Source organism: Streptomyces sp. NPDC107521 (assembly GCF_055598485.1).
Genome location: NZ_JBVKAT010000006.1, coordinates 1 through 56,549, shown reverse-complemented (window position 1 = coordinate 56,549; position 56,549 = coordinate 1). Strand labels below are relative to the sequence as shown.

The following is a 56,549-nucleotide window of genomic DNA, read 5'->3' as shown; positions in this document are numbered from 1 at the left end:
GGGGCGCGGGGCGGGCCGCGGGTAGGGGTCTGATAACGATGACGGGCCCGACTGTCTCCGGCACAGGATCGTCGACCATACTGCCCGCGTGGAGCAGCGCATAGAGTCGAGCAGCCAGCCCCTGAACGGCGCCGGGTCCGACCCGGCCTTCATCCCCGGGCTCACCGCGCCCGGGGTGTCCGGCGCCCCGGAGGCCGCGCGTCCCGGGACGGCGGAGGTGACCGGGGAGGACGCCGCCCCCGGCGGTCCGGAGGCCGGTGCGGCCGAGCCCGACGGCGGTGCCGCGGAACCGGAGTCCGAAGCGGTGGAGGGCCCGGCCTTCGAGGCGGCCGACCGCCGCGCGCGGATCGTCGCGGACCACCGGGGCGTCCGGCTCGCCCTGGACGACCAGGAGTGCGAGTTCCGCTGGGACGAGATCGGCGCCGTCGAGACCGAGACGGCCCGCTTCGGCAAGCGGTACACCGTCACCGTGCACACCCCCGACCGCCGTTGGTACCCCATCGAGGTCGAGGCGCCGTCCCGGAGCCGCTTCAAGGACTGGGACGCGGCCCTGGACGAGGTCCTGGACGCCTACTTCGAGGACGGAGCGTCCGACACGGACGGGAAGGCCGACGGGACCGCGGACGCGGCGGAGGACGGGGCCTCCGGCAGGGCCGACGCCTCCGTGACGGACAAGGCGTCGGCCGAGACCGCGGCGTCCGCCCAGACCGGGACGTCGGCCGAGACCGCGGCGTCCGCCGAGGACGGTGCCTCCGGCGGGACCGGGGGCGCCTCGGAGAAGTAGGCCGACGCCGCGTCAACGCCGGGGCTTGGCACGTCACTTCGGCAGGGGAGAGGCGGGCCCGGGGCCCGGACGGGGCCCGGTACCGGAGGCCGGTGAGGGGGCCGGGCGCGTGCCCGGCCCCCTCACGGCTGCCGGGAGGGCGCCCCCGCGGTGGACGCCGGGCCCCGCCGGGCGCCGCTCCCGCCCCGTGCCGCGCTACAGCAGCGCGTCCCACTCCGGGCTGAGCGTGATCGCCTCCAGTTGCGCCATGGTCAGGGCCGGGGTGTCCCGGGTCGCGGCCCCGTGCTGCGTATCGGAGTTGAAGGCGCTGACGACCACGCGCAGTCCGCCGGGCCGCAGCGTGTCGGCCGTCCACTGCACGACACCGGGGCCGCCCTTCTCTCCGGGAGCCTTCGAGGTGAGGACGAGGGAGCCGTCGGGACGGGGCTCGGCCGCGCCCTCCTCCCACCGGTCGCCCTCGGTGCGCGGCTGCACATTGACCTGGACGAGGCTCCGGCCCCGCCCGTCCTCCACCACGACATGGGCGAACTCGGTCTCCTGGGCGCCCTTCGCGACCACCTTCGCCGAGCTGGGCAGCAGCCGGGTGAGCGTGGCGCGGACCGCCTCGCCCGGGACCGACGGGGGCGCCGGCGGACGGGTGCCGCCCTGCTTCGCCGGGTCCGGCAGGGTGTCCGCCACGCGGCGCCACACCCCGGCGGTGACGACCTTCCTCAACTGCGCGGTGCTCAGCGGAGGTTGGGGCCGACTGACGGGGGAGCCCTTCTCGGCGGGGGAGTTCCACTCGCTCAGGGAGATGTGCTGCCCCCGGGCGGTGACCAGATCGGCGCTCCACCACTTGGTGTCCACCCGGCGGTCGGGGTACTCGTACCCCTGGAACACGGTGAGCACCGAGCCGTCGGGCAGCCGTTCGGTCACGCAGGCGTCGTGGGGGGTGAAGGCCCGGTCGGGGCACCGGGTCGCCTCGCGGACAGCGGCGCTGCCGGGCTCCAGCCGGGCGAAGCCGATGCCGACGGCCGCCGCCCCGTGCCCGTCGTCCAGGACGAGCCGCGCGTGCGGGGGCGTCCGCGCGCCGGTGCCCTGCGCCTCCTCCCCGCTGAACCGCGCCCGCGGCAGCACCGCCTTGAACTCCCTGAGGAGGTCGCCGGAGGTGAAGGCGGCGGGGGCACGCCCGGGCCGGGCGGCGGGCTCGGCGGCGGCGGACGTCCGGTGCGCCGCCCCGTCGTCCGGGCCGGTGCCGGGCAGCACCAGCGCGCCGCCCACCCCGATCAGGGCGATCCCGGCCGCCCCGCCGAGGATCCCGGCCCGGCGGCGCAGCGCGGCCCGGCGGCCGAGGCTCCGCCCGGCGGCGACCAGGGCCGCGCGGTCGGTGTCGAAGCCGTCCCCGGCGTCGCGCAGCGCGCCCGAGAGCCGTTCCTCGAACGGGTCCTTCGGCGGAGTTCCGGACATGGTGAACCACCCTTTCCACACGGTGCTGGAGACGGGTTCCGCGCGGAACCCGGAGTTACGGACGGACGGAGACGGACGAAGACGGACGGGGACGGGTGAACGGCGGCCGGACGGAGGGGGCCGGACGGGAGGGGTCCGGGCGGCGGCGGGGCCCGGCGGCGGGGGCCCGGTGGACGGGCGCGGTACGGGCGGCGGGGCCCCCGGCGCTCAGGGCCGGACGTACTCCGCCAGATCCTCGCCCAGCAGGTGCCGCAGCCGGCCCAGCGCGCGCACGCACCGGGTGCGGACGGCCGCCGAGCTGACGCCGAGGACGTCGGCGGCCTGCTCCACCGAGCGGTCCTCCCAGTAGCGCAGGACGATCACCGCCCGGTCCTTGGGCGGCAGCCGCGAGAGCGCGTCCAGCAGGGTCAGCCGCAGTGGCGCGTCCCCGCCCTGGGCGCCGGGCAGGTCCGGGAGCACGTCGGTCACCCGCTCCCCGCTGCTGCGCCGCCGCTGATGGGCGAGGAAGACCCGGGTGAGGACGGTCTGCGCGTACGCAGCCGGGTTCCCGACCCGGGAGACCCGCCCCCAGCGCACGTAGAGCCGTCCGAGGGTCTCCTGGACGAGGTCCTCGGCGAGATGGGTGTCCCCGGCGGTGAGCAGGCACGCGGAGCGGTACAGGTGTCCGGCCCGCGCCGCCGCGAACTCGGCGTACTCGTCCGCCCGTGCCTGCCTCATCCGCCGCGCCCCCCATGAACCGTTCCCCGGTCCGCCGTGTCACTGCCTTCACTTCACTGATGCGGTGGGGCGCGGGAAATGTTTCACATCCCCGAAGGGCCGCGCGCGGGGCACGGCGGCGGGCGGTCGCGGGACGGACGGAGGGGGCGGACGGCTGCGGGGCGGGCCGGGGCCGGGGGGAGCGGGCGCCGGGTGCGCGGGGCGGCGGGAAAACGGACCGGCCCCCGGTCCGCCGTGGAGGCGGGCCGGGGGCCGGGGGAAGTACCGGGCCGGAGTTACGGCAGCGCGTGGACGTGCGCGCCGACGCTGTTCGACCAGGCGTTGCCGGAGGTGGCGTCCCAGTTGGTGGACCAGGTCATCGCGCCCCGGAGGTTGGGGTAGGTCTTCGACGGCTTGAAGTTGCCGCAGCTGGTGCCCTTGGTCAGGCAGTCGAGGGCGGCGTTGACCACCGACGGGGAGACGTAGCCGCCGCCCGCGGCGCGGGTGGAGGCGGGCAGGCCGAGGCCGACCTGGGAGGCGTCCAGACCGTTCTCGAGCTGGATGCAGGCCAGCGCGGTCAGGAAGTCGACCGTGCCCTGGGAGTAGACCTTGCCGTCACAGCCCAGCATCGCGCCGCTGTTGTAGTACTGCATGTTGACGACCGTCAGGATGTCCTTGACGTTCAGCGCGGTCTGGAAGTAGCCGCCCTGCTTCGACTGCATGTCGATCGTCTGCGGGGCCATGGTCAGGATCATGTCCGGGCCGGCCTTGGCGGACAGCGCGTGCAGACCCTGCGACATGTACGTCGGGTTGATGCCGTTCTCGAGGTCGATGTCGACGCCGTCGAAGCCGTACTCCTGCATCAGGGCGTACGTCGAGTTGGCGAAGTTGGTCGCGGAGGAGGCGCTGTTGACCGAGATGGTCCCCTTCTCACCGCCGACCGAGATGATGACCTTCTTGCCGGCCTTCTGCTTGGCGCGGATGTCGGCCTTGAACTGGTCGACGGTGTAGCCCTTGAGGCCGGCGGTGTCGAGGTTGAAGGTGATCCCGCCCGGCGTGCTGGTGGCGTCCGCGAAGGAGACGGCGATGATGTCGTACTGGTTCGACACGTCCGAGATCTTCTGGACGGCGGCGCCGTTGTCGAAGTTCTGCCAGTAGCCGGTCACGATGTGCTTGGGCAGCTTGGAGTTGCCGGTGCCGCCGCCGTCGTCCGGGTCCTTCGTGCGGGCCGAGACGGCCGCCGACTTGGCCGACTCGCCGACCGAGTTGGTGGCGGAGACCTGGAAGGAGTAGGTCTTCGAGGCGTCCAGGCCGCTCACGACCGTCGAGGTGCCGGAGACCGAGGTGATCTTGGTCCCGTCCTGGTAGACGTTGTAGCCGGTGGCGCCGGTGGCCGCGGTCCAGGCCAGGGAGACCGACGACGAGGTGGTCGCCGAGGCGTTCAGGCCGGCCGGGACGGACGGGACGACCGGGTCGGTGTCACCGCCGCCGCCCCCGTCGGGGCCGTACACGGAGAAGTCGTCGACGTAGTAGGCGGACTGGCCGTACCAGCCGTGGGTGTAGACCGTCACGGAGGTGGTCGACGCGCCGGTCTTGAAGCTGGTGGTGAGCTGCTTCCAGGAGGTGGAGCCCGGGTCCCAGGTCGAGACGTCCGTCGTGCCCGTCCCCGTGACGCCCAGGTAGGCGTAGCTGCCCTGGTACCAGGCGCTCAGGGAGTACGTGGAGTTGGGCTTCACCGCGACGGTCTGGCTGCAGCGGGCGTTGTCCTGGCCGCTCGGCGTGGCCTTCAGGGCGCCGGTGCCGGTGCGGGCCGGGGTGGAGACGGCGGCGCCGCTGTTGGCGGAGCAGGTCCAGCCGCTCAGACCGGTCTCGAAGCCGGCGTTCTTCGCGTTGTTGACGTCCGCCGCCGACGCCTGGCCGACGGCCGTGACCGTGAGCGCGAGAGCGGCGGTGATGGCTCCGGCTCCGTACCGGATCCGGTTCCGTCGTCGTCCATGCCGTCTGAGTACGGGCTCCACTGAGGCCTCCGGGGGGAAAGGAGTTGGTGGGGAGAGGTATTGGGGACGGTGGCCACCGCTGACGTACAAGGTGGTCCAGACCAATTGAAGTGTCAAGGGGTTGGTCCGGACCAACATGGTCGAACTTTCCCGGACTTGGCGGTGGCCGGGCGGGATGCGCCCGGACCGGGTCGGCGGACGGGCCGCGCCCCGCACCGCGCGGCGGCCGGGTCCGGTGCGGCGGCGGACCCGGCGGTGCTCAACCTGTCCCGGTTTGGCGCACCTTGTACATCACAAGTTGTTCTTCTGCTGGAGAAACGGTGTTCTCGCGCCAGAGCGGCGTGGATACAGTGCTCACGTAGTCACGCAGTGAAGTCGTCCGGGTGTGCCGGAGCAGCACCGGTGGACCGGCGGGCATGGGGAGACGGGGAGCCGCGCGTGCCACCTGCGATTGCCGTGACCGGTGCCGACATGGCACTGCCGCCACTGGACGAACGGACCCTGCCCGCGGTCGTGCTCCAGGACGCCGGCAAGCGCCCGCTGGAGGAGGTCCTGGACGAGGTCCAGGGCCTCGTCGACCAGCACGGGCACCTGGTGGTGCTCTGCCCGCCGGGCGCGCCCGTCGCCCTGGAGCGTCGCCTGCACACCGTCCGGTCCCTGCTGGAGAGCGACCGGATCGCCCTGTTCCGTCCGCCCCTGCCGCCGCTCGGACTGGCCGTCCTGGCGCGCCAGTTACGCCAGCTCGCCTCGTGCGACCTCGGCCCCGGCGTCCTCGCCTCCGCGGGCCGCCTGCTCACCCACTACATCCACTCCGGCGCCCTGCTCGGCTCCGTCGCCCGGCTCGACCACGTCCCCGTCGGCCTCAAGGCGCACGCCAAGTCCTGGATGCCGGGCAGCCAGTTCGCCGTCGTCGCCCACCCCGAGCCGCAACTGGTGCGCGTCGGGCCCGGCGCGGCCCTCACCGGCCCCGAGTACGCCACCTCCCTGCTGGTGGCCGAGGGCCCGCTCCCCTCCGACTGGGTCACCGGCACCCTCGCCCCGTCCTGGAAGGTCCAGGGGGTCCTGGAGACCCCGCTGCCGGACAGCTCGCCGCGCTGGTGGGGCACCGGACGGATGACCGAGTTCTGCGCCTTCCTGCCCGACCTCTCCGTCCTCTACCAACTGGTCACCTCCGTGCGGCGCGGCACCTGCCACTGGTGCGGCATCGACGTCATCGGCGACCGCTGCGTGTTCTGCTCCGCGACCCCGCCGCCCCCCGACGACCCGGGCACCGCGTCACGGCACGCCCCCGGCGGCCGGACGAGACGCGCGCTCACCGGCTGACCCGGCGGCCCCCGAGGCACCGTCCCCCGTTCTCCGTCCCGGCTCGACCGATCCCCCAATGAGGTTGCACGGCCCATGAACTCCCGTCAGCGCCGCGGCGTCATCCTGCTGATCCTGTCGGTCCTCTGCGCCCTCGGCGCCTTCGTCGGCGTGCTCTCCGTGATCGACGAGGTGAGGTCCGAGGTCGGCCCCGAGGTCACCGCGTACCGGCTGAAGACCGAGGTCAAGCCCTACACGGCGCTGAGCGCCGGCCAGTTCGAGAAGATCCGGATGCCCGAGCGGTGGCTGTCGCGGAACGCGGTCACCGACCTCTCCGAGATACGCGGCAGGATCGCGGTGACCACGCTGCGCGAGGGCTCGCTGCTGCAGAGCGACATGATCGTCGACCAGCCCGCCCTGCGCCCCGGCCAGCAGGAGGTCGCCATCATGATCGACGCGGCGACCGGGGTGGCCGGCAAGATCACCCCCGGCTCCTCGGTGAACGTGTACGCCACCTTCGAGGGCAAGCGGGAGGGCGACCCCGCCCAGTCGAAGATCATCGTGACCAACGCCCAGGTGCTCGACGTCGGCGAGATCACCGCCCTCGACCCCGACGAGGACAGCCGCGGACGGGGGCCCGCCGACGCGGTCCCCATCACCTTCGCCCTCTCCGCCCTCGACGCCCAGCGCCTCACGTACGCCGAGTCGTTCGCGAAGCGCGTCCGGCTCGCGCTGGTGGCGCCCGGCGGCGACACCACGGTTCCCGAGAAGGACCGTACGTACGAACTCGCGAAGGACAGGTGACGGGCCGCATGCCCACGAGAATCCTCCCGGCGGCCGGGGACGCGGACGCGGCGCGGTCCCTCTCCGCGCTGCTCGCCCGGCTCCCGGACGCCGAACCGGTGACCCCGGTGGCCGACTCCACCCAGCTCGTCGACACCCTCGCCCGGCTCGCCGCCGAGTCCGTCGACGAACTGCCCGAGGTGGTCGTCGTCCACGAGCGGATCGGCCCCGTCCCCGCGCTGGAGCTGATCCGCGAGGTGGCCCTGCGCTTCCCGGCCGTCGGCGTCATCCTCGTCACCTCCGACACCGGGCCCGGACTCCTCCAGGCCGCCATGGACCACGGCGCCCGCGGCCTGGTCACCCTGCCCCTCGCCCACGAGGAACTCGCCGCCCGGGTAAACGCGGTGGCCCAGTGGTCGGCCGGGGTCAGGCGCCATCTCGGCGGCGGCGGTGACGGCCCGGCCGGCGCCGGCGGCACCGTCGTCACGGTCAGCGGAGCCAAGGGCGGCGTCGGCACCACGCTCGTCGCCATCCAGCTCGCCCTGGCCGCCCAGGCGTCGGGACGGTCCACCGCCCTGGTCGACATGGACCTCCAGACCGGGGACGTCGCCGCCTACCTCGACGTGCAGTTCCGGCGCTCCGTCGCCGACCTGGCCGCCATCACCGACATCTCGCCCCGGGTCCTGGCCGACGCCGTCTTCCGGCACGACAGCGGGCTCGCCCTGCTGCTCGCCCCCGGCGAGGGCGAACGCGGCGAGGAGGTCACCGACCGCGCCGCCCGCCAGATCGTCGCCACCCTGCGCTCCCGCTACGAGGTGGTCGTCGTCGACTGCGGCGCCCAGATGGGCGGGGCGGGCGCCGCCGCCGTCGAGACCGCGGACCGGGCGCTGCTGGTCACCACGCCGGACGTGCTCGCCGTGCGCGGGGCCAAGCGGGCGGTGCGGATGTGGGACCGGCTCCAGATCCGCAAGGCGGAGGAGACCACCGTCGTCGTCAACCGCCACACGCGCGGGACGGAGATCCAACCCGCCCTCATCCAGCGGATCACCGGCACCGGTGTCGCGGACACCACCGTCCCCGCCCACTTCAAGGAACTCCAGGGTGCGGTCGACGCCGGGCGCGTCCACGAACTCGACAACCGCGGCACGGTCAAGCAGGCCCTCTGGACCCTCGCCGCCGAACTGGGGCTCACCAGGAGCGCCCCCACGGGCCACCGCACCCCCGGCCGGGCCCCGGCCGCGCGGCGCCGCCGCAAGGAGGGCCGCAAGGAGACCAAGGAGAAGCGGACGTGAGCGGGCCGGGGGGACGGGAGGACGACGGCGCGCCCCGCCGGACCGCCGGTGCCCCGCCGCCCGTCCGGGGCACCGCGACGGCCGCCCCGGACGGCCCGGGGGCCTCGGCCGGTCCGGGGGCCGGGAGTCGCCCCGCGAGGGGCCGGTGGGCCCGGCGCGCCGTGCGCGTCCGGCCCGCTCCGGCGTCCGCCCACGGCGCCGTCCCGGCGTCCGCCCACGGCGCCGTCCCGGCGTCCGCCCACGGCGCCGTCCCGGCGTCCGCCCACGGTGCCGTTCCGGCGACCGTCCTCGGTGCCGTTCCGGCGCGGCGGCCGGTACGGGACGCCGGGCAGGTCGCCGTGGAGTTCGTGGGGATGCTGCCCGTGATCCTGCTGACCCTGGCCGTGCTCTGGCAGCTCGTGCTCGTCGGGTACACCTACACGCTCGCGGGCAACGCCGCCGACGAGGCGGTCCGGGCCGGCACCGCCGCCTCCCGGGGAGCGCGCGGGGGCGCCTGCGCCGACGCCGGCCGGGACAAGCTGCCGAGTGCGTGGCGGGGCGGCGCGGGCGTGGAGTGCGCCACCGGGGACGGCCGGGTCACCGCCAGGGTCGAGCTGAGGGTGCCGGTTCTCTTCCCCGGCGCCGGGGGCCCGCTGACCGTCCAGGGGCACGCCGGTGCCGTCGAGGAGGTGGACGACTGACATGCCGTACCTCCGCACCCCCCGCGCGGGGGAGAAGAGGGGCCGGGGCGACCGGGGCCAGGCAGCCCTGGAGTACCTCGGTTTCCTCCCCGTCCTGATCATCGTCGCCCTGGCCGCCGTACAGCTCGGCCTCATCGCCTACACCGCCCAGCAGGCCGGCACCGCCGCCCGGGCCGGTGCGCGCGGTGCCTCGCTCCAGCGCGGCGCCCAGGCCGAGTGCGCCGCCGCCGTCAGCGACTGGCTGGCCGACGGCACCAGTTGCGGGGCGAGCGAGGGCGGCGGCGAGGTCACCGTGACGGCCACCGTCGCCATCCCCTCCGTCGTCCCGGGCTGGGACTTCGGCCCCGCCCGCAGGACCGCCACCATGCCCCTGGACCACCGGGCGGGGGAGTGACGTGGGGCACGAGGAACAAGAGCGAGGAGCACCGGACGCATGAGCCTGCGCGCGCGCATCCACACGCCCGAGGAGCACGGCGGCCAGGGCGGCGACGGACATCTGGTCGCCTCCTACCGGTCCAAGCTCATGGAGGAGATCGACCTCGCCGAGATGGGCTCCCTCGCCCTGGCCGAGCGCCGGTCCCGGCTGGAGCGCGTCCTCGGACACATCATCAGCCGTGAGGGACCCGTCCTCTCCACCGCCGAACGCGCCCAGCTCATCCGCCGGGTCGTCGACGAGGCGCTCGGGCTCGGCATCCTGGAACCGCTGCTGGAGGACCCCTCCATCACCGAGATCATGGTCAACGGCCCGGACGCCATCTTCGTCGAGCGCGGCGGCCGGGTCGAACAGCTCCCGCTGCGCTTCGCCTCCGACGACCAGCTCATGCAGACCATCGAGCGCATCGTCTCCACCGTCAACCGCCGCGTCGACGAGTCCAACCCCATGGTCGACGCCCGGCTCCCCTCCGGCGAGCGCGTCAACGTGATCATCCCGCCGCTCTCCCTGACCGGCGCCACCCTCACCATCCGCCGCTTCCCGCGCTCCTTCACCCTCCGCGAACTCATCGGCCTGGGCTCGCTCGACGAGCAGATGCTCCACCTGCTGGCCGGGCTGGTGCAGGCCCGCTTCAACATCATCGTCTCCGGTGCCACCGGCACCGGGAAGACCACCCTGCTCAACGCCCTGTCCGGCCTGATCCCCGAGTCCGAGCGCATCATCACCATCGAGGACTCCGCCGAACTCCAGCTCCAGCAGGCCCATGTGATCCGGCTGGAGTCCCGGCCGCCCAACGTCGAGGGCAAGGGCCACGTCACCATCCGCGACCTGGTGCGCAACTCGCTGCGGATGCGCCCCGACCGCATCGTCGTCGGCGAGGTCCGCGGCGGCGAGTCCCTGGACATGCTCCAGGCCATGTCCACCGGCCACGACGGCTCCCTCGCCACCGTCCACGCCAACAGCGCCGAGGACGCCCTGATGCGGCTGCAGACCCTGGCCTCCATGTCCGACGTGGAGATCCCCTTTGCCGCCCTGCACGACCAGATCAACAGCAGCCTCGACGTCCTCGTCCAGCTCACCCGCTTCGCCGACGGCGCCCGCCGCGTCACCGAGATCGCCCTCCTCGACAGCCACGGCGGCGAGCCGTACCGGATCACCACCGTCTCCCGCTTCCACGCCCGGCCCATGACCCCCGACGGCCGCGTCCACGGCGGCTACCGGCACCATCCGCTGCCGCGCCGCACCGCCGACCGCCTCCACATGGCGGGCCAGCCCGTCCCGCAGGCCTTCGGAGTGGCCCACACCCCGGACCAGCTCGCCACCCGAGAGGCCAGGTAGGTACCGCCGATGGAACTGGACACCCTCGTCGGCCTCACCACCGGCGTCACCCTGCTCGCCTGCCTCCTCGGCGTCGTCGGGCTGCACGTCCACGCCTCCGGCCGGGCCCGGCGCGCCGCGCTGGTCGACCGCCTCTCCGCCACCGGGCAGACCGCCGGGGGCGGCCGGCGGCGCCGCTTCAGCGCCCTCGACCGCCGGCTGCGCCGCACCCGGTCCGGCCGACGGCTCGAACGGCGGCTCGCGGCGACCGGACTCGACGTCACCCCCGGCGAGTTCACCGTCTGGATGCTCGCCGCCGTCGCCGGCCTGTGGCTGGTGGGGCAGGCCGCCCTCGCGCCCTTCTTCGGCCCCATCGCCGGGCTCCTCGGCATCTGGGCCGCCCTCCAGTTCCTCAACTGGCAGCGCCAGAAGCGCATCGAGAGGTTCATCAACCAGCTCCCCGAACTGGCCCGCATCCTCGCCAACGCCACCCAGGCCGGCCTCGCCCTGCGCACCGCCATCGGCATGGCGGCGGAGGAGCTGGAGGCCCCGGCCGCCGAGGAACTGGGCAAGGTCGCCTCCCAACTGGCCGTCGGCGCCTCCCTGGACGACGCCCTCGGCGAACTCGCCGACCGCCTCCCCTCCCGCGAACTCGTCGTCCTCGTCACCACCCTCGTCCTGTCCAACCGGGCGGGCGGCCAGGTCGTGGGCGCGCTGCGCAACCTCACGGAGACCCTGGAGGAGCGCAAGGAGACCCGACGCGAGATCCGCACCCAGCTCTCCCAGGTGACGATGACGTCCTACGCCGTCCCCGTCCTGGGGGTCGGCTCGTTGCTCCTGATGAACGGGGTGAAGGACGGGGCGCTGGAGCGCATGACGGGATCGGCGGCCGGGCAGGCCGCCGTCGTCATCGCCTTCGGGCTCTACGCCGTCGGCTTCGTCCTGATCCGCCGCCTGTCCCGCATCGACGTCTGAGGGGAGAGACACCATGGCGTACCTGCTCGCCCTGCTGATGGGCCTCGCCGTCTGGGGCGCCTTCGCGGGCGTCCGCATGTACCGCGCCGACGCGAAGCTCCCGGACGACCTCGCCCTGGCCCTGGAGGTCGGCGCCACCCGCACCGGTGCCGTCGGCTCCGTCATCGACCGCATAGGCATGCGCCACGCGCCCGCCGTGCTGCGGCTGATGGGCCCGGCCCGGGTCGCCCGCTACCGCCGCCGCATCGACCTGGCCGGCAACCCCGGCGGCCTCACCATCGACCGCTACGCCGCCCGCCGCGCCGTCTACGGCTTCCTCGGCGGGATCGGCTTCCTGGTCTTCCTGCTGCGCGGCCAGTACGTCGTCGCCCTCCTGCTGCTGGCCTTCGGCGCGTTCTGGACGGAGGTGGGCATCTGGTCGGCCATCCGCATCCGCAAGGACGTCATCGAGCGGACCCTCCCCGACTTCCTCGACGTGCTGGCCGTCGTGGTCGGCGCCGGGCTTGGCTTCCGCCAGGCGCTGGAACGGGTGTCCACCCGCTACGAGGGCCCCTGGGCGGACGAACTGCGCATCACCCTGCGCCAGATGGACCTCGGCGTGAGCCGCCGCCAGGCCTTCGCCGAGCTGCGCCGCCGCAACGACTCCGAGCAGGTCGCCATGTTCGTCACGGCGCTCCAGCAGGGCGAGGAGCTGGGTGCCCCCATCGTCGACACCCTGGTGTCCCTGGCCCGGGACATGCGCCGCACGGACGCACAGAACGCCCGCCGCAAGGCGGCCCGCGCGGTGCCCAAGGCCACGATGATGATCACGACGTTCATGGTCCCGGCCACGATGATCCTCCTCGGCGCGGGCCTGATCCTGGGCTCGGGCACGGACTTCGGGACGATCACGGGGGAGTAGAGCGGGGGCGCCGGTCCGCCGGAGCCGCCGGGGCCGCCCGGAGGGCGCGGCCGGGCCTTCGGCGGGCCGGGGTGGGGGTACCCGGGGGTGTGGGTAGAACCCGGACGGGGCCCGGGGCCCGGGGCCGGTCCCCGGCGCAGGGGGCGGGTCCCCGGCGCAATGGCGGGAGCGAGAGCGCTCCGGGAGGTGGGCGGGATGTCCGGCCCGGTGCCGGACGGGAACGGCGTCCGGCCGGGGGTCGGGGGCGAACGGCTTCCGGTACCGGTGCCGGGGGACGAACGGCTTCCGGCAGGTGCCGGGAGGGGACGGTGACGGGCGGCCCGGGCGGGATCCGGGCGGGCCGCCGGGGGAAGGGCAGGCGCGGCGCCGGGACGGGAACCACCGGCACGGCGCCGGAAGGAAGCGGGACCGGCCTCGCGCCGGAAGGAAGCGGGACCACCGGCGCGGTGCCGGGGCCCGGCAGACGGAGCGGAACGGACGGAGCAGGGGAGGACGGACGGATGGCGACCACGAACCCGCCGGCGCGGCCACGGACGGTCCAGGAGCCGCCGCGCCGGTCCCTCCGCTTACCGCGCCGCCGCCACCGCGACCCCCACCCGCCCCCCGGAACTCCGGGGGACGCGGGGGCGGCCGGAGGGCCCGGGGCCCCCCGGGGAGCCGGGGCGCTTGGGACGGGCGGGGCGTCCAGTGTCCCCGGTGCGTCAGGTGCGTCAGGTGCGTCAGGGGTGGTCGAGAGGGCCGAGGGGACCGGGGCGGGCGGGCCCTTCGCCGTGCTCGAAGGACGGGCCACGGCTCCCGCACCCGGCGCGGAGGACGGGCCGGTGGCGGAGCGCGCCCCCGGCACGGAACCGACCCCGGGATCCGGCCCCGCGGCGGCCGCGCCCTGCGGCCCAGCGCCGACCGCGCCCCCTGTGCCGGCCGCGCCCTGCGCACCCGCCCCCGCGTGGACGTCTCAAGCGCCCTTCGCCCTCGCGCCGACCGCCCAGGCACCCACCGTCCTCGCGCCGACGCCCCAGGCACCCACCGCCCCCGCTCCGACCGTCCAGGCGCCCTTCGCTCCCGCCCCCGTACCGGTGGCGCAAGGGGCCCCCGGCTCCTCCGCACCGGGGAGCGACGGGGCACCCGCCCCGGCCGCCCCCGCCATCCCCCTCCAGGTCAACGCCCTCCAGGCGCTGTGCCGCCAGGTCTTCGGCTTCCGGCTGGCCATGATCGCCCTCGCGGCCCCCTCCGCCCTGCTCAACGCGAGCCCCGGTCTGAGCACCCGTCTGGTCGGCGCCGCCGTCGTCCTCACCTTCATGGGCTCCTACGTCCTCTTCCGCGACTGGGAGCGCTTCGGTCCCCTGCTGCTGCGCCACCCGTCCCTGCTGGCCGCCGACACGGCCTTCGGGGCCCTGCTCCTCGTCTCGGCGGGCCCCGGCAGCACACTGGCCTACGTCGGGGTCTGCACCCCGCTCCTCGCGGGCCTGGTCTACGGGTGGCGCGGCGCGGCCGTCTTCGCCTCGCTCCAGTCCCTGGTCCTGTTCCTCGTCCAGATCGCGCTGCGGGACCCCCGCCCCTCCCCGGCGGAATCGCTGCTGCTGCCCGGCCTGTGCGTCATCGCCGGGGCGGTCGGCTCCAGCCTGCGCGGCCTGCTCCTCCGGTTCGGCGCGGCCACCGAGGCGCTGACCGCCGTGCGGACCCGGCTCGCCGCCGCCGAGGCGGTCGCCGCCGAACGCGCCCGGCTGGCCCGCGAACTGCACGACTCGGTCGCCAAGACCCTGCACGGCGTCGCCCTGGCCGCCGAGGGACTGGCCGCCACCGCGGCCCGCGACCCCCTGGACCCCGGCCCGGCCCGCCACCAGGCGGAGCTGGTCGCCCGCTGCGCCCGCCGCGCCGCCGCCGAGTCCCGCGAACTCCTCACCGACCTGCGCCACGAGTCGGACCCCGCCCGCGGCACCGACCTCGCGGCGGAACTGGCCGCCAGGACCGACGACTTCACCGCCCGTACCGGACTGCCCGTCGTCCGCGGCCCCCTCGGCACCGCACCGCTCCCGGCGATGCCCCCGGCGGTGGCCCGCCAGCTCCTCCTGATCGCCGCTGAGGCCATGGAGAACGCCCACCGCCACGCCGGTCCCACCCGTGTCGTCGTCCGCGCCGGCGTCGACGGCGACCAGGTGAGCGTCAGCGTCCACGACGACGGGCGCGGGCTGCCGCCGGGGACCACCCTCGGAGAACTGCGCAGGACCGGCCACTTCGGTCTGGTCGGCATGGTCGAACGGGCGGCCTCGGTGGGTGCCCGCATCCGCGTCGGCCGGGGCGGGCACCCGAGGGGCACGGAGGTCCGGGTGGACCTCCCCCTCGCGGCCCTGCCCCCGGCTCCGCCCGCGTCCGCCCCGCCACCCGCACCGCCCGCACCCGCACCGCCCGCGCCCCCGGCACGGCCTTGACGCACCCGACAGGAGAGGAGGCCCCTGTGCCCCCCGACGACGGCACGGCCCGTGAGGGGAACCCGCGCCACCCCTTCCCCGCCCCGGCTCCGGCGGCCCCGCTGAGGGTCGTCGTCGCCGACGACAACCCGGTGGTCCGCGCCGGTCTCACCGCGCTGCTCTCCGGCTGCGCCGGCCTCACGGTCGTCGCCGAGGCCGCCGACGGCCGCGAGGCGTGCGAGGCCGCCCACCGGCACCGCCCGGACGTCGTCCTGCTGGACGTCCGCATGCCCGACGTGGACGGCATCTCCGCACTTCCGTACCTGGTGGGCGTCGCCCCCGTCATGATGCTGACCTACAGCGGGGAGGCGGAGACCGTCCGGGAGGCGCTGCGGCGGGGAGCGGGCGGCTATCTGGTCCACGGCGAGTTCACGGCCGAGGAACTGCTGACGGCGGTGCGGGACGTCACCCGGGGCCGCCCCCGCTTCACCCCCACGGCGGCGGGCGCCCTGCTCAGCCAGCTCCGCGGGACACCGGCAGCCTCCCCGGGAGATGCGACTGCACACGCACAAGAATCACCAACACGGCCCAATTCACCGCCGTTTCGGTCAAGTACGCCCTCCACTCTTTCGCAAATGCAACCGCCTGTGGGACAGTCGGCCCCTGACGCTCCCGACAGGGCGGCATTCCATCTGAGCACGAGGGAGGCGGAGATCATGGACCTCATCGCGGCCGGCATGAGCAACCAGCAGATCGCCGCCGCGTGCTTCATCAGCGAGAAGACGGTCAAGAACCACATCAACCGCATCTTCGCCAAGCTCCACTGCGCCAGCCGCTCGGCCGCCGCCGCCACCTGGCTCGGCACCGCCCCGGCTCGTTCCGCCCGGGGGGTGAACGACGGTGAACCTCGTTGATTGGGCCCGTGGTTGGGCCCAGGGACCCTTACTCCGCACCCCCGCCCCGGCCTACCCTCCCCGAGATGAAGCGGGCACCGGCCACCCTGAAGGGGAACACCATGAGCAACTGGTTCCACACCACCGCCGCGTACCTGCGCACCCGCGCCGCCCGCGACGACAAGGGCCAGACGGCGGTGGAGTACCTGGGCATCATCGCGGTGGTGGTGGCGATCGTCCTGGCCATCACGGGAACGGACATCGGGCAGTCGATCTTCGACGCCATCACGTCGAAGATCGGCGAAGTGACCGGAGGCTGACCGGAGGCCACGGTCGCGGTCGCAGCCGCGACGACGCAGGGCAGGCGTTCCCCATCTACATCATGGTGGTGGGAGGCCTGCTCTTCCTTGCCCTGGTCTTCCTCGCCGTCGGCCAGGCGGCCACGACCCGCTCCAGTGCCCAGACGGCGGCGGACGCCGCGGCGCTCGCCGCGGCACTGGACGCCAGGGACCAACTGGCCGGCGAGTGGCTGCTGAACGTACGGGAACCGGATGCGTGGCGGGACATCTTCCGCGGCGACGCGCCCGTGCACAATGCCTGCCGCCGTGCCCACGAACTGGCGGCACGCAATGACGCGAGCGTGACGTGCAGCCCGGTCGGCCTCCTGGCCTACCGCGTCGTGGCGACGACCAACAAGACCGTCGGCGACACCATCGTGCCGGGCACGGAGAACCAGAAGGCGCGGGAGACCGCCACCGCGGTGGTCGAGTCCCGCTGCTCGTTCGAGCCGACGGCCGAGGACGCCGACGAAGAGGCGCTGCCCAAGCTCACCTGCGAGGGCGACGAATGGGTTCTCGAGGCGGACGATCTCTCGGAGCTGCCGAGGCCCGAGGATCTCTTCGACGTCCACCTGTCCGACAGACAAGCCAACGACGAGTGATGAAGGAATCCAGGACATGAGCGATCGGTTCACGACGAAGGCACGGAGAAGGACGCTCGCTCTTGCCGTGGCGACCGGCCTGGCCCTCGCCGTTTCCGGCTGCGGTGGCGGCGGCAGCGACGAGAAGCCCAGGGCCGCCGCGTCCACGCCGGTGGAGGAAGGGGCGGGACCGAGAGTCCAGGAGGGGCAGTCGGAGGGGCCCGTGGCCGAGCTGAGGGGGCCGAACGGACTCATGCTGCGGATCACCTCCGCCGAGCGGGACTCCGGCGGTTTCATCACCGTGAACGGCGAACTGAAGAACGACGGGTCGAAGCTCGCGGCGATCCCCTCCGCGATGAGCGGGAACGAAGTCGAGATCATCAAGAACGGCCGGTCGCTCGGCGGGGCCACCCTGGTGGATTCCAGGAACAAGAAGCGCTACTACGTACTCCGGGACACGGACGGACGGCCTCTGACGACGGCGGGCTTCTCCACCATCAGGGCCGGGGACATCCTTCCCGTGTTCATGCAGTTCCCGGCACCGCCGCCGGACGTCAGGGAAGTGGCCTTCCAGATGCCGACGTTCGCCAGCGTGACGATCACGATCTCCGGGTGAGGCTCCCCATGACCAGATCCCGCCGCATCGCCCCGGTCCTCGCCGCCGCCGGTCTGCTGCTCGCCGCCCACCTCGTCGGCGCCACCGCCGCACGGGCCGACGACGATCCCGACACGCCGCCCGGCGCCGGGGCCTCGCCCTCCGCCCCCGTGGACGTCGACCCCAACGACCCGGACCTGAGACTCTCCGAGGGGGCCACCCTCGCGCGGGCGAAGGTGCTGGACATCAAGTCCGTCGTGGAGGAGCAGAGCGGCGACGAACGCCGCGAGGACACCAACACCCAGGTGACCCTCGCCCTCCAGGCCGAGGTGCTGTTCGGCAGGGACAGCGCGACCCTCGGCGCCGAGTCGCGGTCCCGCATCCGGGGCATCGCCGAGGAGATCCGGACGCAGAACGCCACCAAGGTCCGTGTCTTCGGCTTCACCGACGACCTCGGGTCCGCCGCCCACGGCGACGTCCTCTCCAAGCGGCGCGCCAACGCCGTCCAGGAGGTCCTGGCCCAGGTGCTCGACAACGCCGGTGTCGTCTACGAGGTCCGCGGCTACGGCGAGCAGTACCCCATCGCGGACAACTCGACCGAGGCCGGCCGCAAGAAGAACCGCCGCGTGGAGGTCTCCTTCCCCCGCTCACGCTGACCGGCGGCGCACGCCGACCGCTCGCGCGCCCCGACCGGCCGGTCCGGCGGGCCCGCCCCGAGCCTCACCGGTCCGCACCCGACGTCACCGGTCCGCCTCGACCACCACCCGCACCCCCTTCCGCACCCCCCACCGAGACATCGCCCCGGCCTCGGCCTCCAGCACATGACGTGCCCGGAGCCGGGGCAGGCCCATCCGGCCGGGCCGCATGGTGACCACGGCGAGGACCCGCATCCGCCGGTCCAGGAAGGCGACGTCGACGGGCATCCGCATCCGGAACGTGTGCACCCCTCCGGCGGGCGTCAGCAGCATCGCCCCCTCCAGCGAGTCCCGTCCCAACAGGCCTCTGGTCCGGGCCCGGTACGAGGCGGCCACCTCCAACGGCACCCGCACGCCCCCGCCGTTCCCCCCGCCCCCGCCCCCGCCCCCGCCCCGGTCCCCAGCGTCACCACTCCCGGTGTCCCCTGTATCCCCTATGTCCCCGGTGTCCGCCCCGCCGTCCCCGCCGGTCACCACCAGCGTCCCCGTCCCGTCGCGCCAACGTCGGCCCACACCGGGCCCCTTCCCCTCGACGACCGTCCCACCGGGAACGTATCCCCCGCGGGGGAGCGCCCCACCCCCGCACGCGGACTGGCCCCTCTCCTGGGCATGAACCCCGCCCCGGATAGGGGCGCCACGGGGAGGAGGACGTGAACGCGCGCCCCGGGAGGCGTTCACCGTCCACCGGGCGCCCGGATTGCCCCGTTCCGCCGGTGATTCACCGTCCGGGTTTCCACATCGTTATGGGGCGATGGGCCGTACGGGTCGCGTGCGGTCGGCCCGGTCGCGTAAGTTCGGACCAAGGTAATTCGCGCCAGCAAAGCTGCGCGGGCGGGTACCGCGCGGTGGAGGGGGCCGCGCGGTGCCCGGTCAACCTTCGGCCATGTGGGGGATCACCCGGTCGGAGGACGCGAGCACGGGATCGCACGGCCGCGAGCCGGCGCCCCGCGCGTACCGGGCGCACCCCGGCGGGCACCTCGTGCGTACCGGGGCGCACCCCGGCCGGCCGCCGACACGCCCCGGACCGCGGATCATCCGTTCGGCCGCCCCGCCCTCCGGAATCCGTCCCGCCGCCGCTGTGACATGCGGGGGAACGAGGGACTCCGGACCGCTCCCGGTGTCGCCGGACGGTTCCGGAGAGTAGCGGGGCGCGCCGATGCGCGCGACGGCACTTACGAAGGGTTATGGTGGAACCCCCCCCTCGGGCCGGTCCGTATCCCCCCCCACGGACCGGCCCGTTTTTTCCTGCCCCGGCACACACCGGCACACACCGGCACCCCGCCTCCCGGAGGCGCCCGCTCCCGCCCGTCTGTGCCCCCGGGGCCCCGTGCCCCCCGCACCCGCGCACGCTCGCGCCCGGCCGCGGGGCCCGGCGTCGCCCCCCGGCAGCCGTCGCTCCCCTATATAGGGGCCCGTCACAGCGGCCCGCGCGACCGCTCTCCGGACCCCCGCGCGACCGCCGCCCCGGGCGGCCACCGCCCCCTCGATTCCGGCCACCGCCCCACCCCCTCTCCCCGGCCACCCCCGCCCCGCCCCACCGCGTCGCGCCCCCGCGTCCTCCCCCGACGCCGCCTCCGTAACCAGGAGTTCACCGGTGCGCCCTCCCGCCCCGTGGCATGGCGGCGGTCGTTACAGGGAATAAGCCAAGCAGGTCGACGCCCGAACCACGGGTGTCGGATCCTCAGCGGGCGGCGCGGAGCCGTCCGCCCGGGAGGCCCTTTGCATCAGCCCGACCGTGCGGTCACGGCACGGAAGAAGACGCGGAGGGCCGGTCCTCGGCCCGCGCCGGTGCATCGCGGCCGCCGACCGGTCGACTCGTTCCGGTCATCCCGGCCCAGCGTCCACTCCGTCGCTCCCCGACCTCTTCCGAGGGGGTACGTCCTTCCGTGGTGACCAGCGCGAAGCGCCACATGCCAGATCGGCGCACCTATGTTCTCGACACCAGCGTCCTGCTGGCCGACCCCAACGCCCTGAGCCGCTTCGACGAGCACGAGGTCGTGCTCCCCATCGTCGTGGTGACGGAGCTGGAGGCCAAACGGCACCATCCCGAGCTCGGCTACTTCGCCCGGCAGGCGCTCCGCCTGCTCGACGAGTTCCGCGTCCGGCACGGCCGCCTCGACGCCCCCATCCCCATCGGGGACCTCGGCGGCACCCTGCGGGTCGAGCTGAACCACTCGGACCCCGGTGTGCTGCCCAGCGGCTACCGCCTGGGGGACAACGACTCCCGCATCCTCGCCGTAGCCCGCAATCTCCAGGCCGAGGGGTTCGACGTCACCGTCGTGTCGAAGGACCTCCCGCTCCGGATCAAGGCGTCGTCCGTCGGTCTCCTCGCCGAGGAGTACCGCGCCGAGCTGGCCATCACGGACTCCTCCGGCTGGACGGGCATGTCCGAGCTGACGCTGCCCGGCGAGCAGGTGGACATCCTCTTCGAGGAGGGGCACGTCTTCGTCCCCGAGGCGGCCGGGCTGCCCGTGCACACCGGGCTGACCATCCAGTCGGAGCGCGGCAAGGCCCTCGGCCGGGTCACGCCCGACGGCGGGGTGCGGCTGGTGCGCGGCGACCGGGACGCGTTCGGGATCAAGGGGCGCAGCGCCGAGCAGCGGATCGCCCTCGACCTGCTGCTCGACCCGGACGTCGGAATCGTCTCCCTGGGCGGCCGGGCCGGCACCGGCAAGTCCGCGCTGGCCCTGTGCGCCGGACTGGAGGCCGTGCTGGAGCGCAGGCAGCACCGCAAGGTGATGGTCTTCCGCCCGCTGTACGCGGTGGGCGGGCAGGAGCTGGGCTATCTGCCGGGCTCCGAGGCGGAGAAGATGAGCCCCTGGGCGCAGGCGGTCTTCGACACCCTGTCCGCGGTCACCAGCCGCGAGGTCATCGAGGAGGTCACCGCCCGCGGGATGCTGGAGGTCCTGCCGCTCACCCACATCCGCGGCCGTTCCCTGCACGACGCGTTCGTCATCGTCGACGAGGCCCAGTCGCTCGAACGCAACGTGCTGCTGACGGTGCTCTCCCGGATCGGCGCCAACTCCCGGGTGGTCCTCACCCACGACGTGGCGCAGCGGGACAACCTCCGGGTCGGGCGCTACGACGGCGTGGTCGCCGTCGTGGAGAAACTGAAGGGGCATCCGCTCTTCGCCCACATGACCCTGACCCGGTCCGAAAGGTCCCAGATCGCCGCACTGGTGACGGAAATGCTGGAGGACACCCACATCTGACGGGTACGGAGGGGTTCGTGGACTCCGGCCCGTCACGGGCCGGTCACCGAACCGGGGCGCCGTCCGGAAAGGCGAAGAGCCTATCCGGGCGGCGCCGCCGTGCGCCGGGTTTCCGTCGAAACCGCTGGGCCGAACGGGATGTGAGCTTTCCCACGCAACACAGAATTGCCTCGCCGCGCGGGTTGCGGCAGAGTCTCATTCCTGTCAGGCCCCGCATACGACACCCTTCGCCCCCAGGGGCGCCTCCCCGGTCCTCGGACGGCGGGAGACACGGCACCACCGCAGCACCGTCCAACTCCATAGCAGCGTCGTATGCCGCCCGGGCATCACGCGGCGCTCCCCGTCGGGGAGTTGTCCACCGGGCCCGTGCCTCCCGTGACCAGAGTGGGGGAGGCCAGTGCCAGGGGCACGAACGCGTCCGCGAGGGTCACCGGAGCGGGCGTCGCTGGAAGGAAACCGTGTGAGCCGGATCTCGGTCCGGGGATTCGCAGTGGCTTCGGCCACCGCGGTCACCGCTGTCGGAAGCGTCGTCGGTGTTGCCTCGGGCAGCACCGGGCAGAGCCACGACGCGGAAGCGACGGCAGCAGGCACGACGCTGCTCGCGGACCTCCCCGTGGGGCAGCAGGCCCAGGTGCAGACCGCGTCCCTGACGCAGCAGGCCAGTGTTCAGGCCATCGCCGCGGACGCAGGTGCCAAGAAGGACGCCGAGGAGGCCGCCCGCAAGGCCGCCGCCGAGACCGCCGTCGCCAAGAAGGAGCGTGCGGAGAAGGCGCAGAAGGCCGCCGAGGAGGCCAAGAAGCGGGCCGAGGAGGAAGCGGCCGCCAGCCGCGCCGCCCAGCGCGAGGCCGCCTCCACCAGCGCCCCCGCCGTCGGCGCCGTCCAGGGCTCCTACAGCATCGGCCAGATCCAGTCGCTGGCCCGCAGCATGGTGCCCAGCGGCCAGTGGCAGTGCTTCAGCAACATCGTGAACCACGAGTCGAGCTGGAACTACCGGGCCGTCAACCCGTCGTCCGGCGCCTACGGCCTCTTCCAGGCCCTGCCCGGTTCCAAGATGTCCTCCGTGGGCTCGGACTGGCAGACCAACCCGGTCACCCAGATCAAGTGGGGCCTCAACTACATGAACGGCCGCTACGGCAGCCCCTGCGGGGCGTGGAGCTTCTGGCAGGCCAACCAGTGGTACTGAGCCGTTAGCGACCGGCGGTCCTCCGCCCCCGGCGCTCAACCGCGCGCGGCCCCTCACCGTCCTGTCGGTGAGGGGCTTTCGCATGCCCCCCCGTGTACCGTCGGACCGGTACGGCTCCAGGGGGAGTGGTGGGGAGAGTCGGGGGAAGAGGACGGAACATGTCGCGAGTGCCAGGATGGCTGGGCCGAGTGGGTTCCGGACTGACCCGGCTCGGCAACCGGCTCGACCAGCGCCGGGCCGAGGCGGAGTGGGACGACGATCCGCACCGTCCCGTCGGCGGCCTCGCCGACGCCGGCCCGGAGCCCGCGCGCGACGCGGACGCGGGCGTCCCGCCGGAACACGGGCGGCCCGACGAACCAGGGCACACCGGCGCCGTCGCGGCACCCGCCCGTCCCGATCCGGCGCAGGCCGTGCCCTGGGGCGTGCGGGTCGCGGCCGAGGCCGGGTGGCGGCTGCTGGTCCTCGCCGGCACCGTGTGGGTGCTGATGCGGGTCATCAGCGCGGTGCGGCTGGTGGTGCTGGCCTTCGTGGTCGCCCTGCTGATCACGGCGCTGCTCCAGCCGACCGTGGCGCGGCTGCGGCGTCGCGGGGTCCCGCGCGCCCTCGCCACCGCGCTGACCGCGATCCTCGGGTTCGTGGTGATGGGGCTGATCGGCTGGTTCGTGACCTGGCAGGTCATGGAGAACATCGACGACCTCTCCTCGCAGATCCAGAGCGGCATCGACGAGTTGCGCAAGTGGCTGCTGAACAGCCCGCTGCACGTCACCGACAAGCAGATCAACGAGATCGCCAAGAGCCTGCGCGAGGCGGTCGGCGCCAACAGCGACCAGATAACGTCCGCCGGACTGGAGGGCGTCACGGTCGTCGTCGAGGCGCTGACCGGCATCCTGCTGGCGGTCTTCTCGACGCTCTTCCTGCTCTACGACGGCAAGCGCATCTGGGAGTGGGCGCTGAAGCTGGTGCCGGCGGCGGCCCGGCCCGGTGTGGCCGGCGCCGGCCCGCGCGCCTGGCGGACGCTGACGGCGTATGTGCGCGGCACCGTGATCGTCGCGCTGATCGACGCCATCTTCATCGGTCTCGGCATCTACTTCCTGCATGTGCCGATGGCCGTGCCGCTGGCCGTGTTCATCTTCCTGTTCGCCTTCATCCCGCTGGTCGGCGCCGTGATGTCGGGGGCGCTGGCGGTCGTCGTGGCGCTGGTGACCCAGGGCGTCTTCGCGGCGGTGATGACCCTCGTCGTGGTCCTGCTGGTGCAGCAGATCGAGGGCCACATCCTGCAGCCGTTCATCCTGGGCCGCGCGGTGCGGGTCCACCCGCTGGCGGTGGTGCTGTCGGTGGCGGCCGGCGGCATGGTGGCCGGCATCGGCGGCGCGGTGGTCGCGGTCCCGCTGGTCGCGGTGGCCAACACCGTCGTGGGCTATCTGCGGGCCTACTCCCGGGAGTCGGCGGTGCGTCAGGCCCCGAGGCCCCGGGACGCCACCGCGACGGACGTCCCGCCCGCGGCGGGGCCGCGCCCGCCCGAGGACCCGCCCCCGCCCGAGGACTCGCCCCGGGCCGGGGCGCCCGCCCGCTAGCCGGCCGGGCGCCGCTCGCACGGCGTGGGCGCCGCCCACCCGACCCGGGCCTCCCGCACCCGACCCGGGCCTCCCGCGCACAACGGGCCCCGCGCACAACGGGCCCCGCGCACAGGGACGGGCCCCGCCCACCGGTTCGGTGGACGGGGCCCGTGCCGTGTTCCGCCTCGCGCGGGACCGGCGGTACTACTGGGCGGCGAGGACCGCCTCGGCGTCCAGCGTGGCGCCGACGGCCTCGACCACGGCGGCGATCTTGAACGCCTCCTGGATCGTGTCGCGGTCCATGCCGGCCTTGCGGAGCACCTGCTCGTGCGAGTCCAGGCACATGCCGCAGCCGTTGACGGCGGAGACCGCGAAGGACCACAGCTCGAAGTCGACCTTGTCGACGCCGGGGTTGCCGATCACGTTCATCCGCAGTCCGGCGCGCAGGGTGCCGTACTCGTGGTCCGACAGCAGGTGCCGGGTGCGGTAGAAGACGTTGTTCATCGCCATGATCGCGGCGGCGGCCTTGGCGGCCGTGTACGCCTCGGGCGACAGGTTCGCCTTCGCCTCCGGCTCCAGCTCGCGCAGCACGATCGGGGAGCGCGAGGCGATCGCGGTCGCCAGCACGGTGCCCCAGAGCTGCTGGGCCGGGAGGTCGGAGTTGCCGATGACCGAGCCCAGGTTGAGCTTCAGGTCCTTGGCGTAGTCCGGTATGGCGGACTTCAGGGAGTCGAGGGACATGTCAGTTCACTCCCCGGAGAGCAGCGCGACCGGGTCGAGGGTCTCGTCGCCCTTGCTCCAGTTGCACGGGCAGAGCTCGTCGGTCTGCAGGGCGTCCAGCACCCGCAGGACCTCCTTCGGGTTCCGGCCGACGGAACCGGCGGTCACCATGGTGAACTGGATCTCGTTGTTCTGGTCCACGATGAAGACGGCGCGCTGCGCGAAGCCGTCCTCGCCCTCGATGCCCAGCGCGCGCATCAGCTCGTGCCTGGAGTCGGCCATCATCGGGAAGGGCAGGTCGGTGAGGTCCGGGTGGTCCTTGCGCCAGGCGTGGTGGACGAACTCGGAGTCACCGGAGAAGCCGAGGACCTGGGCGTCGCGGTCGGCGAACTCGTCGTTCAGCTTGCCGAACGCCGCGATCTCGGTCGGGCACACGAAGGTGAAGTCCTTGGGCCAGGCGAAGACGACCTTCCACTTGCCCTCGTAGGTCTTGTGGTCGATCTGCTCGAACTCCTTGCCCTTCTCCAGCGAGACGCAGGCGGTCAGATCGAACTCGGGGAACTTGTCACCGACAGTGAGCACGCGCACTCCTTGCAGCAGGGAGACATCCGTTTTGCAGTGTTTCCCGTGGGTTGGACACTGTTGATGTTGGCACAGGGTGCATTGATTACGGAAATAGCTACACTCGGTCGTGTTGATCGGAGGTGGCTATCAATGTCCAGTAAGAAACGGCAGCCCAGTCTCTCCCAGCTGCGGGCCTTCGCGGCGGTCGCGGAACATCTTCACTTCCGCGACGCCGCCGCCGCGATCGGGATGAGCCAGCCGGCCCTCTCGGGCGCCGTCTCGGCGCTGGAGGAGGCACTCGGTGTCACCCTGTTGGAGCGTACGACGCGCAAGGTGCTGCTCTCCCCGGCGGGGGCCCGGATCGCGGTGCGGGCCAAGGCGGTGCTCGCCGAGGTCGGCTCGCTGATGGAGGAGGCGGAGGCGGTGCGGGCGCCGTTCACCGGCCCGCTGCGGCTCGGGGTGATCCCCACGGTGGCCCCCTATCTGCTGCCCACCGTGCTGCGGCTGACGCACGACCGGTACCCGGACCTCGACCCCCAGGTGCACGAGGAGCAGACCGCGAGCCTGCTGGACGGACTGGCGACCGGCCGCCTCGACCTGCTGCTCCTGGCGGTGCCGCTCGGGGCGCCCGGGGTCGTCGAACTGCCCCTGTTCGACGAGGACTTCGTGCTCGTCACCCCGACGGGCCACCCGCTCGGCGGCCGGGACGGCATCGACCGCTCGGTGCTGCGCGAACTGCCGCTGCTGCTGCTCGACGAGGGTCACTGCCTGCGCGACCAGGCCCTGGACATCTGCCGCGAGGCGGGCCGCGCGAACATCCCGGCCACGACCACCGCGGCCGGGCTGTCGACCCTGGTGCAGCTGGTGGCCGGCGGCCTCGGGGTGACCCTGCTGCCGCGCACCGCGGTCCGGGTGGAGGTGTCCCACTCCGGACGGCTCCGCACCGGCTCCTTCGCCGCCCCGGCCCCCACCCGCCGCATCGCCCTCGCCATGCGCACGGGCGCGGCCCGCTCCGCGGAGTACGAGCAGCTGGCCGACGCCCTGCGCGAGGCGATGCGGGACCTCCCGGTCCGCCTGGCCGACGTCTGACGCGGGACGCCGCCGCGGCCCGGGACACCACCCGGGCCGCGGCGGCGGCACCCTCCTCGGACGGCCGCTACTCCGTGCGCAGCCCCTCCGGGCGCATCAGGCGCAGCAGCGGCGGCATGCTGAGCAGGGTGACCAGCAGCACCACCCCGGCCCCGATCCCGGTCATGGCCCCGATCCCGGCCCAGTCGACGTGCACCGGGGTGCTCGTCATCTTCAGCAGGACCACCCCCAGCGTCATCCCCACGACGACCGCCAGCAGCAGGCCCAGCACGATCGGGACGGCCGTCTGCCAGAGCACCGACAGGCTCAGGGTGCGGCGCCGGGTGCCGAAGGCGACCAGCGCCGACAGCAGCTTGCGGCGCTCGCGCAACTGCTCCAGCTGCGAGACCAGCAGGCTCGCCCCGATCAGGCCCAGCACGCACGCCGCCCCGACGAACAGCCCGGTGCGGATGGCGTCGAACCGGTTGGTGCGCTCGGTGGCCGCCCAGAGGATCGGATGCGACAGCGGGTCGATCGCCATGGCCGTGTTCCGCGCCCTGTCCCGCACGTCCGGCGCGCTCTCGTCCAGCTTCAGGTAGAGGTGCCCGGTCAGCCCCGGCTCCAGCGCCTTCGGCGCGGCCTTCGGCGTGATCAGGAAGCCGCCCCGGTCGATGCCCATGAGCAGGCCGCTCTTCGGCGTCGCCTCCTTGAGGCCGGCCGGCACCGGCCAGGCGATCTCCCTGCCCTCGTCCCCCTCCGCGTACGACGGGTCCAGGTACATGGCGGGGGTCCTGCGGGCCAGCTCCATGACGTCGAGCTGCCCGTCGTACTGGGCCCCGCGCACGACGAACACGTCGCCGTCGCGGCAGGAGGGGAGCCGCGCGACCTCGCGCAGCGCCGCGCACCCGCCCACGGTCAGGGACGTGCCCTCGTCCGGGTCGACGGCCTTGTCGCCGGCGTAGCCCTCGGAGTAGGCGACGACGGCGTCGACGCCCGGGGTGCTCCGGAACCGCTCCCGGGCCCCGTCGAGGGCCGCGTTGTCCCGCAGCGTCACCTCCATCTGGGCCAGGGCGGGGTCCTTCCCCGTGGACCTGGTGTAGAAGCTGTCGACCCCGGCGAAGAGCATCTGCAGCGCGATCGCCCCCGCGACGGCCACCGCGATGCCGTTGACCATCCGGGCCGCCGAGCCGCTGCTCAACTGGAGCCTGCGCACGGCGAGCTGCCAGGAGACCGGGCCCGAGCCCAGCCGGGCCACGACCGTCTCCACGATCCACGGCAGCAGCGCGGTCACGCCGACCAGCAGCAGGACCACCCCGCCGGTCACCATGTACTGGTTGAACTCCCCGTTGTCCCGGCCGTAGCCGATCATCGGGAAGAGCAGCCCCAGACCCCCCAGCGGCAGCAGCAGCCGCCACCACAGCCGGCGCCGGGCGGGCCGGGCGGTGCGCACCACGCCGAGCGGTTCGATGGCCACCCCGCGCAGCGCGAACAGCGTCACCAGTACCGCGGTCGCCGGCACCGCCACCGCCACCGCCAGGGCGAGCAGCGGGGAGGGGTTGAGATAGCTCGGGAACACGCTGATGTCGAACACCTCCGCGTGGCCAGCGAGTTGCCGTCCGATCAGGAAGAACACGGCACCGAGCAGCAGCCCGAGGACCGCGCCCGCCAGCGCCTCACCGGCGGCGATGCGCCGGGTCATGCGGCTGTCGGAGCCCACCAGCCGCAGCGCCGCGAGCCGCCGGTCGCGCCGCTCGCCGCCGAACCGCACGGCCGCCGCGATGAACACCGTCACCGGCATCAGCAGCACCACGAAGACGACCAGGATCAGCAGCAGGAGGACCGGATCGGACCGCTCGCTGTCCGGGCCGGGTTCGCCGAAGCGGTCGATGCGGGTGATCCGCCCGCCGTCGATCTCCTGCGCGAGCCCGGTGGCGCCCCGGACGAAGGCGAGCTCCTGCGAGCCGATGAGTCCGGGTTCCCCGATGGTGCCGACGATCCGGTCCGGCAGCCGTTCGCGCAGCAGTGCGCCCTGGTCCGACTCCAGCAGCTTCCGCAGCGCCGGGGAGACCACCATCTCGCCCTTGGCCGGGAACTTCGCCACGCCCGGGGGCAGCGGGGCCTCGGGCCCCTCCACCTCCATGGCGCGGCCCCGGACGCTGGAGTCGCGGAAGTCCGTGTCGACGTTGGCGACGACCAGGGTGTCCTTCCCGCGCTCCAGGTCGTTGGCCGTGTAGGTGATGTCGGTGCGGGCGGCCTCGCGCTGGTGCCGCACGTCGAGCGCGGTCGGCAGGGCCGTGGTCAGCAGCAGCAGGGCCACGCCGAGCCCGACGCCGACGGCGGTCAGCAGCGCCCGGGTCCAGCCCTCGCGCCCTCCGGTGAGGGTGAAGCGGACGCCGAGGGCCAGGTCCGCGGCCCACTGGCGGAGCTTCATACGGCACGCTCCATGTCGCGGGAGCGGCCGTCCCGCACGACGATCTCGCGGTCGGAGTACGCGGCCACCCGGGCCTCGTGCGTGACCAGGACGACGGCGGCGTTGGTGGACCGGGCCGCGTCGGTGAGCAGCTCCATCACCCGCTCGCCGTTGAGGGAGTCCAGGGCGCCGGTCGGCTCGTCGGCGAAGAGCACCCGGGGGGAGGTGACCAGGGACCGGGCCACGGCGACCCGCTGGCCCTGGCCGCCGGAGACCTCGCCGGGGCGCTTGCCGCGCAGGTCGTCGACCTCCAGGCGCTCCATCCAGCCGAGGGCGGTGCGCTCGGCCTGCTTGCGGGGGGTGCCGTTCAGCCGCAGTGGCAGGGCGACGTTCTCGACGCAGGTCAGCTCCGGAACGAGCTGGCCGAACTGGAAGACGAAGCCGAACTCGCTGCGCCGCAGGGCGCTGCGCTCGGCGTCGCCCATGGCGGACAGCTCGCGCCCGTCGTACAGGATGGTGCCGGAGTCGGGCGGCACGATGCCGGCGAGGCAGTGCAGCAGGGTCGACTTGCCGGAGCCGGAGGGCCCCATCACGGCGACGACCTCGCCGGGGTGGATGGAGAACTCGGCGCCGTCGAGGGCGAGGGTCGGGCCGTAGGCCTTGCGGAGCCCGTCGGCCGAGAGCAGGGAACCGGGCGGAGGGGTCACTTGGTCACCACCTCGCGGAGGCGGTCGAGGCGGGCCGCGGTGAGCTCCAGCCAGCGCAGGTCGGCCTCCAGGTGGAAGAGGGCGTGGTCGCAGATGAGCTGGTCGGCGAGATCGCCGCCGCGCTTGCGGTCGGTGAGGATGCGCATGCTCCGCAGGTGCTCCGAGCGCTGGGTGTCGAGGATGTCGGCGGCGTCGCGGCCGGTGAGGAGCGCGAGGACGACCTTGGTGTAGAGGGTCGACTGGAGGTACGGCTCGGGCTTCTCGGGTGTGCAGAGCCACTGCTGGACGTCGGTGACCCCGGCGTCGGTGACGGCGTACCGCTTGCGCTCGGGACCGCCGCCCGCCTCTATGCCGTCGACCACGACGAGGCCGTTCTTCAGCAGGCGGGACATCGTCGAGTAGACCTGGCCGTAGTGCAGCGGCCGGTCGTGACCGAACTTCTCGTCGAAGGCGCGCTTGAGGTCGTAGCCGTGGCGCGGACCGGACTCCAGGAGTCCCAGGAGGGTGTGACCGATGGACATGCGAGCACTCTACACAGCGGGTATACGCACGATGTATACGCGCAGTGTGCAGTTCCTCGGCGATGCCGTGGGCGAGGGGTGAAGGGGCAGGTCAAACAGGTTTGTCACGGTTCCGTGACGATGGAAAGGCGACTTCCGGTGAGCGTCCTGAGGGCGTCCCTCGGGGGCGTCCTCCCGACGGGTCGCGGGCGGGCGGCGGGCCCGCGGAACGCCACCGCCCCGCCCCCGGTGCGAGCGGGTGGCGGGGCGGGAGCGGGGTGTCCGGCGGGCGGCCGGGGCCCGTCTCCCGGCGGGTGTCCGGGGCCGGCCTCCGGGGTGGCGTCCGGCGCGGTCAGGGCCCCGGGTCCGGGTCCCGGGGCGGGCGGCCCCGGCGGGGGAGGGGGCCGGTGTCGCCCGGGAGCCGGCCCGCCTCGGCGAGCGCCCGGCGCAGCAGGAACTCGATCTGGGCGTTGGCCGACCGCAGCTCGTCGCCCGCCCAGCGGGCCAGCGCCTCGTACACCTGCGGGTCCAGGCGCAGTAAGACCTGCTTGCGCTGCTGGGCGCGGCGCGGCGCGGGCGAACCCTCGGCGGGGGCGGTCACTGGTAGAGCGTGCCGGTGTTCAGGACCGGCTGCGCCGCGCGGTCGCCGCAGAGCACGACCATCAGATTGGACACCATCGCCGCCTTCCGCTCGTCGTCCAGCTCCACGATGCCGCGCTGGCCGATCCGCTCCAGGGCCGCCTCGACCATGCCGACCGCGCCGTCGACGATCTGCCGCCGGGCGGCGACCACGGCGCCCGCCTGCTGCCGCTGGAGCATCGCCGAGGCGATCTCGGGCGCGTAGGCGAGGTGGGTGAAGCGGGACTCGATGATCTGCACCCCGGCCGCCTCGACCCGCGCGTGCAGCTCGACCGCCAGCTTCTCGGTGATCTCCTCGGCGTTGCCGCGCAGCGAGAGCCCGTCCTCGTCGTGGGCGTCGTAGGGGTACTCGATGGCGATGTGCCGCACGGCCGCCTCGGTCTGGGTGGAGACGAACTCGATGTAGTCGTCCACCTCGAAGGTGGCCTGCGCGGTGTCCTCCACCCGCCACACCACGACCGCCGCCAGCTCGATCGGGTTGCCGTAGGCGTCGTTCACCTTGAGCACGGCCGTCTCGTGGTTGCGCACCCGGGTGGAGATCTTGGTGCGCGAGGTGAACGGGTTCACCCAGCGCAGCCCGTCCTGGCGGATGGTGCCCCGGTAGCGCCCGAAGAGCTGCACCACGCGGGCCTCGCCCGGCGCCACCATGTTCAGGCCGCACATCGCGAGGAAGGCGGCCAGCGCCACCAGGATGCCCACGACGATCAGCGTGGCCTTGGCGCCGGTCCCCGCGACGCCCGCCGAGGACGCGATCAGCCCCGCGCCGACCAGCAGGCCCACCAGGCCGAGCAGCAGCGCCAGGCCGCCCCCGATGCTGTGCGCCGGGGTCTCGCGCACTCTCGGCGCCGGCATCTCGGGCACGTCCGCGGTCGGCTGCGGTGTCTGCGGTGCGCTCATGGGTGGGTCCCCCCGTTCCGGCGGTGCGCGCCCGACGCGCGCCCGCACTGTCGTCGTCTGCCGCGACCCTAGCACGCAGTCATCAAACTGCTATCACTTAAATGGTTCGCGGCAACCCCGGAGGGCTCTCGTGCGTCGGTTCCTCCGGGGTGGGTGCTGATTCTCACGTCCGCAAATAGTGGGATCGGCCGCCGATCCCCTTATCACCCGGTGTTAGCTTTCTGAGCTGACCTGAGCGACGAACCTGTGTGACGCGTGAGCACACACGACCGAATCGGAGCGGATCGGACCCATGGGACGAGCGGAAGAGAGAAGAGCACGACAGCGCGGTGGCCGCCGCGCGGCGTCGGACCGCCGCCGCTCGTCCGGTACCGCCGGAGCGGGCGGGAAGGGCCGGATACGCAGGCTGTTCACCTGGAAGAAGATCCTCGGAACCTTCCTGGGCGTCTGCGTGCTCCTCATGGGCGGTTTCGTCGTCCTGTACATGGTGATCGACATACCGGAGGTCGGCAACGGCGACGCCGAGCTCCAGGGCAACATCTACAAGTACAGCGACGGCTCGATCATGGCCCGCAAGGGCTACAACCGGGAGATCGTCGACCTGGCCCAGGTGCCCAAGGCCGTCCAGCACACCTTCGTCGCCGCCGAGAACAAGAGCTTCTACAAGGACTCCGGCGTCGACCTCAGGGGCACCACCCGCGGCCTGCTCAACACCCTCTCCGGCAAGGGCACGCAGGGCGGCTCGACCATCACCCAGCAGTACGTCAAGAACTACTACCTGACCCAGGACCAGACCGTCTCGCGCAAGCTCAAGGAACTGGTCATCTCCCTGAAGCTGGACCGGAGCAAGTCCAAGGACTACATCCTCGCCGGCTACATCAACACCAGCTTCTACGGGCGCAACGCCTACGGCATCCAGGCCGCCGCCCAGGCCTACTACCGGGTCGACGCCAAGGACCTCACCGTCGAGCAGGGCGCCTACCTCGCCGCCCTCCTCCAGGCGCCCGTCCAGTACGACTGGGCCGTCGCCGGGGACACCAGCAAGCGGCTGGTGCAGCAGCGCTGGAACTACGTCCTGGACAACATGGTCGACATGGACTGGCTGGACGCCGGGGACCGCCGGGACATGAAGTTCCCGGTGCCGAAGAAGCCCCGGCCCGCCCCGGGCATGGGGGGCCAGACGGGCTACCTGGTCGAGGCCGCCAACACCGCGCTCCGCAAGCAGCTCGTCGAGAGCGGCGCCGCCGAGGACCGCAAGCAGGCCGACGCGATGGTCGACCGCGGCGGCTGGACCATCACCCTCAACATCGACAAGAAGAAGCAGAAGGCGCTGGAGGGCGCGGTCCGGGAGAAGCTCCTGAGCCGGCTCGACCCGAAGGCGCGCGGCGTCGACGCCGACGTCCAGGCGGGCGCCGTCTCCGTCGACCCCAAGACGGGCGCCGTGGTGGCGATGTACGGGGGCGTGGACTACTTCAAGCACTACGTCAACAACGCCACCCGCTCCGACTACCAGCCCGCCTCCACCTTCAAGCCGGTGATCCTGGCCGCCGCCGTCGACAAGGACGCCGAGACCCAGGAGGGCGTCCCGATCACCGACACCACCCTCTACGACGGCACCAGCAAGCGCCCCGTGGTGGACAAGGGCCGCGAGGTCGGCTTCGCCCCCGAGAACGAGGACGACCAGAACTACGACGAGATCACCGTCCAGCAGGCCATGAACCTCTCGGTCAACTCCGTCTTCGCGCAGATGGGCGTCGACGTGGGGATGTCCGAGGTGGTGAAGGTCGCCGGACGGCTCGGCATGAACACCGAGGGCATGGACCCGGTGCCCGCCCAGACCCTGGGCAGCATGGGCGCCAGCCCGCTGGAGATGGCCGGCGTCTACGCCACCCTCGACAACCACGGCCGCAGGGTCACCCCGGCCATGGTCAAGTCGGCCGAGCAGAACGGCCGCGGGGTCGACTTCCCCGACCCCGTCGGGGAGCAGGTCGTCAGCCGCGAGGCCGCCGACACGGTGACCTCCGTCCTGACCGGTGTGGTCGACGACGGCACGGCCCGGCGCGCCGTGTGGGACAACCCGCTGCGCGACGGCCAGCAGGTCGCCGGCAAGACCGGCACCTCCGACAACAACAAGTCGGCCTGGTTCACCGGATTCACGCCCGGACTGGTCACCTCCGTCGGCCTGTTCGGCGAGGACGACAAGGAACCCCACCCGCAGGTCCCGATGTACGGGGCCGGCGCCGAGAACCGCGTCAACGGCGGCGGCTTCCCGGCGCAGATCTGGGCCGCCTACACCTTCGGCGTGATGGACGAGGTCACCGAGTTCGACCTGGAGACCAAGCAGGGCGCGGCGGTGCGGCCCACCACCAAGCCCTCGCCCACCACCTCGCCCTCCACCTCCCCCTCGCCCGAGGAGACGCCCGAGGAGACTCCGACGGAGAAGGAGACCCCGAAGGAGACGCCCACCAGGGAGGAGACGCCCGAGGAGACCCCGGAGCCGCCCCGGACGACCCCGGAACCCCCGACGACCAGCCCGTCGACCGAACCGCCGCCGGACGAGGGCGAGTCCACGGCCCCGGAGGAGCCCCCCGTCCCGGAGGGCGAACGCCCGCAGCCGTAGGAGCGCCGAAGGGCGCCCGGTGGAAGCACTCCACCGGGCGCCCTTCGGCGTACCGGGCCCGCCCCGGCGGGCGGGTGGGGGCCCGGCTGCCGGGGCTCAGCCCCGGTTCAGCTCGAACCAGACCACCTTGCCGGTGCTCAGCCGGGTCGCGCCCCAGCGCCGGGCCAGCCGGTTGACCAGGTACAGCCCGCGCCCGCCCTCGTCCGTGGCCCGCGCCTGCCGCAGCCTCGGCAGCTGCGGCACGTCGTCGCCGACCTCGCAGCGCAGGACGTCGGTGCGCAGCAGCCGCAGCGTGACCGGCCGGGACGCGTAGCGCACCGCGTTGGTCACCACCTCGCTGACCAGCAGCTCCACCGAGTCGGTCATCTCCTCCAGGCCCCAGCGGGCGAGCGCGCGCCGGGCCAGCCGCCGGGCCCGGCCCGGGGCCGAGTCCTCCGGGTCCAGGCACCAGCACGCCACGTCACTGGGGGCGATCCCGTCGAACCGGGCGGCGAGCAGCGCGATGTCGTCGTCCCGGTCGCCGGGGCCGAGCATGTCCAGCACCTCGTCGCACAGCGCCTCCAGGGGCGGCGGGTGGTCCGGCCCGGTGAGCCGCGCGGTCGCGGCCAGCCGCTCCCGCAACTGCTCTATGCCGGTCCACACGTCGCGCAGCCGGGACTCCACCAGGCCGTCGGTGTACAGCAGCAGGGTCGCGCCCGCCGGGGCCTCCAGCTCCACCGCCTCGAAGTCCACGCCGCCGACGCCGATGGGGGCGCCCGCCGGGACCGGCAGCACCTCGGCGTGGCCGCCGAGCCGGAGCAGGACGGGCGGCGGATGGCCCGCGTTGGCGACGGTGATGCGGTGCTTGACCGGGTCGTAGACCGCGTACATGCAGGTCGCCATGCGGTCGGTGCCGAGCCGCTGCGCCTGCTCGTCGAGGTGGTGCAGCACCTCCTGCGGCGGCAGGTCCAGCCCGGCCAGGGTCTGCGCGGTCGTGCGGAGCTGGCCCATGATGGCGGCCGACGTCATGGAGTGCCCCATCACGTCCCCGACCACCAGCGCCACCCGGCTGCCGGGCAGCGGGATCGCGTCGTACCAGTCGCCGCCGACCCGGGCCGTCTCGGCCGCCGGGAGGTAGCGCGAGGCCAGCCGCACACCGGTGCAGCGCGGCAGGTTCTCCGGGAGCATGGTGCGCTGCAGCTCGTCCGCGATGTACGCCTCGCGCCCGTACAGCACCGCCTTGTCGATGCCGAGCGCGCTGTGCGTGGCGAGCTGGGCGGCGACCAGCAGGTCGTCGCCCTCGAAGGCGACCCGCTCGGGCCCGCGCAGGAACAGGGCGGCCCCGATCACCCGCCGCCGTCCGCGCAGCGGCGCCAGGATCGCCCGGCGGCCCGCGGGGACGATGAACTCGCCGCCCTCGCCCAGCAGCTCGGGCAGGGCCGGGCGGGCGCCCGGGGAGTCGGTGAACACCGGGCGCACCCCGCGCAGCACCTCCGCCAGCGCGCTGCCCGGCCGCACCTCGCACAGCTCCGCGCCGACCGTGTCCAGCTCGGACGGCTCCGGCTGGACGACCGGGGCGAATCCGCCCTCGGTGTCCCGCTCGGCCGGTATCCGGTCGCTGCGGCGCAGTCTCAGCACCAGCGGACCGGTGGGCCGTTCGTCGCCGACCGGCAGCGGCTCGCGCAGATAGACGAGGATGGCGTCGGCGAAGGTCGGCACCGTGGCCCGGCACAGCCCCATGACGATCTCGTCCAGGTCCATGCCCCGGGCGATCCGCCGGGTGGCGGCGCCGACGAAGCGCAGCCGGTCGCCGTCCCGCCGCATCGGCGTGGGCTGCCCCGGCGGCGTGGGCCGGCCGGTGCGGCGGTCCGCCCCGTCGGCCCCGCGATGGCGTTCCTGCCCGGCCGCCGCCGTCTCGGCGGTCGGCCCGCTCTGTGCGCTCGGCTGCACCGGCACCCCCTCGGGTGTGGGCCGTGAACGGAGTGTGCCGGGCTCGGCGGCCTGGTCGGGGCCCGGCTGGCGGTGCTCGAAGGTTTCGGCGGGGTCCGGTCCCGGCGGCCTGCCGACCCGGCCCTGAGCTCCTAAGGCGACGGCCTCGGGGGCGTGGGGCGGTACGGGGGCGTGCGCGAGCGCCCCGCGGGGGTCCGCGGGGTCGACGCCTGCCTGGAGGCTCTGGGGAGAGGTCGGCTGCTCCGTCACGCGTGTCGAATCCATCCGTCCGGGACTGCCCGCGGCGCGTGCAGTTCGTCCCGCAGAATTCCCGATACCCGGAACACACGCCCGAGGAACGGATTTGCCGCGGGGTCAGAGGTTGTTCCTGTGCCGCCGGGGGGCCGGCGGCGGCCCGTACCGGTACTGCCCTCGTGCCGCTCGCTCACGTCCTGCCGCCCCTCGGTGACGATCGGTCAAGCACGTCGTGCGTTCCGTCAGTTGCCGCTCCGCGCCGTTGCGGAGGACGATCCTACGTTTCCTGCCCTGGGGCCCATCAAGGGTCTCATGAGGACACCCGCGCGGGTGTGCGGTCCCAGTCCCCGGGGAGCGACGGTACCGCCCAGCCGGGGTCCGGGCGCCAGTCCTCCCAGCCGTCCGGGAACGGAGGCCCCCACTCCTCGATCACCGCCACCGCGGCACGGCCCGCGGCGCGCACCCGGGCGGCCAGCGCCCCGTCCACCAGGCCGTCCCGCTGGGCCTGGGCGAACTCGTCCTCGTCCCGCCACTGCCAACTCCGGTCGGGCTGCACGGTGATGTCCAGGAAGTGGTCCTCGGAGTCCACGCCGCCCTCCCAGCGGGCCAGCGGCTCCTCCAGATTGACGTACCAGTTCTTGAACAGCCAGCCCGGTTCCCAGAACAGCCACACCGACCAGGGCTCGCCCGGCCGGGCCAGCTTCAGCACCCCGGTGCCGAACCAGTGGTCGTACTGGATGGCGCGGGGCCGGGTGTAGCGGGTCGCGAGCGGCTCCAGGTGCACCGGAGTGCCGTCGGCGAGGACCGGCTTCACGCACCGGGTGCCGGGCGCCATCCACACGGCGAGCACGTCCGCGTCGTCGCGCACGACGGTGACGGGACGGGCGATGTGGAAGCCGGGGCCGCCGTTCTCCCGGTAGCGCCACAGGATGTGGCTCCCCGGTGCCCAGTGCCCCGCCGGGGCCGCGGGGCCGCCCGCCTCCGTCGCCGCGCTCACCGCATCTCCGTCTGCCATGGACCGATATTAGGGGCTGCCGTTCCGATCGGGCGGCAGGAAAGCGGCAGTTCCCCCCTCCCGGACCGGGCGCCCCGCGCCCCTGCCGGGCCCCGGGGCGCGGGCCGCGCGACGGACGGGCGGGGGTCGGCCGGCCGCGGCGGCCGGCCCCTCACGGGCGGGTCATCCGCAGCACGTCCAGCGCCTCGTCGAGCTGTTCGCGGGTGAGGTCGCCGCGCTCCACGTAGCCGCCCTCCAGGACGACGTCGCGGATCGTCCGACGCTCGGCCAGCGCCTTCTTGGCCACCTTCGCGGCCTCCTCGTAGCCGATGTAGCGGTTGAGCGGGGTCACCACGGACGGCGACGACTCGGCGTACTCGCGGGCCCGTTCGCGGTGGGCCGTGACGCCGTCGACGGTGCGGTCGGCCAGCAGCCGCGAGACGTTGGCGAGCAGCCGGACGGACTCCAGCACGTTCCGGGCGATGACCGGAAGCATCACGTTCAGCTCGAAGTTGCCGGCCGCCCCCGCCGCGGCGACGGTCGCGTCGTTGCCGGTGACCTGGGCGGCCACCATCAGCACCGCCTCCGGCACCACCGGGTTGACCTTGCCCGGCATGATCGACGAGCCGGGCTGGAGGTCGGGCAGGGAGATCTCGGCGAGCCCGGTGCGCGGCCCGGAGGCCATCCAGCGCAGATCGTTGGCGATCTTCGTCAGGCCGACGGCGATGGTCCGGAGCTGCCCGCTGGTCTCCACGACGCCGTCCCGGGCGCCCTGCGCCTCGAAGTGGTCGCGGGCCTCGGTCAGCGGCAGCCCGGTGGCGCGGGCCACCTCCGCGATCACGGCGGCGGAGAAGCCGGGCGGGGTGTTGATGCCGGTGCCCACCGCGGTGCCGCCGAGCGGCAGTTCGGCCAGCCGGGGCAGCGAGGCGTTCAGCCGCTCGACCCCGTACCGCACCTGCGCCGCGTAACCGCCGAACTCCTGGCCGAGGGTGACCGGGGTGGCGTCCATCAGATGGGTGCGCCCGGACTTGACGACGTCGGCGAACTCGGCGGCCTTGCGCTCCAGCGCCGCCGCCAGGTGGTCCAGGGCGGGGATCAGGTCGCGGGTGACGGCGGCGGTGGCCGCGATGTGGAGGGAGGAGGGGAACACGTCGTTGGACGACTGGGAGGCGTTGACATGGTCGTTGGGGTGCACGTCCCGGCCGAGCCGCTCGCCCGCGAGGGTGGCGATGACCTCGTTGGCGTTCATGTTCGACGAGGTGCCCGAGCCGGTCTGGAACACGTCCACCGGGAAGTGCTCGTCCCAGGCGCCCTCCGCGACCTCCCCGGCCGCCTCCCGGATCGCCCGCGCGATCTCCGCGTCGACCACGCCCAGCTCGGCGTTGACCTTCGCCGCGGCGCCCTTGATCCGGGCGAGCGCCTCGATGTGCGCCCGCTCGATGCGCTGCCCGGAGACGGGGAAGTTCTCCACGGCGCGCTGCGTCTGCGCCCGCCACTTCGCCCACGCGGGGACCCGGACCTCGCCCATGGAGTCGTGCTCGATGCGGTATTCGCTCATACCGGGTACAGCGCCGGAGGCGGCCGGGATGTTCCGTTCCGGAACGCCGTTCACCCTCGTGGCCGTGCGCCGCCGGGGGAGGCCCCGCGGGCGGCCGGGGCGGTGGACGGGGCCCGTGCCGGGGCGTGCCGGGGTGCCCGCGGCACGGCGGGCGGCGCGGGGCACCCCGGGGGCGCGCCGGGAGTGTCCCGCGGGCGCGTCCGGGGTGCCCCGGGGGAGAGTCAGGCCAGGCCGGGGCCGCGGACCGGGATCGTCGTGAACGTCGGCTGCGGGGCCGGGTCCTGGAAGAAGTCGTTGCCCTTGTCGTCCACCACGACGAACGCCGGGAAGTCCTCCACCTCGATCCGCCAGACCGCCTCCATGCCGAGCTCCTCGTACTCGACGACCTCGACCTTCTTGATGCAGTCCTGCGCCAGCCGGGCCGCCGGGCCGCCGATCGACCCCAGGTAGAAGCCGCCGTGCGTGTCGCAGGCCTCGGTGACCTGCCTGCTGCGGTTGCCCTTGGCGAGCATCACCCGGGAGCCGCCCGCCGCCTGGAACTGCTCCACGTAGGAGTCCATCCGCCCGGCCGTGGTCGGCCCGAAGGACCCGGACGCGTAGCCCTCGGGGGTCTTCGCCGGTCCGGCGTAGTACACCGGGTGGTCCTTGAGGTACTGCGGCATCTCCTCGCCCGCGTCCAGCCGCTCCTTGATCTTGGCGTGGGCGATGTCGCGCGCCACGACCAGCGGGCCGGTCAGCGACAGCCGGGTCTTGACCGGGTGCCTGGTCAGCTCGGCCAGGATCGCGTCCATCGGCTGGTTGAGGTCGATCCGGACGACGTCGCCGGCCTCGTCGAGCTGCTCGTCCGTGGTCTCCGGCAGGAACCGCGCCGGGTCCGTCTCCAACTGCTCCAGGAAGACGCCCTCGGCGGTGATCCTCGCCACCGCCTGGCGGTCCGCCGAGCAGGACACCGCGATGGCGACCGGGCAGGACGCGCCGTGCCGCGGCAGGCGCACCACGCGCACGTCGTGGCAGAAGTACTTGCCGCCGAACTGGGCGCCGATGCCGATGCGCTGGGTCAGCTCGAAGACCTTCTCCTCCAGCTCCTTGTCCCGGAAGCCGTGGCCGAGCTCGGAGCCCTCGGCGGGGATCCCGTCCAGGTAGTGCGCGGAGGCGTACTTCGCGGTCTTCAGCGCGTACTCGGCCGAGGTGCCGCCGACCACGATCGCCAGGTGGTACGGCGGACAGGCGGCCGTGCCCAGCGAACGGATCTTCTCCTCCAGGAACTTCATCATGGAGGCCTCGTTCAGGACCGCCTTGGTCTCCTGGTAGAGGAACGACTTGTTGGCCGAGCCGCCGCCCTTGGCCATGAAGAGGAACTTGTAGGCGTCGCCGTCGGTGGCGTACAGCTCGATCTGGGCGGGGAGGTTGGAGCCGGTGTTCCGCTCCTCCCACATGGTCAGCGGCGCCATCTGCGAGTAGCGCAGGTTCAGGTTCCGGTAGGCGTCGTGGATGCCCCGGCTCAGGGCCTCCTCGTCGCCGCCCGCCGTCAGCACGTTCTGGCCGCGCTTGCCCATGACGATCGCGGTGCCGGTGTCCTGGCACATCGGCAGCACGCCGGCCGCCGCGATGTTCGCGTTCTTCAGCAGGTCCAGCGCCACGAACTTGTCGTTGCCCGACGCCTCGGGGTCGTCGATGATGCGGCGGAGCTGGGCCAGGTGGGCCGGGCGCAGGTAGTGCTGGATGTCGTGGACGGCCTCCTCGGCCAGCTTGCGCAGCGCCTCCGGCTCCACCCTGAGGAAGGTCCGCCCGTCGGCCTCGAACGTGGACACCCCCTCGGAGGTCACCAGCCGGTACGGAGTGGTGTCCTCACCCTGGGGGAGCAGATCGGTGTACGCGAACTCAGGCATCTCGCCCATTCCTCACTCGACAACACGCACGGCTGGATTCCGCAGCGACGGCGGCTGGCCTCCATCGGCAGCGCCCACCAGCGTAGGACCTGGCGGCGGCGGCCCGCTTGTGAGGTAGGGCTCAGTCGGGACGGACGGGGTTGTCCACAGGGCTGGTCGCGATCTATCGCGTTTCGGTAGGCTGCCGCCGTGGACCTTCACCAACACGCCCAGGGCCGGGGCGCGAACACGGCGCCGACCGTCGGGGAGCTGCGCGCCTCGGACGCCGACCGGGACCGCATCGCGGAGATGCTGCGCGAGGCGCTCGCCGAGGGGCGGCTGACCGCCGAGGAGCACGCCGAGCGCGTCGAGGGCGTGCTCGCCGCCAAGACCGTCGGCGAGCTGGACGTGTTCGTCCGCGACCTGCCCGCCGCGCACACCGGCCGCCCGGCCCCCGCCCCGGCGTCCGCCGGCCACCCCCGCCCCGGGGCGATACCCCAGGCCCCCGACGAGAACGTGGTGGCGGTCTTCAGCAGCGCCGTCCGCCGGGGCCGCTGGCGGGCCAGCCGCCGTATCCACGCCTACGCCGTCTTCGGCAGTGTGGAGATCGACCTCAGCGAGGCCCTCTTCGACTACCAGCATGTGGTGATCAAGGCGTTCTCGGTCTTCGGCAGCGTCGAGGTCCGTGTCCCGGAGAACGTGTCGCTGCGCGGCACCGGCGGGAGTGTGCTCGGCAGCTTCGAGGTGCACACCCTGGACTCCGACGAGGAGCAGGCGCCCGTCATCCATGTGGACGGCTGGGCGGTGCTCGGCTCCGTCGAGGCCCGCCCCCGGCGCGGCAGGGTCGTCGCGGACATCCTGGACCGGGTGCGCCGCTCCGTCGACCGGGGGGTGCGCAAGCATCTGTAGCGGCCCCGGCGGCCGTCGTGAACCCAGTGCATAGGCTCGCGTACAACGGGTAAGCCTGACGCATCGTCTCTCGCTCGCGAAGCCGTCGTCAGGAGTAGACCCGTGGTGCAACCGCCCCATTCGTCCCTGCAGGTAGCTGCCGTACCGGCCCAGCGGGGGCCGGTGCGGGACAGGGACCAAGACGCTCCGTGGCACACCGAGGCGGTGTGCCGGCGCGACGAGGCCGGACTGTTCTTCGCCCCCTCCAAGGAGCCCACCGCGGCCCGGCTCTCCCGTGAGGAGGCGGCCAAGCGCGTCTGCGCCCGCTGCCCCGTCATGGTCGAGTGCCGTGAGCACGCGCTGGTGCAGCCCGAGCCGTACGGGGTCTGGGGCGGGCTGACCGCCGCCGAGCGCCGGGTGGTGCTGGCCCGGCGCCGCCGCCGTGACGTGGAATTGCAGAAGACCTCCCGCACCGCCGCGGACCGCATAGCCGCGGCCGGCTGACGGCTCCGGGTCCGGGCCCCGCGCCCTCGGCCCGGGTCGTCCCGGCGGCCCGCGTCCTCCCGGTGGTGTGCTCCGGTCCGTGCCGACGGTCCGGTGCCTCCCGGGGCGGCGTGCGCGTGTCCGGGGCGGAGGGCGTCCGGCACGGGTCAGGGCGGGGCGGGCGGGGCGCCCGCGCGGGTTCGGCGCGTCCCGGAGGCTGCGCGGCCCGGTGGCGGTGCGATGGCGGCGCTGACGGGGTCGGCGCGGCCGGTGCGCGGTACGCGGTGCTCAGCGCGGGGTTCGCGGTGCGCGGTGCGCCGTACGGGGTTGCCCTGTGCGTGGCCGGGAGGCGGTGCGCGGGCAGGGGAAAGGGGCGCCCCCTCCGCACAGAGGGCGCCCCTTTCGCGAGAGCGCGGCGGTGGTGCCGCGAGGTCACTTGGCGCGGTCGAAGTCGATCGCGCTGTAGGCACGCAGCTTGCTCAGCCGGTGCTCGGAGGTGATCCGGCGGACCGTGCCGGAGCGGGAGCGCATCACGATGGAGTCGGTCGTGGCCGTCTCCGAGCGGTAGCGCACCCCGCGCAGCAGTTCGCCGTCGGTGATGCCGGTGGCGACGAAGAAGACGTTGTCCCCGGAGACCAGGTCGTCGGTGGTCAGCACCCGGTCCAGGTCGTGCCCGGCGTCCAGGGCCCGCTGCCGCTCCTCGTCGTCCTTGGGCCAGAGCTTGCCCTGGATGGTGCCGCCCAGGCACTGCACCGCGCAGGCGGAGATGATGCCCTCCGGGGTGCCGCCGATGCCGAGCAGCAGATCGATGCCGGTGCCCTCGCGCAGCGCCAGGATGGAGCCGGCCACGTCCCCGTCGGAGATCAGCTTGATCCGGGCGCCGGTCTCCCGGACCTCGTCGATCAGGCCCTGGTGCCGGGGCCGGTCGAGGATGACGACGGTGACGTCCTCGGGCGTGGAGCGCTTGGCCTTGGCGACCCGGCGGATGTTCACCGACACGGGCGCGTCGATGTCGACGAAGTCGGCGGCCTCCGGGCCGGTGACCAGCTTGTCCATGTAGAAGACGGCCGACGGGTCGAACATGGAGCCGCGCTCGGCGGCGGCCAGCACCGCGATGGCGTTGGTCATGCCGTTGGCGGTCAGGGTGGTGCCGTCGATCGGGTCGACGGCGATGTCGACCTCGGCGCCGGTGCCGTCCCCGACGTTCTCCCCGTTGAAGAGCATCGGCGCCTCGTCCTTCTCGCCCTCGCCGATGACGACGACGCCGTTCATCGAGACGGTGGAGACGAGGGTGCGCATGGCCCGCACGGCGGCGCCGTCGGCGCCGTTCTTGTCGCCGCGCCCGACCCAGCGGCCGGCGGCCATCGCCGCGGCCTCGGTGACCCGTACGAGTTCCAGGGCGAGGTTGCGGTCGGGCGCTTCGGAGGGGACATCCAGTTCGGACGGCAATTGATGATTTTCGGTCATCGGAGCGCACCTTTCTGTACGACGACGGCCGGTTGAGGGTATGGATCGACTGTATCTCCCGTCCGACAGAATGAGCAGGGGCCCCCACGGATGAGCGGGCCGGGCACCTGCGACGATGGGGGCGTGGCAGGTATGAAAGGCAAGCAGAAGTCGGCCCGGGACATGATCCTGTCCCTCGGGGTCATCATGCTGGTGGCGGGCGTCGTCTGGATCTTCATTCCGCACGACGAGAACCGCGAACCGGAGCTGAGGCGGATCGACTACTCCGTCGAGCTGAACACCGCACGCCGGGCGGCGTCCTACCCGGTGGCCGCGCCCGACGGGCTGGGCGAGGAGTGGAAGCCGACCTCCGTGCGCTACCGCGGTGACGACGCCGAGGCCTGGCACCTGGGCTTCCGCGCTCCGGACGGCGAGTACGTGACGGTCGAGCAGTCGCTGAAGAAGCCGTCCCGGTTCATCTCCGACACCAGCCGGGGCGCGGAGAAGACCGAGGTCACGCAGGAGATCGGCGGCCGGACCTGGACCCGCTACACCGGCGGCCGCTACGACGCGCTGGTGCTGCACGACACCGGCGGCACGCAGGGCGCGACGACGGTCGTGGCGGGCACCGGGTCGTTCGACCAGCTCACCGCCATGGCCGAGGCGCTGACGATGCCCTGACCGGCGCCCCGCGTTGCCCCGCGCCGCCGGGCCCCGCGCTCGCGCCCGCCCGGCGCCCCCACGTACGGCGAAGGCCCCCGGACCCTGTCCGGGGGCCTGAAGTCTTTCGTTTGGATCAGGCCGGATCCAAACGAAAGACCCTAGTGACCTGAGTCAGAGACTCGTCGGCAGATCGCGGCCATCAGCCGGATGCCGTGCGGCCGGCAGGTCCGGCCCGGCCTGCCGGCATCCGGCCTCCGGCACGCCGGGCGGCTCGCGAGAACTCCCCGAATATCTCTGACTCAGGTCACTGGCCCATGGAGCGGGGGCCGGGGCGGCTGCCGGAGCGCCCCGCCGTCTCAGACGGTGGTGACGACCTGCTCGTACGCCAGGCGCGGGGAGCGCGGGAAGGCGGCGTCGGGGCCCGGCCGGCCGATGTTGACGACCATCAGCGGGGTGTGGTCGTCGTCGAGGAACTCCTTGCGGACGCCCTCGAAGTCGAGGCCGGTCATCGGGCCGGCGGCCAGCCCAGCGGCGCGGACGCCGATGATGAAGTAGGCGGCCTGGAGGGCGGCGTTCAGCGCGGCGGTGCCCTCGCGCACCGGGCGCTCGCTGAAGAAGGCGTCCTTGAGCTGCGGGACGTGCGGCATGAGCTGCGGCAGTTCCTCGTGGAACTCGTTGTCCGCGGAGAGGATCGCGACCAGCGGGGCGGCGGCGGTCTTCGCCCGGTTGCCCTCGGCCAGGTGCCCGACCAGGCGCTCGCGGGCCTCGGGGGAGCGGACCAGGGTGACGCGCAGCGGGCACTGGTTGAAGGCGGTCGGACCGTACTTGACCAGGTCGTAGATCGCCTTCAGCTGCTCGTCGCCGACCGGCTCGTCGGTGAAGGAGTTCGCGGTGCGCGCCTCGCGGAACAGCAGGTCCTGCGCGGCGGGGTCGAGAACGAGAGACATGCGTGTTCTTCCTCGGGAGACGGATGCGGGGCCCGCGTGGGCGGGAGCCGCTGACAGGGCGACTCTACGCCAAAGAAGTTCAACATTTAACCAAATGGGGGGCGAGGTGATCCTCTTCACGCGCCCGCGTGGGACGTGGTGACGGGCGTCACACATCGGGAGCGATGAGTTCCGTCCCGGGCCGGGGTCCACCCCGTGTACGGGCCGCACGGGCCCGCACGCGTTCCGCAGCCGAAGGGGAGCACCGAGAGATGACCACCGAGCCCGCGGGCCCCGCCAAGGGCCCCGCCTCCTACTTCCCGTCCATCGAGAAGAAGTACGGCCGCCCGGTCGCCGAGTGGAAGGACCTCATCCGGGCCTCACCGCTGACCCGGCACATGGAGCTGGTCGGCTGGCTCAAGACCGAGCACGGCCTGGGCCACGGCCACGCCAACGCGCTGGTCGCCCACACCCTGGCGGAGGACCGCGAGGCGTGACGCGCCCGCGCGGGCGGCGACCCGGCTTCCGGGACGGGCGGTACGGGGGTCCTGCCGTCCCGGGGGCCGGGACGCCACGGCGCGGGGCCGGACGGCGTGGCGACGTGAGGTCGGACCGGTCGGCGCGGCGACGCGAGGTCGGGTAGGGCGACGCGATGCCGACACGGCGCGGTGCCGGGCCGGGCGCGACAGGGCGCGGGTCCGGCGGGCGGCCCTGGTGGGTGCGGCCCGGGGCGTCCGGGCCGCACACCGGGGCCGGCTACTCCCCGTCCGCGCGCCCCTCCCCGTCGGCGGCCTCCGCCGCGGCCTCCTCCTCGGCCAGGGCCGCGTCCAGCCGGGCCCGGGCGCCGTCCAGACGGCGGCGGCAGACCTTCGCCAGCTCCTCGCCCCGCTCCCAGAGCGCGAGGGACTCCTCCAGCGTCGTCCCCCCGGCCTCCAGCCGCCGTACGACCTCGATCAGCTCGTCCCGTGCCTGCTCGTAGCCGAGTGCCTCGGCCGCGGCCGCCCGCTGTTCCACCTCGCTGGTCATCCATCCACCCTATGTGTCGACCCGTACGGAGAACTCACCCTCGGCGACCCGCGCCCGCAACGCCTCGCCCGGCCCGACCTCGCCCGGATCGCGCACCGCCCGGCCGTCGGCCCGCTGGAGCACGGCGTACCCGCGCCGCAGGGTCGCGGCGGGGGAGAGGGCCACCACCCGCGCGCGCGTGTGCGTCAGCTCGGAGTCGGCCCGGTCGAGGTGGTGCCGCAGGGACCGCCGGCCGCGCTCCAGCAGCGCCGCCACCAGGGCCTCCCGCTCGTCGATCATCCGGTGCGGGTCCTGCACCGACGGACGGGCCAGCGCGTGCGCCAGCCCCCGCTCCTCGCGGTCCACCAGCGCGGCCACGCACCGCCGCGCCCGGTCCCGCAGCAGCCGTACCCGCTCGTACTCCTCCCCGACGTCCGGCACGATCCGCTTGGCCGCGTCGGTCGGGGTGGAGGCGCGCAGATCGGCCACGTAGTCCAGCAGCGGGGTGTCCGGCTCGTGGCCGATGGCCGAGACCACCGGGGTGCGGCAGGCCGCGACCGCCCGCACCAGCCGCTCGTCGGAGAACGGCAGCAGGTCCTCGACGCTGCCCCCGCCGCGCGCGACGACGATCACGTCCACACCGTCCATCGCGTCCAGCTCCCGCACCGCCCCCATCACCTGCGGCACCGCCTGCACGCCCTGCACCGGGACATTGCGCACCTCGAAGCGGACGGCGGGCCAGCGGTGCCGGGCGTTCTCCAGGACGTCCCGCTCGGCCGCCGAGGCACGGCCGCACACCAGGCCGATGAGATGCGGCAGGAACGGCAGCCGCTTCTTGCGCTCCGGGGCGAACAGCCCCTCGCGCGCCAGCGCCTTCTTCAGCAGCTCCAGCCGCGCGAGCAGCTCACCGACCCCCACCGGCTTGATCTCGGCCGCCCGCAGCGAGAGCTGGCCGCGCGGCGCGTACCACTCCGGCTTGGCGTGGACCACGACCCGGGCGCCCTCGCCGACCACGTCCGCGACCGCGTCGAAGACCTGGCGGTAGCAGGTGACGCCCACGGAGACGTCCCGCGAAGGGTCGCGCAGCGTCAGGAACACCACTCCCGCGCCCGGCCGCCGCGACAACTGGGTGATCTGCCCCTCCACCCACACCGCGCCGAGCCGGTCGATCCAGCTCCCGATCAGCCGGGACACCTCGCCGACGGGCAGGGGCGCTTCGGGCGTCGATTTCACAGCCATGCGCCGAGCGTAACGGCCGGGTACGACACCGGGGGACGCCCGTGCGAGGGGCGCCCGGCGCGGAACCGGGCGCGACGGGGCGGCCGGCCGCCCCGGCCCCGTCCGGCCCCCGCGCCGGAGCCCCGCGTCCCGTCCGGTGCGCCCCCGAACGCCCCCTTGCGCCCCGGCGCCCCGGCGCCCCGGCGCCCCGGCGTCTCCCGTGCCGGTCGTGGGCCCGGCGGCCCGACGCCTTTGGTGCCGGCCGTGCCTCCAGGCCCGACGCCCCGCTCCCGTCGTCTCCGGCGCCGGCCGCGCCCCGCTCGGGGACCCCGGCGTCCGTCGCACCCTGCGCCCCGCTCCCGGCGTCGCCCCGCGTGGCGTCTTCCGCGCCGGCCGGGTCACGGCGCCCGGCGTCTCCCCGTGCCGGCGGGGCCGCGGCGCCCGGCGTCCTCCCGGGCGAGGTCTCCCGTGCTCGCCGTGCCCGGCGCCCGCCGTGTCACGCGCTCGCCGTCGTGGTCCCGTGCTCGCCGCGCCCCGGCGTCCGGCGGTTCCGGTGCTCGCCGCGCCCCCTGCCCGGTGCCTCCCGGGCCCGCCGGGCCCCCGCGCCCGGTGTCTCCCGTGCCGTGGCGCCTCCCGGCCCCGGGCGCCCGTCCCGTCGCGCGGGCCCCCGTACCGTCGCGCCGCCTCAGCCGCTCCGCCCGCCGTCCGCTCGGCCCGCCGCCCCCGTGTCCGCTCCCGGGCCGCCGCCGTTCCCCGTCCGCCGCCGACCCCGCGCCTGCGCCGCCAGGACCACCAGGCCGACGGCGCACCAGACCGCGCCCACGACCTGTGCCGCCCCCGACGCCTCCACGACGACCGCGACGGTGACGGCCGCCCCGAGCACCGGCACCAGCACGTGCCGCCACCAGCTCACCGGCCCGCCGCGGCGCCGCACCGCGAACCAGCCCACCACGCTCGCGTGCAGCAGCGTGAACGCGGTCAGCGCGCCGACGTCCACGACCGACACCAGATGGTCGAGCCCGTCCGCCCGCCGGGCCGCCCACACCGCCGCCACCATCGTGATCACCGCCGACACCAGCAGCGCCACCCTCGGCACCCCGTCCCCCGTGCGCGCCAGCACCCCCGGCAGCCGCCGGTCGCGCCCCATGGCGAACAGCAGCCGCCCCGCCGCCGCCTGCCCGGCCAGCGCCGCGAAGGCCGCGCCGACCGCCTTGCTCACCGCCACCAGATCGTGCAGCCAGGTCCCCACCGAGGTGTCCACGGCGTCGTAGAACGCGGCCCCCTGCTCCTCCGGCCGCGCGGCCAGCTCCGCCGAGGTCACCGGCTCCAGCAGCGCCACCAGGTACGTCTGCGCCACGAACAGCAGCCCGGCCAGCGCGAGGCAGAACAGCAGCGCCCGCGCCACCTTCGCGGACCCCCCGGTGACCTCCTCCGCGAAGGTCGCGATGGCGTCGAAGCCCAGGTACGACAGGACCGCCACCGACACCGCGCCCACCACCGCCGACAGCGCGAACGCCCCCTGCGAGCCGTCCCCGGTCAGTGGCGACAGCCAGCCCCGCGCCGCCCCGTCGCGGGCCAGCACCACGACCGCCGAGACCAGGAACACCAGCAGGACCACGATCTCCATCGCCAGCACCAGGAACCCCACCCGGGCCGCCGCCCGCACCCCCCACAGGTTCAGCGCGGTCGTGACCAGCACCGCCAGCGCCGTCCACACCCACCGCGACACCCCGGGGACCAGCGCCTCCATCGCGATCCCCGAGAACAGGTACGCCACCGCCGGGATCAGCACGTAGTCCAGCAGCGCCATCCACCCGGCGACGAACCCCGCCCCGTCCCCGAGGCCCGCGCGCGCGTAGGCGAACACCGACCCCGCCCGCGGCACCACCCGCACCATCTGGGCGTAGCTGAACGCGGTGAACGCCATGGCGACCGTCGCCACGACGTAGACCAGCGCCACCGCGCCGTGCGACCGGGCGTCCAGCGTGCCGAAGACGCCGACCGGCGCCATGGGGGCGATGAACAGCAGCCCGTAGACCACGAGGTCGCGGAAGCCCAGGCTGCGCCGCAGCCCGCCGGACTCCCCTCCGCCCCCGGCCGTCGCCCCGGCCCCGTCGTACGCCCCGGCCCCGCCCGTCCCCCCGGCCCCCCCGGCCCCGCCGTCCCCCGCACCCGCACCGGTCCCCGACATCGCGCCTCCGCCACCGCGCCGCACCCGCGTCCACGTCCCCGCCAGTTTCCCGGCGGGGACCCGTCCGCGCGATGCCTGACGCGCCGGACACGGCCTTACGATGGGGCGCATGACCGCTTCGTCTGGCCGCCGTGTCCTGCTCGCCGCCCCTCGCGGATACTGCGCGGGGGTGGACCGCGCCGTGATCGCCGTCGAGAAGGCCCTGGAGCAGTACGGGGCCCCCGTCTACGTCCGGCACGAGATCGTCCACAACAAGTACGTCGTGCAGACCCTGGAGAAGAAGGGCGCGATCTTCGTCGAACGGACGGAGGAGGTGCCCCCGGGCAACATCGTCATGTTCTCCGCGCACGGCGTGGCCCCCGTCGTCCACGAGGAGGCCGAGCGCGGACGGCTCGCCACCATCGACGCCACCTGCCCGCTCGTCACCAAGGTCCACAAGGAGGCCGTCCGGTTCGCGGACGAGGACTACGACATCCTCCTGATCGGCCACGAGGGCCACGAGGAGGTCATCGGCACCTCCGGCGAGGCCCCCGACCACATCCAGCTCGTCGACGGCCCCGAGGACGTCGCCAAGGTCGAGGTCCGCGACCCCTCCCGGGTCGTCTGGCTCTCCCAGACCACGCTCTCCGTCGACGAGACGATGGAGACCGTCGACGCGCTCAAGGAGAAGTTCCCGCAGCTCATCTCCCCGCCCAGCGACGACATCTGCTACGCCACGCAGAACCGCCAGCTCGCGGTGAAGCAGATGGGCTCCGAGGCCGAACTGGTCATCGTCGTCGGCTCCCGCAACTCCTCCAACTCCAAGCGCCTGGTCGAGGTGGCCCTCCAGGCCGGTGCCCGTGCCTCGTACCTGGTGGACTTCGCCGAGGAGATCGACGAGACCTGGCTGGACGGCGTCACCACGGTCGGCGTCACCTCCGGCGCCTCCGTCCCGGAGGTCCTGGTCGAGCAGGTCCTCGAACGGCTCACCGGATACGGCTTCGACGACGTGGAGCTGGTCAAGGCCGCCGAGGAGACCATCATCTTCTCGCTGCCCAAGGAGCTCCGCCGCGACCTGCGCGAGGAGGCGGCGGCGCTGGTGGCCGAGCGCGGCGGATCGGGCGCCGCCGGGCAGTGAGCGTCCGTCGCGGGCCGTAACGTGGGGCCATGCAGATCTTCGGCGTGGACATCGGCGGATCCGGTATCAAGGGCGCCCCTGTGGATCTCGACAGGGGCGCCCTGGCCCAGGAGCGCCACAAGGTCCTGACCCCGCACCCGGCCACCCCCGAGGGGGTCGCCGACGGGGTCCGGCAGGTCGTCGAGCACTTCGGCTGGACCGGGCCCGTCGGGGTCACCTTCCCCGGCGTGGTCACCGGCGGCGCCATGATCCGCACGGCGGCCAACGTCGACCGGAGCTGGGTCGGCGTCGACGCCCGCGCGCTGCTGGGCGGCCGGCTCGGCGGCGCGCAGGTCACCGTGGTCAACGACGCGGACGCGGCGGGCGTCGCCGAGACCCGCTTCGGCGCCGGCCGCGACCGCACCGGCACGGTGGTCCTGCTCACCTTCGGCACCGGCATCGGCAGCGCCGTCTTCAGCGACGGCGTCCTCGTCCCCAACACCGAGCTGGGCCACCTGGAGCTGGACGGCCACGAGGCGGAGAAGCGGGCCTCCAGCAAGGCCCGCGAGGACCACGACCTGTCGTGGGAGAAGTGGGCGGAGCGGGTGCGGCGCTACCTCACCCACGTCGAGATGCTGCTCTCGCCCGAGCTGTTCATCATCGGCGGCGGCGTCAGCCGCAAGGCCCACAAGTTCCTGCCCCGGATCGAGGGCATCCGCGCGGAGATCGTCCCGGCGCGGCTCCAGAACAACGCGGGCATCGTGGGCGCCGCGATGCGGGCGGCCGGGTCAGCCGCCGCGCCGCGCCCCGCCTGACGGCCGCCCCCCGCCCGACGGGCGCGCCCCGCCCGACCGCCCGCCCGCCGGGGGCCGCGGGCGCCCGGCCGCCGCCGCGGCCCGGCGGCGCACCAGCCGGGCCCGGCGCACCAGCACCGTCACCCCGGCGATCAGCGTGCCCCCGTAGAGCCACCCCGCCCCGGTGGCCAGCGCCGTCACCATGCCCATCGCCCACCCGGTGACCCCGTCGCCGCCCCCGGCGACGCTCACCAGCCCCGCGGCGAAGGCGATCGGCGCCGCGACCGGGGCGGCGAGCAGATCCCCGCCGCGCACCCAGCACGCGGTGAGCGCGCAGACCGGCAGGAACAGGACGCCGTACACGGTCAGGGCCGCGCCCGGGGTGTCGAACAGCAACCCGTCGAGGAACCCGAGCACCACCATCACGGCCACGCAGAACAGCCCGGTGCCCAGCCCCGTCAGCCGGGGGTTGGGCACCGCGCGCACGGCCCGCACCAGCCGCGCGAGCGGCGGTACGGGGCGCGCCGGGGCGCCGCCCGGCGGACGGCGCCCCGGCGGGAGGCGCGGGGTGCCGCCGGCTCCCGGCGCGGCGGACGGGCCGGAGGACCGGCCCGTCCGGGCGGGGCCGTCGGGACGGGCCGCACCGCCGTCCGTGCGCCGCCCCTGAGGGGGCAGCGGGGCCCGGGGCCGTCGCGGGCCGTACTGCGGGGGTCGCGTCCTGTGTTGCTCCACTGGACCAACTTAGGTCGGTTAATGTGCCGAATAGGCCGAAAGACACGCCGTCGGGCCCGGCCCGGCCAAGCGTTCGACACCGCGCGAGTGCGGTACCGGACACCCCGTAGACTGGTGGATCGGCCCTGCCTGGCCCTCCTCCGCATCCTCACGTACGGGAAGTCGCAACGTGTCGCTCACGATCGGAATCGTCGGTCTGCCGAATGTCGGCAAGTCGACCCTGTTCAACGCCCTGACCAAGAACGACGTGCTGGCGGCCAACTACCCGTTCGCCACGATCGAGCCGAACGTCGGTGTGGTCGGCGTCCCCGACCCCCGGCTGACGAAACTGGCCGAGATCTTCTCCTCCGAGCGCATCCTGCCCGCGACGGTGGACTTCGTGGACATCGCGGGCATCGTGCGCGGCGCCAGCGAGGGCGAGGGCCTGGGCAACAAGTTCCTCGCCAACATCCGCGAGTCCGACGCGATCTGCCAGGTGATCCGCGCCTTCAAGGACGAGAACGTCGTCCACGTCGACGGCAAGGTCTCGCCCAAGGACGACATCGAGACGATCAACACCGAGCTGATCCTCGCCGACCTCCAGACCATCGAGAAGGTCCTTCCGCGCCTCCAGAAGGAGTCGCGGATCAAGAAGGACGTCCAGCCCAAGGTCAAGGCCGTCGAGGAGGCCAAGGAGATCCTGGAGAAGGGCGACACCCTCTTCGCCCACGGCATCGTCCAGGGTAGCGAGCGCGCCGAGCTCCTGCACGACCTGCACCTCCTCACCACCAAGCCCTTCCTCTACGTCTTCAACGTCGACGAGGACGAGCTGACCGACGACGACTTCAAGAACGAGCAGCGGGCCCTGGTCGCCCCCGCCGAGGCGATCTTCCTCAACGCCAAGCTGGAGGCGGACCTCGCGGAGCTGGACGAGGACGAGGCGCTGGAGCTGCTCCAGTCCGTCGGCCAGCAGGAGCCCGGCCTCGCCACCCTCGCCCACGTCGGCTTCCGCACCCTCGGCCTCCAGACCTACCTGACGGCCGGCCCCAAGGAATCCCGCGCCTGGACCATCAAGAAGGGCGCCACCGCGCCCGAGGCCGCGGGAGTCATCCACACGGACTTCCAGAAGGGCTTCATCAAGGCCGAGGTCATCTCCTTCGCCGACCTCGTCGCCACGGGCTCGGTCGCCGAGGCCCGCGCCAAGGGCAAGGCACGGATGGAGGGCAAGGAGTACGTGATGCAGGACGGGGATGTGGTGGAGTTCCGGTTCAACGTCTGATACGTCCGGCGAAAGGCCGTCCTACCTGCGACGAAGCGGGTTGGGCGGCCTTTGCGGTCCGCGGATGGTCCGCAGCGTGCCGACTTCGGTCGGTGCGCGGGGGAGCGGCTACGCCGTTTCGTCGCCCCCCGCGGTTGGGCGTCGGCGGACCGGTCCACGTGCGCCTTGTCGACGTCGGCCCGGGCCCGCTCCTCGGAGTCGGGCCACAGATGGGTGGAGTTGGTCAGCGTCATGGCCGCGTTGGCGTGGCCGGGACGCTCGGAGAGCGTCTTCACGGACTCGCCGTTTCTTGATCAGCAGGTCGGCGTAGTGGTGCCGGAGGTCGTGGGGCCCGGTGCCCTTCGGTATGCCGGCCTTCGCGCAGGCGGGCCGCCAGGACCCGTCCATGAAGTGAGTGTGGGCCACGGGGCCGCCTTGCGGCGCCGTGAAGATCCAGCGGATCACCGCGGCCTTCAGTACCGCCGCCGAGCGCCTCGGTGGCGGGCACGGCCTGACCACCGTCACCGCGTACCTCGCCGACGCAGTCGTCCATGCTGCGCGGACGCTTTCCCAGCGAGGCCACGCCGGGCCGCCTTCGGCGCTGGGCGGCCCTGCTCTTGGCACCGTGGTCGGCCACACCGCCCGCACCCTGACCGGCCTTGCCGACCACATCGGCACCGAGCAGCAGCACTGGGATGCCCTCACCCGCTGGGATCCCGAGTGATAGAAGTGGGTCCACGCGCTCACCCACGCCGGCCTCGCTGCCCAGGACCCGTGCCGACGACGCCGTCGCCGCCTGGATCCAGGGCCAACATGCCCAACAACCCGCCCGACGAAGGGAACACCGTGGCCCAGCAGGCCGACGACCGGCCAAATGCCCTCAAGCCTGCGTCCGAATCCATGACCCTGCTGGTCGCCGCCGTCATCGTCCACGACAAGGCTCTCAACCGCGTCGTCCTTCTCCAGCGCAGCGAGAACGCCAAGTTCGCCCGGGGAATGTGGGACCTCCCGGTCGGCAAGAGCGAGTCGGGTGAGCCCATCACCGAAACCGCGGTCCGCGAGCTGTACGAGGAGACCGGCCTCACGGTGAAGCCCGAGTCCCTCAAGGTCGCCCACATCATCCACGGCGCCTGGGGCGTCGAAGCCCCAACGGCTTTCTCACAGTCGTCTTCGCCGCCCACGAATGGAGCGGCGAACCCGAGAACCGCGAACCCCGAAAGCACTCCCAGGTCCGTTGGGTCGACGCCAACGCCGTCCCCGACGAATTCGTCGACACTACGGCCAGTGCCCTGCGCCACTACCTGACCAGCGGCGCGGACATCTCCCTGGACGGCTGGCCAACCGCGTGAGCATCACGTCGCCCCACCGGATGACGTCGGCCAGTCGGGTGTTCGACAGACCAGGTAGAAGTACGGGTGGTGTCCGGTTCACCGGCGGACTCGATTCAGATTACGTCACCCCTATCGCGAATGAGCTTCGTGATTGAGACCACCCTCGGGCGACCAACATTGCTGACCCCAAAGCCGAGTCCATATCGATAGATCTCAGGGATCCAGTATTGGTCGTTCTCCCTGAAGAGGACGCCGTTTGCCTCGAGTAGGCGAGCCTGCACGGAATCCAACTCCACGGACTCGAGCGTGAAAGGCACCTTGCGGATCTCCTCCGGCAATGCCTGTAGGCGCTTGAAGACGTTCCTGACAGGTACGTTTTCCTGTTCCATTGCAGAGATTTTTTCGCGGCTTGAGCGAGGCAGTGCCCTGCGCATTGCCGAGGGTGTCAGAGGGCGATCTGACCAGCGTCCGGCCTTTTCGTCCCCCGCTGAGTCGCTGGCGGCCTCGGCCAGGAAATGGACGATGTCTCGCGCCTGAACCTGCAGATTGAAATCGGAAAGGGCGGCGAGGAACCATTCCTCAGATCGGGCTTCTCGGGAGCGATCTGATCCAAGCTTTTGCCCCCACATCTGGACGAGAAGCCGAGAGAGAGTTTTGGCTCCAGCTGAGCGGATGTCTACGGACCCGTCCGGAGTTAGAACCCGGGCTCTTTCGCCGACCCAGGCCACCAAGCGAAGCGCCTCTGTACGGTTCCAGCGGAGCTCGTAGGCGCGATGCCGTTCAAGAAACTGCTGGGCGTTTTGTTGTACGGAGTTCAAAACGAGGTCACGTCGTACGAACACAACCAGACCCAGGGGGCGTCCGCGAAGTGAGCGAAGCCATTCAGGACAACCGGTGAGCAATGCCCTCAGTGCGCGCTGCTGCTGGGTGTTACTGCTGAAGTCCTGGAACAGGTCCTCGAGTCCGTCGATCACGAAGATCGCTCGCCGGCTTCGTGCTAGGTCGGTAAGTACCGACTCGGCGTTCTCGGGCGTGGCGCTCAGACCAGCTGCTCGCGCCAAGCAGGTCAACCACACCTGGCGCCACCCCACCTCATTCATGTCAGCGTCGAGTGCATCAGTGACGAGATCGCGAAGTGACAAGAAACTAGCCGGTTCATTTCCGGTGAGTTCGTCGGCGGAAGCCTTCTGAACTTCTTCGACTTCAGTTCGCAGTTCATCGGCGAGATTCTGTGAAGCCAAAACAGGCACTAGGGCCTGTCTTCAAAGGGTCATATCCACATCAGGAGTGACGCGATAGTGAGTGCCGCTTCGTATGATTCACGGGTTTTGTCGTAGCGGGTGGCGATGGCCCGGTACTGCTTTAACGCGTTGAAGCAGCGCTCGACGACGTTGCGCCGCTTGTAGCGCTCCTTGTCGAAAGCGGGCGGCCTGCCGCCGTTGCTGCCGCGACGGCGGCGGTTCGCCTGTTGGTCAGACCGTTCAGGGATGGTGTGCGGGATGCCTCGTTTCCGCAGGTAGTTGCGTATGGATCGACTGCTGTACCCCTTGTCGCCCAGGAGATGACCGGGCCGGTTGCGTGGTCGGCCAGGGCCTGGACGGCGAACCTTGATCTGCGCGAGGACCTGCTCGAACTGCGTGCAGTCGTTGATGTTGCCGCCTGTGACGACAAGGCCGAGCGGACGGCCACGGCCGTCGCATGCGAGGTGAATCTTCGTCGTCAGTCCGCCACGGGATCGTCCGAGGGCGTGAGTGTGTGCCGTTTCTG

The 56,549-nt window shown here is 73.2% G+C and carries 50 protein-coding genes and 2 pseudogenes; 29 read left to right on the top strand and 23 right to left on the bottom strand.

All coding sequences use genetic code 11. The features are described from left to right. The first annotated feature begins 88 nt into the window (after positions 1–88). Positions 89–784: a hypothetical protein gene (locus ACZ7LB_RS11505; RefSeq protein ID WP_471467255.1), complete on the top strand. Its 696-nt coding sequence runs from the start codon at positions 89–91 to the stop codon at positions 782–784. A 195-nt stretch (positions 785–979) separates the two neighbouring features. On the opposite strand, the gene ACZ7LB_RS11500 is transcribed toward ACZ7LB_RS11505, so the two are convergent. The 3 genes from ACZ7LB_RS11500 to ACZ7LB_RS11490 all read right to left on the bottom strand — a co-directional run bounded on the left by ACZ7LB_RS11500 (position 980) and on the right by ACZ7LB_RS11490 (position 4,944). Beyond that, positions 980–2,230, bottom strand: a complete 1,251-nt coding sequence (locus ACZ7LB_RS11500; RefSeq protein WP_471467253.1) for a hypothetical protein — start codon at positions 2,228–2,230, stop codon at positions 980–982. 207 nt (positions 2,231–2,437) lie between these two features. Next, complete coding sequence (locus tag ACZ7LB_RS11495; protein ID WP_265295877.1) at positions 2,438–2,947, bottom strand: SigE family RNA polymerase sigma factor; 510 nt, start codon at positions 2,945–2,947, stop codon at positions 2,438–2,440. A gap of 275 nt (positions 2,948–3,222) precedes the next feature. Continuing rightward, complete coding sequence (locus ACZ7LB_RS11490) at positions 3,223–4,944, bottom strand: chitinase (protein WP_471467251.1); 1,722 nt, start codon at positions 4,942–4,944, stop codon at positions 3,223–3,225. Between the two features lie 450 nt (positions 4,945–5,394). Here ACZ7LB_RS11490 and ACZ7LB_RS11485 point away from each other — a divergent pair, with 450 nt between their 5' ends. The 14 genes from ACZ7LB_RS11485 (at position 5,395) to ACZ7LB_RS11420 (ending at position 18,074) form a co-directional block, all read left to right on the top strand. Then, positions 5,395–6,246: a hypothetical protein gene (locus ACZ7LB_RS11485; RefSeq protein ID WP_471467609.1), complete on the top strand. Its 852-nt coding sequence runs from the start codon at positions 5,395–5,397 to the stop codon at positions 6,244–6,246. A gap of 75 nt (positions 6,247–6,321) precedes the next feature. Further along, entirely contained in the window at positions 6,322–7,029 is a 708-nt protein-coding gene (gene cpaB, locus ACZ7LB_RS11480) for a Flp pilus assembly protein CpaB (RefSeq protein WP_471467250.1), read from the top strand. 8 nt (positions 7,030–7,037) lie between these two features. Next, complete coding sequence (locus ACZ7LB_RS11475) at positions 7,038–8,300, top strand: AAA family ATPase (protein ID WP_471467249.1); 1,263 nt, start codon at positions 7,038–7,040, stop codon at positions 8,298–8,300. A 353-nt stretch (positions 8,301–8,653) separates the two neighbouring features. After that, positions 8,654–8,980: a pilus assembly protein gene (locus ACZ7LB_RS11470; RefSeq protein ID WP_471467247.1), complete on the top strand. Its 327-nt coding sequence runs from the start codon at positions 8,654–8,656 to the stop codon at positions 8,978–8,980. A 1-nt stretch (position 8,981) separates the two neighbouring features. Further along, positions 8,982–9,374: a TadE/TadG family type IV pilus assembly protein gene (locus ACZ7LB_RS11465; RefSeq protein WP_471467246.1), complete on the top strand. Its 393-nt coding sequence runs from the start codon at positions 8,982–8,984 to the stop codon at positions 9,372–9,374. Positions 9,375–9,413: 39 nt separating this feature from the next. Continuing rightward, positions 9,414–10,751 carry a CpaF family protein gene (locus ACZ7LB_RS11460; RefSeq protein WP_471467245.1) on the top strand — a complete coding sequence of 446 codons (1,338 nt, stop codon included), beginning with the start codon at positions 9,414–9,416 and terminating at the stop codon, positions 10,749–10,751. Positions 10,752–10,760: 9 nt separating this feature from the next. Further along, entirely contained in the window at positions 10,761–11,705 is a 945-nt protein-coding gene (locus ACZ7LB_RS11455) for a type II secretion system F family protein (protein WP_471467244.1), read from the top strand. 13 nt (positions 11,706–11,718) lie between these two features. Then, positions 11,719–12,606: a DUF5936 domain-containing protein gene (locus ACZ7LB_RS11450; protein ID WP_471467242.1), complete on the top strand. Its 888-nt coding sequence runs from the start codon at positions 11,719–11,721 to the stop codon at positions 12,604–12,606. A gap of 1,073 nt (positions 12,607–13,679) precedes the next feature. Then, positions 13,680–15,032, top strand: a complete 1,353-nt coding sequence (locus tag ACZ7LB_RS11445; protein ID WP_471467608.1) for a sensor histidine kinase — start codon at positions 13,680–13,682, stop codon at positions 15,030–15,032. Positions 15,033–15,058: 26 nt separating this feature from the next. Next, positions 15,059–15,925 carry a response regulator gene (locus ACZ7LB_RS11440; RefSeq protein WP_471467240.1) on the top strand — a complete coding sequence of 289 codons (867 nt, stop codon included), beginning with the start codon at positions 15,059–15,061 and terminating at the stop codon, positions 15,923–15,925. Positions 15,926–16,026: 101 nt separating this feature from the next. Next, positions 16,027–16,224, top strand: a complete 198-nt coding sequence (locus ACZ7LB_RS11435) for a Flp family type IVb pilin (protein ID WP_471467607.1) — start codon at positions 16,027–16,029, stop codon at positions 16,222–16,224. Continuing rightward, positions 16,221–16,844: a pilus assembly protein TadG-related protein gene (locus tag ACZ7LB_RS11430; protein WP_471467606.1), complete on the top strand. Its 624-nt coding sequence runs from the start codon at positions 16,221–16,223 to the stop codon at positions 16,842–16,844. The genes ACZ7LB_RS11435 and ACZ7LB_RS11430 overlap by 4 nt, the downstream gene beginning before the upstream one ends. A gap of 16 nt (positions 16,845–16,860) precedes the next feature. Further along, positions 16,861–17,439: a hypothetical protein gene (locus tag ACZ7LB_RS11425; RefSeq protein ID WP_471467239.1), complete on the top strand. Its 579-nt coding sequence runs from the start codon at positions 16,861–16,863 to the stop codon at positions 17,437–17,439. Between the two features lie 8 nt (positions 17,440–17,447). Further along, on the top strand, positions 17,448–18,074 hold the full coding sequence (locus ACZ7LB_RS11420; protein WP_471467237.1) for an OmpA family protein: 627 nt from the start codon (positions 17,448–17,450) through the stop codon (positions 18,072–18,074). An 84-nt stretch (positions 18,075–18,158) separates the two neighbouring features. Here ACZ7LB_RS11420 and ACZ7LB_RS11415 read toward each other — a convergent pair whose 3' ends face one another. Next, on the bottom strand, positions 18,159–18,626 hold the full coding sequence (locus ACZ7LB_RS11415) for a DUF192 domain-containing protein (protein WP_471467235.1): 468 nt from the start codon (positions 18,624–18,626) through the stop codon (positions 18,159–18,161). Positions 18,627–19,999: 1,373 nt separating this feature from the next. Between ACZ7LB_RS11415 and ACZ7LB_RS11410 the strand changes: the two genes are divergently transcribed. The 3 genes from ACZ7LB_RS11410 (at position 20,000) to ACZ7LB_RS11400 (ending at position 24,082) form a co-directional block, all read left to right on the top strand. Then, complete coding sequence (locus ACZ7LB_RS11410; protein ID WP_471467234.1) at positions 20,000–21,325, top strand: PhoH family protein; 1,326 nt, start codon at positions 20,000–20,002, stop codon at positions 21,323–21,325. Between the two features lie 460 nt (positions 21,326–21,785). Then, complete coding sequence (locus tag ACZ7LB_RS11405) at positions 21,786–22,508, top strand: aggregation-promoting factor C-terminal-like domain-containing protein (protein WP_471467232.1); 723 nt, start codon at positions 21,786–21,788, stop codon at positions 22,506–22,508. 158 nt (positions 22,509–22,666) lie between these two features. Then, positions 22,667–24,082: an AI-2E family transporter gene (locus tag ACZ7LB_RS11400; protein ID WP_471467230.1), complete on the top strand. Its 1,416-nt coding sequence runs from the start codon at positions 22,667–22,669 to the stop codon at positions 24,080–24,082. A 186-nt stretch (positions 24,083–24,268) separates the two neighbouring features. On the opposite strand, the gene ACZ7LB_RS11395 is transcribed toward ACZ7LB_RS11400, so the two are convergent. Both ACZ7LB_RS11395 and ACZ7LB_RS11390 read right to left on the bottom strand, forming a co-directional pair. Continuing rightward, positions 24,269–24,805 carry an alkyl hydroperoxide reductase gene (locus ACZ7LB_RS11395; RefSeq protein WP_471467228.1) on the bottom strand — a complete coding sequence of 179 codons (537 nt, stop codon included), beginning with the start codon at positions 24,803–24,805 and terminating at the stop codon, positions 24,269–24,271. A 6-nt stretch (positions 24,806–24,811) separates the two neighbouring features. Then, positions 24,812–25,366, bottom strand: coding sequence for a peroxiredoxin (locus tag ACZ7LB_RS11390; RefSeq protein ID WP_471467227.1), 555 nt, complete (start codon positions 25,364–25,366; stop codon positions 24,812–24,814). A gap of 132 nt (positions 25,367–25,498) precedes the next feature. Here ACZ7LB_RS11390 and ACZ7LB_RS11385 point away from each other — a divergent pair, with 132 nt between their 5' ends. Next, positions 25,499–26,437: a LysR substrate-binding domain-containing protein gene (locus ACZ7LB_RS11385; protein WP_471467225.1), complete on the top strand. Its 939-nt coding sequence runs from the start codon at positions 25,499–25,501 to the stop codon at positions 26,435–26,437. Positions 26,438–26,504: 67 nt separating this feature from the next. Here ACZ7LB_RS11385 and ACZ7LB_RS11380 read toward each other — a convergent pair whose 3' ends face one another. The 5 genes from ACZ7LB_RS11380 to ACZ7LB_RS11360 form a co-directional block, all read right to left on the bottom strand. After that, on the bottom strand, positions 26,505–28,847 hold the full coding sequence (locus ACZ7LB_RS11380) for an ABC transporter permease (protein WP_471467223.1): 2,343 nt from the start codon (positions 28,845–28,847) through the stop codon (positions 26,505–26,507). Beyond that, positions 28,844–29,533, bottom strand: coding sequence for an ABC transporter ATP-binding protein (locus tag ACZ7LB_RS11375; RefSeq protein ID WP_471467221.1), 690 nt, complete (start codon positions 29,531–29,533; stop codon positions 28,844–28,846). Before ACZ7LB_RS11375 ends, ACZ7LB_RS11380 begins: the two co-directional genes overlap by 4 nt. Further along, entirely contained in the window at positions 29,530–30,054 is a 525-nt protein-coding gene (locus ACZ7LB_RS11370) for a PadR family transcriptional regulator (RefSeq protein ID WP_471467219.1), read from the bottom strand. The genes ACZ7LB_RS11375 and ACZ7LB_RS11370 overlap by 4 nt, the downstream gene beginning before the upstream one ends. Before the next feature lie 331 nt (positions 30,055–30,385). Then, the gene (locus ACZ7LB_RS11365; RefSeq protein ID WP_471467217.1) at positions 30,386–30,634 is read right to left on the bottom strand and encodes a type II toxin-antitoxin system antitoxin; all 249 of its coding nucleotides are present in this window, start codon (positions 30,632–30,634) and stop codon (positions 30,386–30,388) included. Continuing rightward, on the bottom strand, positions 30,631–31,569 hold the full coding sequence (locus tag ACZ7LB_RS11360; RefSeq protein ID WP_161229006.1) for an SPFH domain-containing protein: 939 nt from the start codon (positions 31,567–31,569) through the stop codon (positions 30,631–30,633). The genes ACZ7LB_RS11365 and ACZ7LB_RS11360 overlap by 4 nt, the downstream gene beginning before the upstream one ends. Before the next feature lie 292 nt (positions 31,570–31,861). On the opposite strand from ACZ7LB_RS11360, the gene ACZ7LB_RS11355 reads away from it, so the two are divergent. Beyond that, positions 31,862–34,189, top strand: coding sequence for a transglycosylase domain-containing protein (locus tag ACZ7LB_RS11355; RefSeq protein ID WP_471467215.1), 2,328 nt, complete (start codon positions 31,862–31,864; stop codon positions 34,187–34,189). A gap of 96 nt (positions 34,190–34,285) precedes the next feature. Here the strand turns inward: ACZ7LB_RS11355 and ACZ7LB_RS11350 are convergent, their stop codons facing one another. From ACZ7LB_RS11350 to ACZ7LB_RS11335, 4 genes are all read right to left on the bottom strand, one after another. Next, positions 34,286–36,382, bottom strand: coding sequence for a SpoIIE family protein phosphatase (locus ACZ7LB_RS11350; RefSeq protein ID WP_471467213.1), 2,097 nt, complete (start codon positions 36,380–36,382; stop codon positions 34,286–34,288). 280 nt (positions 36,383–36,662) lie between these two features. Further along, the gene (gene fomD / locus ACZ7LB_RS11345; RefSeq protein WP_471467211.1) at positions 36,663–37,367 is read right to left on the bottom strand and encodes a cytidylyl-2-hydroxypropylphosphonate hydrolase; all 705 of its coding nucleotides are present in this window, start codon (positions 37,365–37,367) and stop codon (positions 36,663–36,665) included. A 151-nt stretch (positions 37,368–37,518) separates the two neighbouring features. After that, complete coding sequence (locus ACZ7LB_RS11340) at positions 37,519–38,904, bottom strand: class II fumarate hydratase (RefSeq protein ID WP_471467209.1); 1,386 nt, start codon at positions 38,902–38,904, stop codon at positions 37,519–37,521. 221 nt (positions 38,905–39,125) lie between these two features. After that, positions 39,126–40,802 carry a fumarate hydratase gene (locus tag ACZ7LB_RS11335; protein WP_471467207.1) on the bottom strand — a complete coding sequence of 559 codons (1,677 nt, stop codon included), beginning with the start codon at positions 40,800–40,802 and terminating at the stop codon, positions 39,126–39,128. Positions 40,803–40,982: 180 nt separating this feature from the next. Between ACZ7LB_RS11335 and ACZ7LB_RS11330 the strand changes: the two genes are divergently transcribed. Together ACZ7LB_RS11330 and ACZ7LB_RS11325 are read left to right on the top strand one after the other, a co-directional pair. After that, positions 40,983–41,681 (top strand): DUF1707 SHOCT-like domain-containing protein, encoded by a 699-nt coding sequence (locus ACZ7LB_RS11330; RefSeq protein WP_471467205.1) that lies wholly within the window; start codon positions 40,983–40,985, stop codon positions 41,679–41,681. A 102-nt stretch (positions 41,682–41,783) separates the two neighbouring features. Then, positions 41,784–42,164, top strand: coding sequence for a WhiB family transcriptional regulator (locus tag ACZ7LB_RS11325; RefSeq protein WP_161229013.1), 381 nt, complete (start codon positions 41,784–41,786; stop codon positions 42,162–42,164). A gap of 411 nt (positions 42,165–42,575) precedes the next feature. Here ACZ7LB_RS11325 and glpX read toward each other — a convergent pair whose 3' ends face one another. Beyond that, positions 42,576–43,610: a class II fructose-bisphosphatase gene (glpX, locus tag ACZ7LB_RS11320; RefSeq protein ID WP_161224846.1), complete on the bottom strand. Its 1,035-nt coding sequence runs from the start codon at positions 43,608–43,610 to the stop codon at positions 42,576–42,578. A 132-nt stretch (positions 43,611–43,742) separates the two neighbouring features. On the opposite strand from glpX, the gene ACZ7LB_RS11315 reads away from it, so the two are divergent. Continuing rightward, positions 43,743–44,270, top strand: a complete 528-nt coding sequence (locus ACZ7LB_RS11315; protein ID WP_471467604.1) for a DUF4245 domain-containing protein — start codon at positions 43,743–43,745, stop codon at positions 44,268–44,270. A 338-nt stretch (positions 44,271–44,608) separates the two neighbouring features. On the opposite strand, the gene ACZ7LB_RS11310 is transcribed toward ACZ7LB_RS11315, so the two are convergent. Continuing rightward, positions 44,609–45,199 (bottom strand): malonic semialdehyde reductase, encoded by a 591-nt coding sequence (locus ACZ7LB_RS11310; protein ID WP_471467202.1) that lies wholly within the window; start codon positions 45,197–45,199, stop codon positions 44,609–44,611. 251 nt (positions 45,200–45,450) lie between these two features. Here ACZ7LB_RS11310 and ACZ7LB_RS11305 point away from each other — a divergent pair, with 251 nt between their 5' ends. Next, entirely contained in the window at positions 45,451–45,675 is a 225-nt protein-coding gene (locus ACZ7LB_RS11305; RefSeq protein ID WP_161224843.1) for a DUF4287 domain-containing protein, read from the top strand. Between the two features lie 259 nt (positions 45,676–45,934). Here the strand turns inward: ACZ7LB_RS11305 and ACZ7LB_RS11300 are convergent, their stop codons facing one another. From ACZ7LB_RS11300 to ACZ7LB_RS11290, 3 genes are all read right to left on the bottom strand, one after another. Next, complete coding sequence (locus ACZ7LB_RS11300; protein ID WP_471467200.1) at positions 45,935–46,204, bottom strand: exodeoxyribonuclease VII small subunit; 270 nt, start codon at positions 46,202–46,204, stop codon at positions 45,935–45,937. A gap of 9 nt (positions 46,205–46,213) precedes the next feature. Next, the gene (gene xseA, locus ACZ7LB_RS11295; RefSeq protein WP_471467198.1) at positions 46,214–47,422 is read right to left on the bottom strand and encodes an exodeoxyribonuclease VII large subunit; all 1,209 of its coding nucleotides are present in this window, start codon (positions 47,420–47,422) and stop codon (positions 46,214–46,216) included. A 664-nt stretch (positions 47,423–48,086) separates the two neighbouring features. Next, on the bottom strand, positions 48,087–49,592 hold the full coding sequence (locus ACZ7LB_RS11290) for an APC family permease (protein WP_471467196.1): 1,506 nt from the start codon (positions 49,590–49,592) through the stop codon (positions 48,087–48,089). A gap of 100 nt (positions 49,593–49,692) precedes the next feature. Here ACZ7LB_RS11290 and ACZ7LB_RS11285 point away from each other — a divergent pair, with 100 nt between their 5' ends. Continuing rightward, positions 49,693–50,709 (top strand): 4-hydroxy-3-methylbut-2-enyl diphosphate reductase, encoded by a 1,017-nt coding sequence (locus ACZ7LB_RS11285; RefSeq protein ID WP_471467194.1) that lies wholly within the window; start codon positions 49,693–49,695, stop codon positions 50,707–50,709. 29 nt (positions 50,710–50,738) lie between these two features. Beyond that, the gene (gene ppgK / locus ACZ7LB_RS11280) at positions 50,739–51,503 is read left to right on the top strand and encodes a polyphosphate--glucose phosphotransferase (RefSeq protein ID WP_471467192.1); all 765 of its coding nucleotides are present in this window, start codon (positions 50,739–50,741) and stop codon (positions 51,501–51,503) included. Here ppgK and ACZ7LB_RS11275 read toward each other — a convergent pair. Next, complete coding sequence (locus ACZ7LB_RS11275) at positions 51,477–51,968, bottom strand: DUF6542 domain-containing protein (RefSeq protein ID WP_471467190.1); 492 nt, start codon at positions 51,966–51,968, stop codon at positions 51,477–51,479. The genes ppgK and ACZ7LB_RS11275 overlap by 27 nt on opposite strands. Before the next feature lie 415 nt (positions 51,969–52,383). On the opposite strand from ACZ7LB_RS11275, the gene ychF reads away from it, so the two are divergent. The 3 genes and pseudogenes from ychF to ACZ7LB_RS11260 all read left to right on the top strand — a co-directional run bounded on the left by ychF (position 52,384) and on the right by ACZ7LB_RS11260 (position 54,800). Continuing rightward, the gene (gene ychF, locus ACZ7LB_RS11270) at positions 52,384–53,472 is read left to right on the top strand and encodes a redox-regulated ATPase YchF (protein WP_471467188.1); all 1,089 of its coding nucleotides are present in this window, start codon (positions 52,384–52,386) and stop codon (positions 53,470–53,472) included. A 430-nt stretch (positions 53,473–53,902) separates the two neighbouring features. Then, a pseudogene (locus ACZ7LB_RS11265) lies at positions 53,903–54,251 on the top strand (hypothetical protein); the annotation flags it as partial. A gap of 13 nt (positions 54,252–54,264) precedes the next feature. Next, positions 54,265–54,800, top strand: a pseudogene (locus ACZ7LB_RS11260) (NUDIX domain-containing protein). A 95-nt stretch (positions 54,801–54,895) separates the two neighbouring features. On the opposite strand, the gene ACZ7LB_RS11255 reads toward ACZ7LB_RS11260, so the two are convergent. Together ACZ7LB_RS11255 and ACZ7LB_RS11250 are read right to left on the bottom strand one after the other, a co-directional pair. Continuing rightward, on the bottom strand, positions 54,896–56,023 hold the full coding sequence (locus ACZ7LB_RS11255) for a hypothetical protein (RefSeq protein WP_471467186.1): 1,128 nt from the start codon (positions 56,021–56,023) through the stop codon (positions 54,896–54,898). 29 nt (positions 56,024–56,052) lie between these two features. Then, on the bottom strand, positions 56,053–56,549 hold a 497-nt coding region (locus ACZ7LB_RS11250), incomplete at its 5' end, for an IS5 family transposase (protein ID WP_471467184.1).

Coding starts and splice junctions, on each gene's coding strand:
- ACZ7LB_RS11500 (WP_471467253.1), bottom strand. CDS start 2,230: ATGTCCGGAACTCCGCCGAAGGACCCGTTCGAGGAACGGCTCTCGGGC.
- ACZ7LB_RS11495 (WP_265295877.1), bottom strand. CDS start 2,947: ATGAGGCAGGCACGGGCGGACGAGTACGCCGAGTTCGCGGCGGCGCGG.
- ACZ7LB_RS11485 (WP_471467609.1), top strand. CDS start 5,395: ATGGCACTGCCGCCACTGGACGAACGGACCCTGCCCGCGGTCGTGCTC.
- cpaB (WP_471467250.1), top strand. CDS start 6,322: ATGAACTCCCGTCAGCGCCGCGGCGTCATCCTGCTGATCCTGTCGGTC.
- ACZ7LB_RS11475 (WP_471467249.1), top strand. CDS start 7,038: ATGCCCACGAGAATCCTCCCGGCGGCCGGGGACGCGGACGCGGCGCGG.
- ACZ7LB_RS11470 (WP_471467247.1), top strand. CDS start 8,654: ATGCTGCCCGTGATCCTGCTGACCCTGGCCGTGCTCTGGCAGCTCGTG.
- ACZ7LB_RS11465 (WP_471467246.1), top strand. CDS start 8,982: ATGCCGTACCTCCGCACCCCCCGCGCGGGGGAGAAGAGGGGCCGGGGC.
- ACZ7LB_RS11460 (WP_471467245.1), top strand. CDS start 9,414: ATGAGCCTGCGCGCGCGCATCCACACGCCCGAGGAGCACGGCGGCCAG.
- ACZ7LB_RS11455 (WP_471467244.1), top strand. CDS start 10,761: ATGGAACTGGACACCCTCGTCGGCCTCACCACCGGCGTCACCCTGCTC.
- ACZ7LB_RS11450 (WP_471467242.1), top strand. CDS start 11,719: ATGGCGTACCTGCTCGCCCTGCTGATGGGCCTCGCCGTCTGGGGCGCC.
- ACZ7LB_RS11435 (WP_471467607.1), top strand. CDS start 16,027: ATGAGCAACTGGTTCCACACCACCGCCGCGTACCTGCGCACCCGCGCC.
- ACZ7LB_RS11425 (WP_471467239.1), top strand. CDS start 16,861: ATGAGCGATCGGTTCACGACGAAGGCACGGAGAAGGACGCTCGCTCTT.
- ACZ7LB_RS11420 (WP_471467237.1), top strand. CDS start 17,448: ATGACCAGATCCCGCCGCATCGCCCCGGTCCTCGCCGCCGCCGGTCTG.
- ACZ7LB_RS11400 (WP_471467230.1), top strand. CDS start 22,667: ATGTCGCGAGTGCCAGGATGGCTGGGCCGAGTGGGTTCCGGACTGACC.
- ACZ7LB_RS11395 (WP_471467228.1), bottom strand. CDS start 24,805: ATGTCCCTCGACTCCCTGAAGTCCGCCATACCGGACTACGCCAAGGAC.
- ACZ7LB_RS11385 (WP_471467225.1), top strand. CDS start 25,499: ATGTCCAGTAAGAAACGGCAGCCCAGTCTCTCCCAGCTGCGGGCCTTC.
- ACZ7LB_RS11380 (WP_471467223.1), bottom strand. CDS start 28,847: ATGAAGCTCCGCCAGTGGGCCGCGGACCTGGCCCTCGGCGTCCGCTTC.
- ACZ7LB_RS11370 (WP_471467219.1), bottom strand. CDS start 30,054: ATGTCCATCGGTCACACCCTCCTGGGACTCCTGGAGTCCGGTCCGCGC.
- ACZ7LB_RS11360 (WP_161229006.1), bottom strand. CDS start 31,569: ATGAGCGCACCGCAGACACCGCAGCCGACCGCGGACGTGCCCGAGATG.
- ACZ7LB_RS11355 (WP_471467215.1), top strand. CDS start 31,862: ATGGGACGAGCGGAAGAGAGAAGAGCACGACAGCGCGGTGGCCGCCGC.
- ACZ7LB_RS11350 (WP_471467213.1), bottom strand. CDS start 36,382: ATGGATTCGACACGCGTGACGGAGCAGCCGACCTCTCCCCAGAGCCTC.
- fomD (WP_471467211.1), bottom strand. CDS start 37,367: ATGGCAGACGGAGATGCGGTGAGCGCGGCGACGGAGGCGGGCGGCCCC.
- ACZ7LB_RS11340 (WP_471467209.1), bottom strand. CDS start 38,904: ATGAGCGAATACCGCATCGAGCACGACTCCATGGGCGAGGTCCGGGTC.
- ACZ7LB_RS11335 (WP_471467207.1), bottom strand. CDS start 40,802: ATGGGCGAGATGCCTGAGTTCGCGTACACCGATCTGCTCCCCCAGGGT.
- glpX (WP_161224846.1), bottom strand. CDS start 43,610: ATGACCGAAAATCATCAATTGCCGTCCGAACTGGATGTCCCCTCCGAA.
- ACZ7LB_RS11315 (WP_471467604.1), top strand. CDS start 43,743: ATGAAAGGCAAGCAGAAGTCGGCCCGGGACATGATCCTGTCCCTCGGG.
- ACZ7LB_RS11310 (WP_471467202.1), bottom strand. CDS start 45,199: ATGTCTCTCGTTCTCGACCCCGCCGCGCAGGACCTGCTGTTCCGCGAG.
- ACZ7LB_RS11305 (WP_161224843.1), top strand. CDS start 45,451: ATGACCACCGAGCCCGCGGGCCCCGCCAAGGGCCCCGCCTCCTACTTC.
- ACZ7LB_RS11300 (WP_471467200.1), bottom strand. CDS start 46,204: ATGACCAGCGAGGTGGAACAGCGGGCGGCCGCGGCCGAGGCACTCGGC.
- xseA (WP_471467198.1), bottom strand. CDS start 47,422: ATGGCTGTGAAATCGACGCCCGAAGCGCCCCTGCCCGTCGGCGAGGTG.
- ACZ7LB_RS11290 (WP_471467196.1), bottom strand. CDS start 49,592: ATGTCGGGGACCGGTGCGGGTGCGGGGGACGGCGGGGCCGGGGGGGCC.
- ACZ7LB_RS11285 (WP_471467194.1), top strand. CDS start 49,693: ATGGGGCGCATGACCGCTTCGTCTGGCCGCCGTGTCCTGCTCGCCGCC.
- ppgK (WP_471467192.1), top strand. CDS start 50,739: ATGCAGATCTTCGGCGTGGACATCGGCGGATCCGGTATCAAGGGCGCC.